This is a genomic window from Alteromonas sp. ISO5, assembly GCF_058105165.1.
Window position 1 is genome coordinate 57,672 of record NZ_CM176572.1, and the last position, 57,671, is coordinate 115,342.

The following is a 57,671-nucleotide window of genomic DNA, read 5'->3' on the forward strand; positions in this document are numbered from 1 at the left end:
TTAGGTGTGGTGTGATACTGATTGAAAAGAGTGAGTACTTCTTCCGGATTCAGGCCCAGATTCTTTGCATAAAGACGGACATATCCTTTGAAGAAAGTGACAGACGTTGAATCATCGATACGGTTTTGTTCCAGATCGTCAATGATACCAACTTTTAAATATAACTTATCAGCGATCGCCTGTTGAGTCAGACCCTGCTCTTCCCGCGCTTCCCGCAATACCTGGCCGGGACTGGGTACGGCAGGCACGTGCTGCTCATCAGCTTCAATGTGCTGCTCTTTGTCCATTTGTTACCTGCGTTAGTTGGTTTGTTCTGCTGGCGGCACCAGCCATAACTTCATGCCGACATTAATAGACCCGTTTTCATCCAGGTTGTTCCACTCTTTCAGTGTATTCAGCTTAATGTTGTATTTCAGTGATAACCGATAAAGGTTTTCTTTTGGCTGAACAACATGAAACAGGCTTTCTGCTTCTTCGACCTCGATAACCCGCTTCGTTTCTGCAACCAGTTCGCCGGCTTCGGGGTCTTCAGCTACGACGACAGGCTCTGGCGGCACAGCTTGTAATGACTCTGCAACTTCAGCTTCGCTGGCGACGGCTTCGGGCTCTGCCTTTGACTCAGGCTCTGGTTCAGCGACTTTTTCAGGCGCAGGCACCACCTGAGATTGCGGTTTGGTTTTCACTTTGACCACTGGCTGCGGAACGGTTTTCTGACGCTCAATGTACAACTTGGCTAAAGGGCTGCTTGGGTACATGCGCAGGAGCATATCGCCATAACCGTTGGCAGCGCGTAAGTCTCCCTGCCCTTTGGCTATCTCAATCGCCATCCACAGTGAGTCAGCAGACACCCGCGCCACCTTTTCATAGCGTCGCAGAGTTTCAGCGGCTAACTCGTACTGTTCCGTCGCGGCATACATTTCGGTCAGAATAAACAGGGTTTTGGCGCGGCCCGGCTGGTGTTTAAGTGCGCTATTGAGATAGTCAATGGCGTCCTCACCCTTGCCCTGACTCTGCGCGCACAATGCCATATTCTCGTAGGTTTCTGCGGAGTTAGCATATTGCTTGGCATTAACGGCTTGCATGAAAAAATGCTTTGCTTCCTCGTAGCGGCCATCCTGACATAGAAACGCACCATAACTGTTGGCTATATTCGCATCACGTGGTGCCAGACTCATGGCGGTTTGATAGGACTCATCAGCGCGTTTGGTCTCGCCAACTACCTGATAGTAATACGCCAGGCCATAATGCGTATCGGCCAGGCGTGGCGCAAAAGCCAGCGCTTTATCCAGGTTTTGTTTGGCTTGTGAATAGTTACCATTTTTAAGGTAAGTCAGCCCTAAAGAAACGCGCGTTTTCGCTGCTTCCTGTTGATCAAATTCAGAACTAAACGCCCCTGGCTGGGTTTCACTGACACAGCCTGTCAAGGCAATCATCAGACTCAAAACTATCAGTATTCTCATCGGCAGCGCTTACCTTATGTTTTCGATATTTTATTATTGGGACATTTTTACCGAAATTGCCTCGCCCTTCATCTGTTTTTTCAACATTCTCTTGGTTCGATCAACTACATCACCCACTAACTGACCACAGGCGGCATCAATATCTTCGCCCCGGGTCTTACGCACAATCACAGTGTAGCCCTTTTCCATCAGGACCTTGGCAAAGCGATCGATGCGCGAATTGCTTGAGCAAGTGTAAGGCGATCCCGGGTAGGGGTTAAACGGGATGAGGTTAATCTTACAGGGCGTTTCCTTCATCACTTTAGCCAACTGATGAGCGTGGTCGGTTGAATCGTTAATTTGATTCAACATAACGTATTCCACCGTTACCTTACCCTGATTGGCTTTGGACTTGGCCAGATAACGTCGCACGCCAGCTAAGAAGGCTTCAATATTGTACCTTTTATTAATCGGTACAATTTCATCGCGCAGTTCATCATTCGGCGCATGTAACGAGATAGCCAGCGCCACATCAATCTGATCACCCAGCATATCAAGGGCCGGCACCACACCGGAAGTACTCAGCGTTACCCGGCGCTTAGACAGGCCAAAGCCATAATCATCAAGCATGATATCCATAGCAGGTACTACGTTTTTCAGGTTCAGTAACGGCTCACCCATACCCATCATTACCACATTGGTGACCGGTCTTGCCGATGTGTCATTAGACAACCCTAACGTCGTGGCTACCCGCCACACCTGACCGATAATTTCGCTGACGGTGAGGTTACGGTTAAAGCCTTGTTGCGCGGTGGAGCAGAAAGTACATTCCAGCGCACAACCTACCTGTGAAGATACACATAAGGTCGCACGGTCGGCTTCAGGGATCCACACGGTTTCGACTTCCTGTCCGCCATCGAGTTTAAGGGCAAACTTAATCGTGCCGTCGGTAGCCTGCTGGTGATAAGCAATCTCAGGCGCGCTTACTTCACACTGCTCAATTAACTTTGCGCGCAGTTGTTTGTTGATGTTAGTCATCTGTTCGAAGTCACTGACGCCGTGCTGATAAATCCACTTCATGACCTGATCAGCACGGAATGGCTTCTCGCCGATTTCTGCGAAATAGTCGCGCAATCCCTGCCGATTAAAATTAAGTAGGTTTGTTTTGGACATAAAGCGTTATCAACTCTTCAAATTGGTGGCGTCGAACCGGAATAGAATATCACGAAAAAGATATTCGATCACAGACAGAAAAGGGAGCCGAAGCTCCCTTTTGTCACACATCAGGCTAAGCTTAGCGAGTGCGTGGGCAGATTTCTTCTTCTGAGAAGAAATACGCGATTTCGCGCGCTGCAGATTCTGGTGCATCTGAACCGTGAACCGCATTCTCATCAATAGATACAGCGTAGTCAGCACGCAATGTACCTGCAGCGGCTTCAGCCGGGTTAGTCGCCCCCATGATTTCACGGTTTTTAACCACAGCATTTTCGCCTTCCAGCACCTGAACCATTACCGGACCAGACGTCATGAAGTCTACCAGGGCGCCAAAGAAAGGACGCTCTTTGTGTTCAGCATAAAAGCCTTCAGCCTGTTCTTTGCTCATGTGAACCATTTTAGAAGCAACGATGCGCAGACCGGCAGTTTCGAAGCGGTTATAGATTGCACCGATTACGTTCTTTGCAACGGCATCAGGCTTAATAATTGAAAACGTACGCTCAAGAGCCATGTTCTGTCTCCGGGTTTAATTGTAAAAATTTTGGGCGCGAATTATAGGCAATCTTTACGCCCGTGCCTAGGGGTTAGCAGGCAAATATCAAAAAATCTTAATAAAGGCGGCGATAAATACGCATTATCCGCCGTGCTGGGCGGCTAAATGCTGGATTTTCCCCACGATGGCGCGTAAGCCATTGCCCCGGGTCGGGGTAATATGACGCTCCAGATCGAGCGCTTCGAAGTAGGCGTCGATATCGAAGGCAGTAATTTCGGCCGGGGTTTTGTCATTATACGCTGCCATCACGAGCGCCAGCAGTCCGTGTACAATGACGGCGTCACTGTCGACTTCAAAGTGAATTTTATCACCGTCCATTGAGGTGACCAACCACACGCTGCTCTGGCAACCTTTGACTAACCGTTCCGGTTTTTTTTGAGCATCATCAAGGCGCGGCAGCGCTTTACCCAAATCAATGATGTACTGGTACTTTTGTTCCCAGTCATCAAAGAATTCCAAATCTTCAACGATTTCCTGACTAGATGGTAACTGCATGATTTACTCTCGAATTAAAAAAACAGGCCGGCTTCGAGCTGGGCTTCTTCGCTCATTTTATCCCGCGACCATGGCGGATCAAACACCAGTTCTACTTTGACATCTTCAACGAACGGCACCAGTCCCACGCGATATTCCACATCGCCAACCAGCACCGGCCCCATACCGCAACCAGGAGCTGTGAGAGTCATGTCAATAGTGACCTGTTTAGTATCCTGGTTTATGTCAACGTTGTAGATCAGGCCGAGTGATACCAGATTAATCGGAATTTCCGGATCGTAGATGGTTTCCAGCGCGTCCCAGACCTGCTGCTTATCAATATTGCCATCGGCAGGCGCGACAAAATCCAGGGCTTGTGGTTTACGACCAATGGCATCGGCGTCGGTACCGTCGATGCGCAACATATTACCTTGCCACGTAACCGTATAGTTACCGCCTAAATCCTGGGTGATATTGACAAATTCACCATCGGGAATGATTACGGTTTCGCCGGAAGGTACTTTGCGCGACTTCACTTCACGTTCAGTCGCTACCATTTTTTGCTTCATAAGGACACTTATCCGACGTTAAAGCTTTCGCCGCAACCGCATTCATCCACAACGTTAGGGTTGTAGTACTTTATTACGCCATTTACACCTTCCATGACATAGTCGATTTCGGTGTTCTGCAGCAGTAAAACTGCGTCTTTAGCTATTGCAACAGTCAACTTATCTGACACCTGAAGTACTTCGTCACCTTCCATCGAGGCATCAGCAAAATCCAGCACATAAGCATAGCCGGTACAGCCACTTACTTTGGTAGATAAGCGAATAATTTTGCCCGGCTGATTTTTAAGTTTACCCTCAAAGTGCTTAATAGCCCCCGGAGTCAGGGTTACAACGTCTTTACTGGGTACAAAAGTTTCTACTGACATAGTTATCTCTCCTAGCCCAACATAGTTTGAGCTTTGCGTAAGCCCGCAAAGAATGCGGAGACTTCTTCCAGTGTGTTATACAACGAGAAAGAAGCGCGGGCAGTACCGTTAATACCAAGGCGATGCATCAATGGTTGCGCACAATTATCGCCGGTACGGATAGCTATCCCCTGCCGATCCAGAATAAAGCCAATATCGGCAGGGTGCGCATTGTCCATCACAAAACTTAAAATACCAATTTTGTTTGGTGCGGTACCAATTAAGCGCATGCCCTGAATATCCGCAGCCTGCGCCATAGCGGCATCAATCAGCGCCTTTTCGTGAGCCTGAACGGCGGCTATATCTAATTGGCTGAACCATTCAAGTGCTGTACCCAGGCCAATGGCACCGGCAATGTTTGGCGTACCGGCTTCTAGGCGGTTAGGCAATGCCCCCCAGGTAGCACTTTGGTAGGTGACATCAGCAATCATTTCGCCGCCTGTTAACCACACTGGCCAGTTTTCCAGTATTGCTTGTTTACCCCACAACACGCCTATGCCGGTCGGGCCAAACACCTTATGACCTGAAAACGCGTAAAAGTCACAGCCCAGCGCCTGTACGTCCACATCACCATGAGCAATTCCCTGGGCGCCGTCGACCAGCACTAATGCGCCGTAAGCCTTAGCCATCGCAGTAAGTTCTTTTACCGGGTTGACGGTGCCTAATGCATTCGAGACATGCGGGAACGCCACCATACGGGTATTAGGCCCCAGTGATGCTTTGAATGTTTCGAGGTCAAGTTCGCCGTTGTCAAAAATCGGCGCCACACGCAGCGTAGCGCCACTGTGTAAACAGGCTTGTTGCCAGGTAACCAGGTTGGCGTGGTGTTCCATTTCGGTTACCACTACTTCGTCACCGGCTTCCAGTTGCTGGGCAAGGCCCTTAGCAACCAGGTTGATACCTTCTGTTGTGCCGCTGGTCCAAATGACTTCGTCACGATTTGCTGCATTAATAAAAGCAGCCACCTGATCACGGGCTTTTTCATAACGGCGGGTTGCTTCGTCAGATAACTGATGAGCGCCACGGTGTACGTTGGCATTACACTGGGTATAAAAGTCCACCAGTGAGTCAATTACCACCTGAGGTTTCTGCGTGGTGGCACCGTTATCCAGATACACCAACGGTTTACCATCTACCGTTTGCGATAAAATAGGGAACTCAGCACGAATTGCCGCTACGTCAAAACTCATTTAACCTCCATGCCCACAAAGCGGTCATGTAACTGAGTTAGCAACCAGCCAGCGATATCTTCGTTGGGGATCTGATTAATCAGTTCCTGGATAAAGCCAAAATTAAGCATGATCAACGCCTGACTGCGACTGATACCGCGTGTCAGCAAATAATACAGTGCAGTATCATCAATCTCTGCCACGGTAGCACCGTGGGCACACTTAACGTCATCGGCGTAAATTTCAAGCTCAGGTTTGGTATTGATAACTGCCCGGCGTGACAATAACAAGTTACGGTTATTCAATTCCGCCAGTGTTTTCTGGGCGTCACGATGAATATGAATTCGGCCGTTAAACACCGCTTTAGCACGATCGCCAACGATACCACGGGCATTTTCCTCGGTAGTACAGTTAGGTACGGCGTGCTCAATAGTGGTATGCAGATCAAACAGCTCACCTTCGGCCAGCAAATAAATTGCATTGATATTAGCGTTGGCAAATTCACCGGTGTAGATAACATCAACATCAAGCCGCGATAGTTCACTACCATAGCCAATCAGCGTACTGTTGAGCTGGGCTTTTTCCGCCACTTTAAAATGACAACCGCCAACGTGCATGGCTTGCTGAGTGAACATAGCAAAACGATAGTGCTCCAAATGCGCTTCGCTGTGCAGGACATATTCGCTAAAGGCCGTGTTCACGCTGCTGGCATCGCCATAGCCGTCTTCAAGTACAGTGGCTCGCGCACCGGTTTCGACCTGCATCAGTACGCGCAGATGTTGATCGCCTTCGTTACTGGCCAGCTGTGAAATACGAATCGGCGTATCGACAGTTTTGCCGGCGGCAACTTTAATGTACAGACCATCGGCCAGCAAAGCGTCGTTAATCTGACCAAATAAGTGTTTGGCCGGTTTCACGTCTGACAACAGACGCTCGATAACCTGTTGCTGCTGGGTAGTTGCCGTAGAAAAACGTACGATCTCCAGCCCATCAGGTAACGACAGTGTAGTGACGTCGGTGAGCAATTCATTGCCACTAAACACTATCTCAATGGCGCTTAACTCGCCTATTTTCGGCGCGCTAAATTCGGTATTTCCAGGCTTAGCCAGCGACACACTGCGCTTTTCTACCGGGATGAGCGGAGTAAAACGCCAGTCTTCCACTTTGCGTAGCGGCCAGCGAACCTTTTCCAGTTCAGCCAGAGCCGCCTGACGATGAGGAGCCAGCCAGTCCTGATGTGTTTGCGCCGAGGCGATTACTTCAGACAGCCATTGGCTCATGCATCGCCCTCCTCATAGGCTTTACCTAAAAAGGCATAACCTGATTTTTCAACTTCCAGGGCCAAAGACGCATCACCACTTTTAACAATTTTACCGTCAGCCAGGATATGAACAAAATCTGGCTTGATGTAATCGAGCAGACGCTGATAGTGAGTCACAACAATAAAGCTGCGCTGCCCGTCACGCTGGCTGTTTACCCCATCGGCAACCACTTGCAGGGCATCGACATCAAGACCTGAGTCTGATTCGTCAAGAATACACAACGACGGCTCAAGCAGGATCATCTGCATGATCTCATTACGCTTTTTCTCACCGCCGGAGAATCCTTCGTTGACGCCACGCTTTAAGAAATCCAGTGGCAGGTTAACCTGTTTACAGGCAGCCTTAGCTTTCTTTAAAAACTCAGCGGCAGTCAATGGCTCTTCGCCGCGGTATTCGCGCAACGCGTTAACCGATTCCTTTAAGAATTCCATGTTGCTAACGCCAGGGATCTCAACCGGGTACTGGAACGCCAGGAATAACCCCTCACGGGCACGCTCTTCCACTTCCAGATCCAGTAAATCTTTACCGTTTAAAGTAACGGAACCTTCCTTAACCTCATAGCCTTCACGACCGGACAACACATAACCAAGCGTACTTTTTCCGGCGCCATTTGGTCCCATGATGGCATGAACTTCACCAGGCTTAACTTCCAGATTCAGCCCTTTGATAATGGTTTTATCTTCAACACTGGCGTGTAAATTATCGATAGATAACATTAAATGCTTTACCCCACAGAACCTTCTAAACTAATTTCGAGTAACTTGCCGGCTTCCACCGCAAATTCCATTGGTAATTCTTTAAAGACTTCCTTACAGAAGCCATTGACGATCATGGAGACGGCCTTCTCGGCGTCCAGACCCCGTTGCTGAGCCAGGAATAACTGGTCATCGCTCACTTTGGATGTGGTGGCTTCGTGCTCAACGATGGCTGACGGATTACGGCTTTCAATATACGGGAACGTATGTGCGCCACACTTATCGCCAATTAGCAGCGAATCACACTGCGTAAAATTGCGGGCGCCATCAGATTTTGGCCCCATTTGTACCAGACCGCGGTAGGCGTTACTGCTTTTACCTGCCGAGATCCCTTTTGAAATAATGGTCGAACGGGTATTTTTACCCAGATGTATCATCTTGGTACCGGTATCAGCCTGCTGGCGTCCACGGGTTAAGGCGACGGAGTAGAATTCACCTACACTGTTATCCCCTTTCAGCACGCAGCTTGGGTATTTCCAGGTAACTGCTGAGCCCGTTTCGACCTGAGTCCAGCTAATCTTAGCGTCGTTATGACATATACCACGCTTAGTTACAAAATTATAAATACCGCCTTTGCCATTCTCATCACCCGGGTACCAATTTTGTACCGTTGAGTATTTAATGTTGGCTTTATCCAGCGCAACCAGCTCAACTACCGCGGCGTGTAATTGGTTTTCATCACGTTGCGGTGCCGTGCACCCTTCCAGATAACTAACATGACTGCCTTCGTCGGCAACAATCAGCGTGCGCTCAAACTGACCGGTGTTTTGCTCGTTGATACGAAAATAAGTAGACAGTTCCATAGGGCAACGCACGCCTTTTGGGATATACACAAACGAGCCGTCGGTAAATACGGCACTATTTAGCGCCGCGAAGTAATTATCTGAACGGGGGACGACAGAGCCGATGTATTTTTTAACCAGCTCAGGGTATTTTTGGATAGCTTCAGAAATAGGGCAGAAAATCACGCCTGCTTCGTGCAGCTTTTCACGGAAGGTAGTAACAACGGATACCGAGTCGAATACCGCATCGACGGCAACACCGGCCAGCATTTCCTGCTCATGCAAGGGAATGCCGAGCTTGTTATACACATCCAGCAATTCCGGGTCGACTTCGTCGAGGGACTTTGGTTTGTCCTTCATACTCTTAGGTGATGAGTAGTAAGAAATGGCCTGATAATCCACTTTCGGATAATCCACATGTGCCCACTCGGGCTCTTCCATCTCCAGCCACGAATGATAGGCTTTCAACCGCCATTCGAGCATCCATTCCGGCTCATTTTTCATGGCAGATATACGGCGGATAATGGATTCGTCCAGACCATTTTCGAAGGTATCAGACTCGATTTCAGAATAGAAACCCGCCTCGTATTGTTTCGATAGCGCCTGTTCGATTTGCTCGCTCATTGACTCATCTCACTGTTATTGAACATTTCGTCACGATAATCTCAATGTAGTGTCGACACTACAGCTGTATCAGCGTTTTCGCTGTCACCGCGACATGGGTGCCACATTATATAATACCCGAGTATTTCACTCAACTATTCACCTGGGACGTTTATACTTTCTGCCAAACCGAATCTGATGCCTGCCTGGCGCAGCAACGTGGCGCTTTGTGTGCACTGAAATCTGGGGGCCGCAATCTTGCCTGAATATTGACTTAACTGCAATCTTAGCGGCTCCGACTTAGGTCTGAATGACGCTCTGAGGCAGGGCTAACCCGCCTGTCTGACCTCACGCAATGTTTTTACTGTTTCTATTACTCTCTGCGCAGCAAAACGGATGTCATCTTCACTGGTAAAACGACCGACAGAAAAACGCAATCCTGCGTGCGCTAATGCTGCATTCCGACCCAGCGCCGTTAACACATAGGAAGGCTCCATGCTGGCCGAGGTGCAGGCAGAGCCGGTAGAGATTGCAATATCATGCAGTCCCATCACCAGACTTTCACCCTCTACCCCACCAAAACTAATATTGATAATGCCAGGCACGCGTTGGGTGAGGTGCCCATTTAAGTGCACATCCTCAAGTCGACTGACTTCCTCCCATAACAATTCGGTATACTCACGCAATCTTATAGCTTCTTCATTCAGCATTTGACCCGCAAGCTCACAGGCCTCACCAAAACCGACAATTTGATGCGTGGGTAGCGTACCAGAGCGCATACCGCGCTCATGGCCACCGCCATGGATTTGCGCGGCAATTTGCACTTTCGGGCGGCGGCGAACATACAGCGCACCGATCCCTTTCGGGCCATAACACTTATGCGCGGAGAAAGACATTAAATCCACAGGCAGGACGGTAAGATCGATAGGCAGCTTACCCAGACTCTGGGCGGCATCAACATGGAAATATATCTGATGCTGGCGACACAGCTCGCCAATAGCGGCGATATCCTGGATAACGCCTGTTTCGTTATTCACGTGCATAACCGACACCAACACGGTGTCATCGGCGATGGCCTCTGCCAACTGCTCAACCGATATTAACCCATGGGCATTGGGCACTAATACCGTAACCCTGACACCTTGGGCGGCAAGAAACTCAACCGTATCAAGCACCGCTTTGTGTTCGGTGGCCACAGTAATAACATGCTGCTGGTGATTATCGGCGGCATCTACCACACCTTTAATCGCAAGGTTATCAGACTCTGTGGCCCCGGATGTAAAGACAATTTCGCGGGGATCGCAATTTACCAGATCAGCAATTTGATTACGCGCTACATCAACAGCTTCTTCAGCCACCCAGCCAAAACGGTGGGAACGTGAAGCTGGGTTGCCAAAATTGCCTTCCGTAGTAAGGCACGCAGCCATTTGAGCTGCAACCTGAGAGTCTACCGGAGTGGTAGAAGCATAGTCTAAATAAACGGGAGTACGCGTCATGATCTGTCTTTATAACTGAATACTAACCTGAATTTTACCGTCAACCGGCATCTTGTGCTTGTCCTGACGACCAGCGACTTCTTGAACATCGCCTTTAGCCATCAATTCTCCAAGGCTTATGCCGTCAAGAAAGTGGCTGATACGATCGCTAAGGTCCTGCCAAAGGCTATGGGTAAGACACCGCTCGCCAGCCTGACAATCGCCCTGTCCCTGGCAGCGCGTGGCGTCCACGGATTCGTCCACCGCACGAATCACCTCGCCAATGGCAATAAGCTCAGCTGCCCGGCCCAGTTGATAACCACCGCCCGGCCCGCGCACACTCAATACCAGACTTTCTTTGCGTAAACGCGAAAAAAGCTGCTCTAAATAAGACAGGGATATTTCCTGTCTGGCAGAAATATCAGCCAGCGATACCGGCCCCTGCTTGGAATGGAGTGCTACGTCTAACATTGCCGTTACTGCGTAGCGGCCTTTTGAAGTCAGTTTCATAACCAAATACGGATAGTGAACAATAGCAAAATTGTTCCATACCTGAGTAAATTGGTCAAGTATAAAACCCTACTACTTACTCAGGTATTACGCTGTACACCAATACACTTAAGAACCAGTCGACTCAGGCGTCTAGATCTGCGGATCAAATTCGTCGTGACTAGCCTGTTTCGAATAAGGCACCACCGGCGAAATACCTGTGCTGGCGAAGTCCTCTGCAGTCATGGCACTTAGACGCTCTTTTGATACCTCTCCGCCCATGCTCTGAATAACCTGACACAATTCTTCAATGCGACCATCCATGGCATGGATATGCTCCACCATAATGCCCATGGCATTGGCGACCGGATCGGGATTATCAGAAGCCACCGCGTAAGCATCAAAGCCGTACTTTTTGGCAATGGCATTTCGCTTTTCTTTGCCTGTGTCGGTTTCTTTGGCTGGCTGCAGAATGTGTCCCGGAATACCAAGCACTGTCGTCCCTGGCGGTGCATCTTTTACTACCACCGAGTTACTACCGATTTTCGCCCCTTCACCAATGGTGATTGGACCCAACACCTTGGCACCCGCCCCTACAACGACGTTATTTTCGAGTGTCGGGTGGCGTTTACCGGCATTCCAGGTGGTCCCGCCCAGAGTAACACCGTGATAAAGGGTGACATCGTCACCAATATCAGCCGTTTCACCAATCACTACGCCCATGCCATGGTCGATAAAAAAACGCCGGCCAATGGTGGCGCCGGGGTGGATTTCGATTCCTGTCAGCCAACGACTGAACGTAGATAACGAGCGGGCCAGCCACTTAAATTGCAGCCGCCATAGCTTATTACTCACCCGGTGTAACCACACGGCATGCAATCCGGGATAGTTGGTAAGCACTTCAAAAGCATTGCGTGCCGCCGGATCGCGGTGGAAGACCGCTCTGATATCTTCTTTCATTCGGCTGAACATGGCTATTTCTCTGCTGATTTATCCACTGATGCCAGAATACCGCGTAAGATATTCAGCTCCTGAGACTCAGGACGGGCACGGTTAAATAAGCGGCGCAGGCGAGTCATGACAATCCCCGGATGATTTTCATTGATGAAACTGACTTTACGTAACGTCGATTCCAGGTGCACATAAAAGCGCTCAAGATCATCGTTTAACGGATATTCGGTCTCTTCGGCTGGGATCCTTTCTTTATTCAGGAATGCCATGCGAATTTCATAACACAGTGTTTGTACAGCAGCCGCCAGATTTAATGAGCTGTAATCCGGGTTGGCCGGAATGCATACGTGAAAATGACACTGCTGAAGTTCTTCATTGGAGAGGCCATTATTTTCACGGCCAAACACCAGTGCCACCGGGTAGTTATCCACCTCTTTTATCAGCTTTTCGCCACAGCTGCGTGGCTCCAGCATGGGCCAGCTTAATGTTCTGGAACGGGCTGATGTGCCCACTACCAGGCCACAGCCTGCCACCGCTTCTTCCAGTTTACTCACTGTTTTGGCATTAGCTAATACATCGCCAGCACCGGCCGCCAGCGCACTGGCTTTGCCATCAGGCGGGCTGACCGGATCAACCAGGTACAGATTACTTAAGCCCATGGTTTTCATCGCCCGGGCGGTGGAACCTATATTTCCGGTATGTGAAGTATTAACTAATACGATTCTGATATTTTCTAACATGCTTTAAACAGTACGGCTGTAAATGGCGCTGAGTGTAGCATACCGCTTACACATTCTCACCGCTTAGCTGCGTATTTCGTCTGTGATGGCATTGCATTGTGAAGTGGAACTGGTACACTCCGCGGCGTTTATTTTTTGATCTTTTACAATTGGTGGTTTTGTTATGCATCCGATGCTGAACATTGCGGTGCGCGCTGCGCGCGTGGCTGGCTCTATTATTGTCCGCGGTTTCGAAAATCGTGACGACCTGGTTAAACAGGTAAAAGGCACGAACGATTATGTTACCCAAATCGACAAAGAAGCCGAGATGGCGATTATTCACAAAATTAAGCAGTCGTACCCAGACCATAGCTTTTTAGGTGAAGAAAGTGGCGAAACTGCAGGCGTAAGCACCGAATTCCAGTGGATCATTGATCCCCTCGACGGCACCACCAATTTTATTAAAGGCATTCCGCACTTTGCCGTGTCGATTGCACTGCTTCATAAAGGCCGTCTTGATCAGGGCGTAGTCTTCGATCCTATTCGTGGCGAGTTGTTTACCGCTTCTCGTGGCCAGGGCGCGCAGTTAAATGGTTACCGCATTCGCGTCAGTAAGGCACGTGATTTATCTGAAACAGTCTTAGCTACCGGGTTACCCTTTAAAAACAAAACCCAGTATGCGGACTACGCCATTCGTTTAAATAAAATCTTCCATGACTGTGGTGATATTCGTCGTGCCGGTAGTGCAGCCCTGGACTTAGCCTACGTTGCGGCAGGCCGACACGACGGTTATTGGGAGCGTGGCATTAAGCCCTGGGATATCGCAGCCGGTGAACTGCTGGTTCGTGAATCAGGCGGTTTGGTAACTGACTTCAGCGGGAATAACGATCCACTCTATAAAGGCGAAATCGTCGCAGGTAGCGTTAAAGTGGTACAAGGTCTGGTTAAACATTTAAAATAAACCAATACGATACGATAAACGAATAGTAAAAAGGCCACTTTAATCAAGTGGCCTTTTTCGATTTAGTTTAGCTTATATTTCTAGCCGTTTAGTGAGGCCAGATACTCTTTGAATTCTTCGCCCAGACCAGGATGGCGCAGCGCATATTCAACGTTGGCTTTCATGTAGCCAAGTTTACTACCACAGTCATGGCTCTTGCCTTTCATGTAGTATGCATCAACCTGTTCTACCTTCATCAGTGAAGTGATGGCATCTGTTAGCTGGATTTCACCACCGGCGCCTGGAGGGGTGTATTCAAGCAACGGCCAAATTTCATGTGACAACACATAACGGCCCACTACAGCCAGATCAGATGGCGCTTCGTCGAGTGGCGGCTTTTCAACCATGTCATGAATCTTGGCAGACTCACCAGGCTTAATGCTGGCGCCTTCCAAATCAACAATACCAAACTTAGAAATGTTCTCTTGTGGTACCTGCTCTACCATCACCTGACTTACGCGATTAGTATTAAATCGCGCGACCATGTCAGCCAGATTGTCTTTTTTAAGATTGCTGGTGTAGTCGTCGATAATCACGTCTGGCAACACCACCGCAAAAGGTGCGTCACCCACCATAGGGTGAGCACACATAATGGCGTGCCCCAGTCCTTTAGCCGCACCCTGACGCACGTGCATGATAGTGACGTCTTTCGGGCAAATAGCCTGTACCTCTTCGAGCAACTGACGCTTAACCCGCTGTTCCAGCGTGGTTTCCAGTTCGAAAGAGGTATCAAAGTGGTTTTCGATGCTGTTTTTACTGGCGTGGGTAACCAGAATAATTTCTTTTAAACCCGCCTGCACACACTCGTTAACCACGTATTGAATTAGTGGTTTATCTACAACCGGCAGCATTTCCTTTGGAATTGCCTTGGTTGCTGGCAGCATTCGTGTACCTAGGCCGGCGACAGGAATCACCGCTTTTTTCACCTGACTCATAGTTTATGTCCTTTTATTGATAGTCCTCGACCAATGGCGTAGTAATGCAATCCGTATTCCGACATGATTTTCGGATCATACAAATTCCGACCATCGAAAATTAACGGAATGCTCAATTTTTCTTTGATTAGGTCAAAATCCGGTGCCCGGAATGACTGCCATTCTGTACAAATCACCAGGAAATCAGCACTCTCAAGCGCAGCCTCTTTCGTTCCGGTTAATTTAAGATCCGGGCGACTGCCATATATTCGCTGGGTTTCTTCCATTGCTTCAGGATCGTAAGCCTGCACCGTCGCCCCTTGCTCCCATAACAACTCCATCAGAACACGGCTGGAAGCTTCACGCATATCATCAGTATTCGGCTTGAATGACAATCCCCATAAAGCAATAGTTTTGCCTTTAAGGTCGCCATCGAAGTGGCCCGTGATATATTCAAACAGTTTTTCTTTTTGGGTGTAGTTAACTGCTTCCACTGATTCCAGTACTTTCGCCTGGTAGCCTACCTGATTTGCACTACGAATGAGCGCTTGCACATCTTTGGGGAAACATGACCCACCATAGCCGCAGCCAGGATAGATGAACTGGTACCCTATTCTGGGATCAGAACCGATACCACGACGAACATTCTCAATATCGGCGCCGAAACGTTCAGCCAGATTAGCCATCTCATTCATAAAGCTGATTTTGGTCGCCAGCATACAGTTGGCGGCATACTTAGTAAGCTCTGCTGAACGAATGTCCATCACGATGACTTTGTCATGATTACGGTTAAACGGCGCGTAGAGCTCACGCAGTTTCTTCTCGGCTTTCTCACTTTGAGTGCCGATAATAATACGATCTGGTCGCATACAATCATTGACTGCTGCGCCTTCCTTTAAAAACTCAGGGTTTGATACCACATCGAAGGTAACCGCTTTGCCCAGGGATTCCAGCGTTTCGGAAACCTTTGCACTGACTCTGTCTGCAGTACCAACCGGGACCGTAGATTTGTTAATGATGATCTTATGGTTTTGCATATGTGTGGCCACTGTTTCCGCCACGGCCAGCACATATTTCAGATCGGCTGAACCATCTTCATCTGGCGGTGTGCCCACAGCAATAAAAATTAGCTCTCCATGCTCGACCCCCATTTGGGCATCGGTGGTAAAGTCTACCCGGCCGCTGTCATAATTGCTGGTGACCAGCGGCGTTAATCCCGGCTCGTAAATGGGGATAAAGCCTTTTTTGAGGTTATCAACCTTAGCCTGATCCACATCCACACAAACAACGTCGTGGCCCACTTCAGCTAATACTGCAGCCTGTACCAGGCCCACATAACCAATTCCAAAGACTGTTACCTTCACTTGTTCCCTTCCTTCTAAAACTCAGCGGTACCTGTGTTAGTCAGGCATATTTAAAAATAAAACCAAAACATTAAAGCATCATGGCGTTAAAGGCTCAACAGAAAACTTATTGGTCAGCCTTGTATCGGCCAGCCCGCTTACGCAGGCCGTCCGTCAGCCCCTGCCACATATAGCGCCGACGTTCCTTGCTTTGCTCCAAACACCAACCGTTAATTACCCATCTGACTGGCAAGGCTACGCAATTCCTGATTTTCCAGTAGAGAGGCACGTAAGAGCGACGCAATAAAATGAGGATATTACGGTATTGATAATAAAGCCGGACAGGGCTGCCTACTTTAAACGTCATCCCCATTATGCGCTTACGGGACTCACCTTGTTTATGGCGTAATAAGGCTTGTGTATCGTTAATAATCCGGTAACCCTTGCTCCTGGCCCGCCAACACCACTCATGATCCACGCCATCTATGAATAATGCATCTTCCATCAAACCAATATCAGGAAGCACTGATAGCGGAATAATCTTTCCGGACGCGATAATTTGCTTGCTATGCAGAAAACCATATTCATCAGCTACCGCGCGCTGTACCGTTGCACGGACAACCTGTCCATCAAACTCGCTGACGATAGTGGGGCCATAAGCAGCGAGGTCCGGATATCGCGACTGAGCCTCGATTACCCGCGGCTTGACAGTTTTCAGCAACGGTTCGGTAAGGTGACTATCCTGATCAAGCAGCATGGCATAGTCACGCCCCTGCTGTTTGGCTAATAACAAACCAATATTTTGCGCCTGGGCAATACCAGCGTTTTCAGGACAGTGTCTGAATTCAACTGAAGATGACAACCAATCCTGGTGAGCCTGCGGAGAATTATCCACAATAATAACCTGCCAACCATTAGCCTCCAGCAATCTGATATTGTTGAGCAGGATATGATGCTCAGGATGAAAGAGAATGATAATGGCTGAAAATTTCAATGCTTTATTATTTTTTCTAGTAGATGCCGGTCGAGCTTGTAAGCCATCTTTACTACCCCGGATGGCATCATCCGCAGGCCTAATACCATGCAGGCATAAAAAAGATTGTAAGGTGTCAGGCGTTTAAGCCAGCGCATCGCACGAAAGCGTGCTCTGAACTCATTTAATGACTTTATCAGCCCACGGCGCTTATAAAAATCATTCACCCGCCGAAAACGCAGCAACTTATCTTTTAGATTACAAAAAATGTAGCCAGCCGCGGCGAGTTCTATCCAGAGGAAATAATCCTGGGTATTTTGCAGCGCATCATCATAGCGATAGCCATCCGTAAACACCTTGTAGCGAATACATACCGTGGGGTGATTAATAGTGCACCGGCGTGGTAATAGACGTGTGATTTGGCGATTGGTCTGTGGCATTACCCGCGCTCCCACCTGATTGTTTTGCTCATTAATTTCAATCAGGCCGGTGCCTAAAATGGCAACGTGCGCATGTTTGTTAAGATAGGTTATTTGCTTTTCAAGCCGGTTAAGTTCTGAAATGTCGTCGGCATCCATGCGAAAAAAATACTGCGGTTTTAACGACAATGACCAGTCGATAGCGAAGTTCATACAGGTTGCCAACCCTCTGTTGGCGCTACCTTCAATGATCACTAGCCGTTCATCGTCCTCAGCATGCTGCATGATGACCGCCAGAAGTTCAGGTGTAATATGCCCGTCTATAACGATGACGTAAAGAAAGTCGCTGTAGGTCTGCTGACGAATACTGGCAATTGCCTGGTCTACCCAGTCCGCGCAGTCCTTTTCGTATACCGCCATAGCAACAATAGCGGGGATTTCATGCACCCGGTAGTTGCTGTGTTTAATTGAAAAGTTGGGGCTCAAGGTAAAATCCGGCTATCGACAGTAACGCGAAGTGTACCGGATTTTACAGCAATTATGCACCATTGTGATGCAATTTATGCAGGTAGCAGGCGGTGTTTTATCGCCCGGGAAAACCGTATGATTTTCCAGATATTCATGATTGCAGCGCTGTATATCACTAACAAGGCCATGAATCCCCAAAACATGATATAAGCGGGTACCTGATACACCTCACCGAGGATACCAATCAGGCAATATCCTGCGCCCATCAGAAGAATGGCAACTAGCGAGCGGCGAGGGCTAAACCCTGCCCGCATAAAGATATTATGCAGGTGCTTACGATCGGGTTTTAGCACCGACTGACCTTTTCTTGCTCGTCTGAACATAATGGCTGCCATATCCATCAGTGGCAAACCAATTAACCAAACACCGGTAATAGGGCGTAACGATGCGCCCGGTCCCTGAGTATGATCAACCAACAACCAGACAATGGTAAGACCGACAAACATACTGCCGGCATCACCCATAAATATTTTATTACCTTTAAAACCTTTGAGGCTAAGGTTAAACGCCAGAAACGGTACTATGGCTGCAATAATAACCAGCGGTTCCATAATGGCAGCACCGTTGTCTGACAACAGCAGCAAACTAACGACGCTCAACAGTACAACAAGACTCATGCCGCCAGCCAGGCCATCTATACCATCAATCATGTTAATGGCGTTGATTACCCCCACCACGCATACCAGCGTGAAGAAATAACCGGCAAGACCTAAATAGACTGAACCAAAGCCAAAAATATCACCAAGCGAAGTAATGTAGTTTTGTGCACTCCAGGCCATAATGGACGCTACACCAAACTGACATACCAATCGTCCTTTGGCACTTAAGTCAAAGCGGTCATCAAGCATACCGAGCAGCACAATAAAAGCCGACGCGGTAAAAAACAGCGGATTATTTTTCATCCACACGTCAGTTAGTACACTGGCTACCAGTACTGCGACAAAAATAGCTACACCGCCGGTCAATGGCACAATGCCATTGTGGCGTTTTCTATATGATGGCTGATCAACAAGCCCAAACTGATGGGCCAGGGGTGTCATCACCACCAGCAAAATCAATGCAACAAAAAATGCTGTAAATAACGGAATAAACTGCAGATAGTCCATCATGCCTTACTTTTCTCCACAGAATCCTTACCCACCTGTGTTCTCACGCCCACACTACAAACAGGAAAATCCATTTAATTACTAACTCCATTGAGAATATCGTCGAACCTATACATGGCGACACCAGCCGCCAGAGGCTTCGTGGAGAGGTCACTATAATCACCCGATATAATAGTAAACATTCGTATAACTGACTAGCCCCAAATTAAATTTAAATCTAAACGCACATTTTTTACCCAACCGGCATAGTTTCTGTTTAAAGTTTACCCAGGCGGGTAATCAGTGCATGCCTTTTTGCTTGGTTATGTTATGCTACCAGCACTTTTTAAATGGACGTATTACAGCTAGGCAATGAGAAGACAAGTTATATTATCCGCTCTACTTTTCAGCACTATGACAATGCTGGGATGTGTGTCACAACCTCAGAGTGTCAAAGCCAATCTGCCACTGGTTAATCCAAGCTTTACGCATCACCTCAGCGATACAGGCACCGGTTTACAGGAAAGTGAAGCAAAAGCTATTCCAGAGTTAAACATCAATGCCAATCAAGCCATTGTTATCGACGGAAATAGCTACGCAGTTTCCGACAGTTATATCTCTGCCATGGGTAACCAATGTTATCGGCTGAAACGTCAGGGACGTTCAGGCTCAACGGAAGTTCGCCCCATATGTAACAATCAAACGTACTGGCTGCTATACCCAGCGTTGGTTTTTAGTAACACCCTATAAAGGTTTAATTCGCTTATGCGTATCTCTATTTGGTTAACGCTTACGGCTTTATCGCTATCGCCTTTCAGTAACGCCCAGGCACAAACAGCTGAACAAATTCAACAAATTCAACAGCAACTGAGTCAACGCGGGGCCAACAACTCAGCATCGGCCAACACCGGTAATACAGGCGTCAGCCCTTTACAGCTGTCAGCTTCCCCTACCTTGCAAAGCAACAGTCAGACTGGTACCCGGCCAAGCTCCGGCCAGTATAGTACGCAGCCCCGCAATGGCCTGGTATTACCAGGCGAGCCGACCATGGATATGGTTTTTCCCTTGCAGGAAGCCATGGAAAATCCCCCATTCGCGGCAAACTTATTTGTCGGTGGTTTTGAATCAGAACGCACGAACTCGGTGAACCCAAATTATCTGGTTGCGCCCGGCGATCAGATCTCAATCTGGCTTTGGGGCGCGGTAGATTATTCCGACGTAGCAACCGTCGATAGTCAGGGCAATATCTTCATTCCCAATATTGGTCCGGTAAATTTGTTAAACGTGCCGTCCAGCCAGGTAAATGCGACAGTAACCAGAAGCATCAAACAGGTGTATACCAATGATGTGAATGTTTATGTGAACTTACTGACGGCCACGCCGGTATCAGTTTACGTCGCAGGGCCGGTATTAAGACCAGGCCAATATGCCGGTCAGGCAACTGATAGTCCGCTTTATTTTCTCAAGCGTGCCGGCGGCGTTGATTTTCTGCGCGGCAGCTTCCGCAAAATCGATATTTTACGCGCCGGCGAAGTCGTTCATTCGATTGATTTATACAATTTTGTTACCGATGGCGAATTGCCGGCTATTTCGTTTCAGGATAAAGACGTAATTCTGGTTCGCCCTATCGGCCCAACTATTACAGTCAGCGAGGGAGCACGAAACAGCTTCACTTTTGAGTTAAGGCCTTCAGACTTAACCGGGGAAGCTTTAGTTGATTACGCAAAACCCGGCGACTTTATCAGCCACGTTTCTGTCAGTGGCTTGCGTGATGGCGCCCAATTTGCCCGCTATGTCCCGCTGGTTGATTTTAAACTATTTAGTTTGCGCCCTGGCGATCATGTCGAATTCAAGAACGACTATGAAGTACAGATTTACCCGATTAATGTAGCAGGCAGTTTCCGCGGCGCCTCAAGAGTCATGGTATCCAAAGGTGCTCGCTTACATCAGGTTCTGAGCAATATTGAGATCGATCCGAACCTGGCGGACTTTAAAAATGTGTATTTGTTACGTGAAAGTGTCGCCGATCAGCAACAATTAATTATCAATCAGGCGTTGGATCGCCTCGAGAGGAGCATTTACACCGCGCCGGTGCGCTCTACCGGTGAAGCTTCTATTCGCGTACAGGAAGCTCAGTTGGTAACTGACTTTATCGCCAGAGCCAGACAGGTGAAACCTCTGGGTAAAGTGATCATTGCCGAAAACGACAACGTGGCAGACATTCTGCTGGAAGAAAACGACACCATTGTTATCCCAACCAAAACGGATTTGGTGCATGTCGGTGGTGAAGTGTTAATGCCGCAGTCAGTCGTATTTAATCCAGACGCGGAACTTTCAGATTACGTTGCCTGGGCCGGCGGTTTCAGTGAACGAGCGAATGACGCCCGCATTCTGGTCATCCGCGCTAATGGTATGGTCGACTTCTATGACGTTGATGATAACTCTGATGTAGCAGCCGGCGACCAGGTCATCGTGCTACCAAGGGTTGATGCGAAAACGTTGCAGGCTGTAAAAGATATCACTCAGATCATCTACCAGATTGCTGTGGCGGCCAACGTAGCACTGAACTAATGTCTGATATTGTAAGCGTCTCATTTCGATCTCAACTCAAAGTATGGAAAAGTGTTTGTTTTGCACTTTTCCTGCGAGAGCTTAGGTCCCAGTTTAGCGACAGACTAGGCTTAACCTGGGGTTTTCTCGAGCCCTTTGCTTTCATATTTGGTTTATCTTACATAAGAAGCCTGGTTCGTGAAGGAGATGCTCACGGCATACCTATCTTCATATTTATGTTGATTGGTATGGTTGCCATCCAATCGTTTCTGCAACCTTTTACAAAAGTCGCCAGTGCATTTAGCAAGAATAAGCCACTATATGCTTTCAGGCAGGTTCAGCCAATATCAGCGCTGTTGGTGTCAGCATTTGTTGAATATACAATAAAAGTTATAGTTATTGTGCTGGCTATGCTAACTATTTACCTACTTGGGGTAACCTTCCCGGTTCATGATCCATTACTACTGTTTTTGTTGTTTCATCTCCTCTGGATTATGACAATAAGCATGGGTTGCATATTGGGCATCGCTTCTTCATATCTACCCGAAGTCAAAAAGATCGTAGGCATATTCACCCGACCTTTATTTTTTATCTCCTGCGTATTTTTTAGCTTGCAGGATATCCCGGTCGAATACTGGCACTGGTTTACCTGGAACCCATTGGTGCATTTTATAGAACTTGGCCGTTATGCGTGTTTTGAGTCTTACGGTGATCGCGGCGTTAGCCTCCAATATGCCTTTCAATTTACTCTGATCGTCTTTTTCTTCGCTGTGTCATTATACCACCTGTCCTGGAAAGGATTGTTATCACGATGACGATTCGTTTAATCAACCTGACTAAGTCATACCCAAGCCGATTGGGTCCTCAGTATATTTTTAAAAATCTCAATTTTGATTTTCCGACTGAAAATAATGTGGCCATTCTGGGTAAAAACGGCGCCGGTAAATCAACCCTGTTTCGTATGCTGGCAAAAAGTGAATATCCCGACAAAGGTCAGATTTATACTAACAAATCCATGTCATGGCCGGTTGCTTTAGCGACGGGGGTGCATCCACAAATGACCGGGCGCGAAAATGCCCGGTTTATCGGACGCATAAATGATGTAAAGAATTTACAGTCATACGAAGAAGCCGTGCAGGATTTCGCCGAAATAGGTAAAAGGTTTGATTTACCGGTTAAAACCTATTCGTCAGGTATGCGTGCAAGGTTGGTTTTTGCTTGTTGCGTTAATATTCATTTCGATATTTATCTTATAGATGAAGCAACCTCGGTGGGCGATCCTAAATTTCGTCGCAAGGCCAGAGAAGCACTGGAAATCAAAGCCAAAGAAGCGGGCCTTATTATGGTCAGCCACGAAATGGATCAAATACGCGAATTTTGTACGTCAGCCATCATCATAGAAGACGGCCAACTTAATTACTACAGTGACCTTGAAGAAGGTATCGCAGCCTACATGGAATAAATGAGCAAAACAAAATGAAACATATGCTAGATAATCTTACCGCTCAAATTAAAAAGCGCCCTATACTTTTGGTGGTTATCCCTTGGCTGCTATACGCGGTATATCTGACGTTAATTGCAACGCCAAAGTATGAAAGTACCAGCCAGTTAGTCGTCAAATCGGCTGACGGTGCCAACAGTTTCGATCCCTCTTCTATGTTAATGAGTAGTGTAACGGGCGTGTCCAGTACCAATGACAGTCAATTGGTTGTTGCCTTTGTTAAATCTGCTGACATGCTTGATTACCTTGATGAAACGATCGGACTGCGGGAGCACTATACCTCATCAGCAGGCGACTTTATTAGTCGGCTTTCCTCGAATCACAGCGAAGAGGATTTTCTCAAATATTATCTCGCTAACACTGAAGTGGTTATCGATTCAAACACAAGTGTAATCGAACTCTCCGCCAGAGCCTATGATCCAGCCTATGCACAGCTAATCAGTCAGACCATAGTGAAGCGTGCCGAACTGTTTATAAACCAGATAAGCAATAACCTGGCGAAGTCACGTCTTGCCTTTGCACAAAGTGAACATGACATTGTCGAAAGAAAATTGCAGGACGCAAAACTGGCCCTTATCGACTTTCAAACCAAATACAACGTCTTGGACCCCAACGCAGAAGGGCTTGCCATTCAACAAATCGCCTTTTCTTTAGAAGCGACACTGGCTCAGAAAGAAGCGGAGCTGAACACGTTAAAGAGCATTATGTCTGATTCTGCCCCGGAAATTATTTCGCTCAAACGTCAGGTTCGGGCACTTGAACAGCAGATAAGCAGCCAAAAGACCAAAATCAGTGATGCCCATAACGGTGAAGAAAAACTATCGATAAATCAACTGATGGCTCAGTATTCAAACCTGCAGGTTCAGGCCGAACTTGCCATGCAGGCTTACGGCTCGTCACTAATGACTCTTGAAAATGCCCGGGTGGATACGTATCAGCAAATACAGCACCTGGTCACCATTGAATCACCAACGCTACCCGATGAGGCCGCCTACCCTAAAACAGTTTATAACCTGGTTTTGATTGGCGTTATGCTCATAATGGCTTTCATTGCAGGTCGCATTATCATAGCAACGATCAAAGAGTTGTAAGTCAAACGCTACAATCAGATGCTAACCAATTCCCCCCACTAGCAGCGCTTTAACTAACGCCGCTTGTGTCGGGAATCATCCTCTAGTATAAGAGGGATAGCCAGTGTACAAGCAGCTCCTGTCTGCAGACTGTGCACCCTGACTATAATAATTTTAAATAAAAACTATATGGAACTCTGTTGTGACAACAAAAACTTCTAACGACACCAGCTTTTTCGGCCACCCGGGTGGCCTGTTAACGCTATTTTTCACCGAAATGTGGGAACGCATGAGTTATTACGGTATGCGCGCCCTGCTGGTAATTTTTATGACTATGACCTTACAGGAAGGCGGTCTGGACTTTACCAAAGATAATGCCTATGCCATTTATGGCCTCTATACCGGCGCAGTGTATTTTATGGGGTTATCCGGTGGATGGATTGCCGATCGTCTGTTGGGCGGTCAGAATGCGGTCTGGTATGGCGGCATAACCATCATGATTGGCCATATCATCCTGGCTATCCCAAGCACCAACACATTCTTTATTGGTTTGATCTTTGTGGTACTGGGTACCGGCCTTCTGAAGCCAAATATCAGTGCTATGGTTGGTCAGCTTTATGGCGATCAGGATACTCGTCGCGACAGTGGCTATACCATCTATTATATGGGTATCAACCTGGGTTCCGTAATTGGTAACCTGGTCTGTGGTTATCTGGCCACTAACTGGGGCTATCACTACGCTTTTGGTGCGGCAGCAATTGGTATGGCTGTCGGCCTCATTCAGTATCGGATGACCCAGTACAAACTGGCTACCATTGCAACCGGCCCCACGGTGAGTATGTCTGCTTCAGGTATCCGCAACAGCTGGGTAGGCGTATTAATCTTTTTAGTCAGTCTGGCAGTGGTAACATTTTTAATGAGCACTGGTGCGCTGGTTATTGATGTAGTAAGCGTAGCAACTTCTGTTGCTTATATTTTCACTGCCATATTCGTTATCTACTACGCCGCCATCTTCTTTTTCGGTAACCTCGACAGTGCCGAAAAGAAACGGATGATTTCACTATTGCTCATCTGTGTTGCGTCGGCATGTTTCTGGGCGGGCTTCGAACAAGCCGGCTCATCGCTCAATATCTTTGCTCACGAAAATACCGAACGTCTGCTGGGAAGCTTTGAAATCCCAACCGCCTGGTTCCAGTCGTTGAATGCCATTTTTATTATCACTCTGTCACCTTTCTTTGCGGCACTGTGGATTAACCTTGGTAAAAAGATGCTCGATCCGTCCTATGGCATGAAATGTGCGATTGGTATTTTAATTATGGCCAGTGGTTTTATCGTGATGTTTTTCGCTGCGCAGGCAGCCGCCAGTGGCCTGAAAGTCGCACCTTATTGGCTGGTTGCCACTTACTTCCTGCATACCGTGGGCGAACTCTGCTTGAGCCCGGTAGCGTTAAGCGCGGTAAGCAAACTGTCACCGAAACGTTTCGCCGGTCAGATGATGGGCTTGTTTGTATTAACTTACTCTATCGGAAACGTTATTGCCGGCGTACTGGCGGGTGCCTTTGGTGGCGAAGAGTCTGGTGATTTAAGTGGATTGTTCTCATTTATTGTTCAGTTCACGGTAAGTATCGGCGTTATTGTCTTCCTGGTGGCTCTGTTTACCCGTAAATGGGAAAAGCCAGAACAAAAAAGCGCCTGAGCGATGTAGAAATCAACAGCTAATTGTTAGCCATAAAAACGCCACTGGTGGTAAGCTAGTGGCGTTTTTTTATGAGTAAGACAGGTAAAGATGAAGTTATACCTTACAACGAGAAGTATTCCGTGTTTAGCTGGCCAGCCTCTGGCAGAACGTATGCGTCGCCTTGAGCGGGCCGCAAAAAAGCTCACAGTTCCCGAGAAGACCCTGCTGAACATTCTTAAGCTGCTGGTCATCGTACCGGCTTTTACACTACTCCTGCGGGTCGCAGCAGACTGGACATCACTTCTGTGGGCGTTGCTGGTTTTCCTGTTGTATCCCATTATCGTGAAACCTGTACAATACTCACTAAGTGCTAAATATTTAGAATCGTTGTCAAACAAGGATAAGCAATGAAAACAATACTTGTCACCGGCGGGGCTGGCTATATCGGTAGCCACACCGTATTGCAATTACTGGAAGCGGATTATCAGGTGGTGGTATTTGATAACCTCAGCAATGCCTCAGAAGAATCACTCAAGCGCGTATCAGCCTTAACTGGTAAAGCCATTACCTTTGTGCAGGGAGATATCCGTAATACTGAACAGCTCGATGAGGTATTCACGCACCATGACATCGATGCCGTCATTCATTTTGCTGGCTTAAAAGCCGTTGGTGAATCAGTTCAGAAGCCACTGGAATACTATGAAAACAACGTCTACGGCTCGGTAGCGCTGTGTGATGTGATGCGTAAGCACAATGTCAAAAACATCGTTTTCAGTTCATCGGCTACCGTTTATGGCGATCCGGTTTCGTTACCGTTACGTGAAGATATGGCCACGGGCCAGCCAACAAACCCCTACGGTACGTCCAAGTTAATGGTAGAGACCATTCTGACCGATCTGTATCAATCAGATGAAGCTTGGAATATCGTATTACTGCGTTATTTCAACCCCGTGGGAGCGCATCCCTCCGGTCAGATTGGCGAAGACCCGAATGGCATCCCAAACAACCTGATGCCTTACATCTCCCAAGTCGCGTCAGGCAAGCTTGAGCAATTAGCGGTTTTTGGTGACGACTACGACACCCCGGATGGCACCGGTGTGCGGGATTATATCCATGTAGAGGATTTGGCCAATGGCCATTTGAAAGCTATTGAACGTCTTAGCCTCAATATGGGACTGGATATTTATAATCTGGGTACCGGCCAGGGGTTTTCAGTACTGGAAATGATTAAAGCCTTCGAAAAAGCCTGCGGCAAACCTATCAATTATAAAATTGCACCGCGTCGCTCGGGTGATGTAGCAGCCTGCTATGCTGATCCAACCAAAGCGGCGACCGAGCTAAATTGGAATGCGCAGAAGACCCTCGAAGATATGTGTAAAAATGCCTGGCACTGGCAGTCGCAAAATCCGCAGGGCTATAACCACTAAAATAACAAAGGCGCTTTATGCGCCTTTGTTTTAGCTATCTAATTATCCGTTTCGGCATCGAGTGGCTCACTTTCCAGATCCACATCATCAAATAGTGCCTCAAATTCGTCGAACTCTTCGGCTTCTTCTTCATCTGGCTGCGTGTCGAGGTTTTTGCCATCGGTCACCCGAAACTCGAGATTCTGAAAATAGATGTTTTTAACCTGCTCGTAAGGGTCCCTGGCGTTTTCGATCTGACCCTCCTGGCCAAGTAACTGAGCACGGGCTTCCAGAGCACCTACCGTAAATCTCAATACATTGAGGTTGCCGGTCATCAGCGTCATTGGAAAATAAAGATTATCAACAATATCCCCGGTGAAACTACGTGGATCGCTTGGCCCCCTGGCGGGTATCATTAAAAACGGTCCGCTTCCTACGCCCCACTTACCCAGGGTTTCACCAAATTCTTCTTCCTGACGCTGCAACCCCATGGCACCCGCGACATCAAAGAAACCCGCAATACCTACTGTGGAGTTGATAACAAAACGGGTAAAGCTATCGAAGGATGGCCCTACCTTTCCCTGCAAAAGGTTATTTAGCATATTAGCAGGCTCCCCAAGGTTTTCTACCGCATTAGACAGACCGGTTCTGGCAAACCCTGGAACTACGGTGACATAGGTCGTTGCGGCAGGACGCAGCAGATACTTATCGAGGATTTCCCAGTTAAAATCCCATACTACGCGGTTAACACTCTCCAGCGGGTCGCGTGGATCAGAGTATTCCGATGACGCACTGGCAGTATTTGCCGGCGCGTCAACCTCAGCTTGTTGCTCGGCATTATTACTGGCGCAACCTGAGATAAACAAAGCACCAGAGAAGAAGAGAAATAACGAAAAGCGACGTATAGATAATGTCACATTAATTCCTTGTTGATTACGATGGTTTGATCGATAACTTTACCGTTTGCCACTGCAGCCTCCATAGTGCCCTCAAGATCGCCAGGTTGAGCAGGTGCTTCCTGATCCTTCGAGATACGGGCAATCAGGCGGGCTGTCGAAAGCTGCTCCAATGAATAATTGGGCGCCATGGCATTCTCGCTGGTTAACGTCACCGTTAACGGTAAATTCTCTAAAGGTAACCTTAACACCGCAGCCGGCATACGGTTATCACTGTTCGCATCCTGGGCAAACACAAATAAAAACCCGCTATCTGGTAGATTTGATACCAACTCTTCGCTGATCTCTACAGTCAGGTTAAAACCGGTAACTGCCGCTTTTGCGGCTTGCACTCCATTCAAACTGTCGAGACGCTCGGATAGCTGCATAGCGATAGGACTGTCAGCAGGTAACTTACCTTCCAGCCTGGCCAGACTATCGGCTAATAGCTCCTTGTCGCCTAGCCGCCCCGCCACGACCGCCTGCATCAGTACCAGGTTATCATTTTGTTGTTGTCCCTCAAGCAGCGAGGCTAATAATCGCCGGGCGTTTTCAAGCTGCGTTTTATCATCGCTCATCATCAATGCACGGGCATAAGTCATGCGCACGTTTTCGTCATCAGGTGAGAAATGCAGCGCTTTCTCCAGTGCCGCGTAGGCTTCTTCTGTCTGACTCAGGGCCATCCAGATGCGGCCCAGATACATCCAGCCCTGACCGTCTTCAGGGTTTTCCTGCAAGCGTTTACGGATAGCCAGCGTTAACTGCTGAAAATCCTGCGGCGTGAAGTTTTCGCCTTGACCATCAGCTAGCTTGGCACTGAGCTTAGGTAACGCATCAAGCGCAGCCTGAGCATCCTGCAAATGATTAATATTACTGGCTTTGAAATAAGCAAAGCCACCGACGAGCAACGCTAATAAAGCGCCACAAGCCAAGACGAAAGAAGCGTTTGCCGAACCTTTAGACTCTGCCTGCTGCTCCTCTACCAAGGAAATCTTAATTTCGTCACTGGCCTGGCGCATATCCGGCTCACTAAGCAAGCCTTCGTCGACTTCTCGCTGCAATTCCTTTAAACGCTCTTTGACCACGGCAATGTTAGCCTGGGTCAGGTTTTCCTGTTCCGGCCGCTGCTTCAGCCAAGGTAAACCAACCAGCAGGACCAACACGGCTACCAGTACAACGACAGCCCCAATAAACATCCACGACATTACTTCTCACCCTGCTTTAACATCGCCTCAGCTTTGGCCAACTTAGCGGCCATATCTTCCGGCGGTGTCGACTTGCGTCGAACGATAACCATCACAAACGCCAGTAAGGCGAATAACACCGGCGCCAGCCATAACCACATGGTCACCGGCGTTACCGGTGGCTTATAGCTGATAAAATCGCCGTAGCGGGTTTTCATGTAGTCAATCACTTCATCACCGGTTTTGCCCTGTCTCACCAGGTTATATACCTTACGGCGCATATCATGGGCAATCATTGCGTCAGAATCGGCAATATTCTGGTTCTGACACATTGGACAGCGAAGCTCTTCGGTTAATGACAGAAATAGCTGGCGCTGCTGCGGCGTATCAAACTCATAGCTATCCTCAGTCGCCACAGCCGATGCAGAGATAAGTAATAAGACCGTCAGAATTACTGTTTTCATTCAGCTGTATTCTCCTGCGCCATTTCCTGTTGTAACTGAGCGTATAACGGGCCAATTTTATTGTTCCAGACACGTTCGTTGATATCGCCAATATGGTGCATGCGGATCACGCCATTATGGTCGATAAGGAAATGTTCAGGAGCACCGGTCACGCCCAGGTCCAATGCGGTATCACGGTACACATCGAAAATATGAAACTGGTAAGGATTACCAAACCGGTTGGTGATCTCTTCGACTTCCTGTTGCACGCGGTTTAATGTTTTAGTGCCAAACTCCGGATCAAGATCCTGGTCAAAATACAAGCCAACAATGCTGATCCCTTCTTGCTCAGTGAGCTCGGTCAGATAGGGTAATTCCACGGCACAGGTTACGCACCACACACCCCAGACATTCAGTAGGGTCACCTTCCCTTTGAACACTTCAGGCGTATAAGTCGTTTCGGGATTCATCAGATCCGGCAGCGAAAAAGCAGGCATGGGTTTGCCTTTAACCTGGGAGTCGAGTTCTCTGGGATCAGAAAACAAGCCGCTGAACAAAAACACCACCAGCACCAGAAACGCCAGCAGCGGCACGCCAAAAATCATTAACTTTTTCATGCTTTAGCCCCCTCGCTGCTTGCTACACTGCGCACCGCAGTTCGCACTTTAGCGACTTTAGCCATGCGATAGCGTTTATCACTCATCGAGCAAATCCCGCCAATAGCCATGATTACAGCTCCAGCCCAGATCCAGGTCACAAAGGGTTTGATATAAACCCGTATCGCCCAGGCACCATCGTCGAGGGGCTCACCCATGGCAATAAACAAATCCCTGAACAGCGTCGAATAAATACCGGCTTCCGTCATCGGCATACGCTGTACCAGGTACAGGCGCTTCTCGGGCTCAAGATGTACCAGCTTGTCACCCGACTCGTATACATCAAATATACCCACATCCGCAGTATAATTTGGCCCGGTTCGCTGCTCTACCTTGCGAAAGGCAAATTCATAGCCTGACAAGGTGACTGACTCGCCCGGCATCATCCGAACATCTCTTTCCACTTCATAATTACTGACCAGAGTTATGCCAATCAGAGTCACAGCGAAGCCCAGATGGCCAAGGATCATCCCCCAGTGACTGGGCGTGAGCTTACGTAGTCGTTCAAAAGCACTGAGGCTGGTATCCATGGCGGACACCCGTTGTACCACTTCTAAAGTCGTGGTGATCAGAATCCAGGCGCTCAGCACCAGTCCCAGTGCAGCCATGTAAGTTGGAGCATCGTAGGTATAGTTAATTAAAACCCCGGCGCTTACGCTTAAGCCAAAGGCAAATAGTAACGTTTTTTGTACCTGTGACGCCGGTTGATGCTTCCAGCGGGTCAATGGACCAAGGCCTAAAAACAACACAAAGGGTACAATCAGCAGCGTGAACATCTGATTAAAAAATGGGGCGCCTATGGAAATAGAGCCCAGCCCAAGCTCTTTGTGTATCAGCGGTAATAAAGTCCCCAGCAAAACAACCAGTGTTGCCGCACACAGGAACACATTATTGCCCATCAGCAATACTTCACGGGAAAACAGCTGGTAACGGCCCGGACTCTTTAATTGCTGAGCACGCAGTGTATACAGTACTAAACTAAAGCCGGTTAATAGCACCAGAATGCCGAGAATAAATAGTCCGCGGGCCGGGTCGCTGGCAAAGGAGTGTACCGAGACAATCACGCCGGAACGCACTAAGAAGGTGCCCAGTAAGCTTAACGAGAAGGTGGCGATTGCCAACAGCACCGTCCAGGATTTGAAGGCTTTACGTTTCTCAGTTACCGCCAGGGAGTGCATTAATGCAGTGCCCACCAACCAGGGCATAAAGGAAGCATTCTCTACCGGATCCCAGAACCACCAGCCCCCCCAGCCAAGCTCGTAATAGGCCCACCAGCTTCCTAGAGCAATGCCTACAGACAGGAAACTCCAGGCGGCAATCACCCATGGCCGGGACCATCTTGCCCAGGTAGAGTCCAGTTGACCGGAAAGTAATGCAGAAACCGCAAACGCAAAAGCCACTGAGAACCCTACATACCCCATATAAAGCATGGGCGGGTGAATGATCATGCCAAAGTCCTGCAGCAATGGGTTAAGATCGCGGCCATCCACCGGGAAATAAGGCAACATGCTGTCGAAAGGATTGGACGTCAGCAGAATAAACAAATAGAAACCAACGGAAACCATACCAAGTACTGCCAGTACACGCGCAATCATAATTTGCGGTATACCGCGGCTAAACAAAGCAACGGCCACTGTCCACAGTGACAACATCAGCACCCAGAGCAAAAACGAGCCTTCGTGCCCGCCCCAAACGGCCGTGACCTTATAATACACCGGCAAACGGCTGTTAGAATTCTGTGCGACATAATTGAGAGAAAAGTCGTCGGTGATAAACGCATAAACCAAACAGCCAAACGCAAGGGCAGTAAAACTGAACATGGCGATAGCCAGCGGGCGCGCCGTACCAATCATAGCGTTGTGCCCTTTGAACGCTCCCCATAACGGGTAGACTGACAATAAAATAGACGCTACCAGCGCCAATGCGACCGCAATATTACCTATTTCGGGGATCACGAGCCTGTATTTCCTTGAATGGGGTTAACATGCTTAATACCTTTCATTTTCTCAGCAAGTTCTGGCGGCATATATTCTTCATCGTGTTTAGCCAACACTTCCTCGGCCTCAATAACGCCGGATTCCAATAGTATACCAGTAGCAACAATGCCCTGCCCTTCACGGAACAAATCAGGCAGGATACCGGCATAACGCACTGTCACCTGCGGACCGGTATCGATAAGATTAAAACTGACCGCTAATGATTCTGAATCCCGACTCACAGTGCCCGGGACCACCATACCGCCAATTCTAAGGCGCTGACCGACCGTAGGTTTCACCCCTTCCTTGCCTTCGACAATTTCAGAGGGCGTGTAGAACAAATCAATATTGTCGGTTAATGCGAATAGCATAAGCGTGATCGCACCAACAATCAGTAAACCAATGCCACCAACGGCCGCGAGTCTTTTTTGTCGTCTTGGATTCATACTGCTTAACTACCTGTCTGTTGTGATTCAGATTGCAATGCCTGATTTTTTCGCGCCGCCACAATGCGGGCTTGCCGCGCTTGTTCTTCACGAGCGTTATGCAACAACTTTTTATGGGTGCCGGCACTGTCGACAACTATCCAAACCAGCGCCAGCAGCGACACACCAAATGACAGCCAAACATAAAGGGCATAGCCGCCCATGGCCAGGAAGTCCTGTAAACTATTAAACTGCATGATCATCTCCGAGCGCTCGCGCCGCCAGGTCTTTCACCCAGGGGCGGTGGTATTCTCGCCGAATAATTTCATTTTTCATACGCATTACGGTCACTGCTGCAATAAATAAGGCCAAACCCAGTAAAGCGATCAATAAAGGCCAAAGCATTTCAGGCGCAATGGAAGGCTTATCGAACTTACTGATCGTCGCGCCCTGGTGCAAGGTATTCCACCATTCAACCGAATAGTGAATAATGGGCACATTCACAACGCCAACCAGGGCCATTACACCTGCCGCTTTACCCGCCTGTTGTTTATCCTCAAACGCGCCGTATAGGGCAATCACACCAAGATAAAGAAATAACAAAATTAATTCAGAAGTGAGTCTGGCATCCCATACCCACCAGGTGCCCCACATGGGCTTGCCCCAGGCGGCCCCGGTAAACAGCGCAATAAATGTAATCACAGCCCCAACGGGGGCCATGGCAATCATGGCCATGAAAGCTGTTCGCCATTGCCATACAATGCCAACTAACGCGGCAACCGCCATTGCCACATAGGTACTCATCGACAAAATTGCGCTGGGCACATGAATATAAATAATCCGAAAAGAATCCCCCTGCTGATAGTCCTGGGGCGCAAAGGCCAGTCCCCAGAGACTGCCGGCTAATAAGCATAAGATGCCAGGCCAGAGAAAGTAGGGCTGCAGCGTCACACACAGTTGATACGCTCGTTCAGGTTTTGCATACGGATGTAACCACTTCCACATCAGTTTTGACTCACTTTAAGTGCATAAGCAATTGCAAAGGGGGCTGTTGCCATTGCCAGCATCAGCATGGCGCCAATAATAGCAAGTTGTGCCCGGTAAGGTAATTGGAGTGCCGCAGAATCTACCGCCGAGGTGGCAAATATCAATAACGGAATGAAAACCGGTATTAGCAGAAGTGCCAGCAGTACTCCGCCTCGCTGTAATCCTACCGTTAATCCGACCGCTATCGCGCCCACCAGCGAAAGAAGCGGCGTGCCCAGTATCAGGGTCAGCATTAACGCGATATACATATCGACCGTCAGGTTTAAAAATAGTGCCAATAACGGCGAAAAAAGCGCCAAAGGGAAGAAGCTCACCAACCAGTGAACCATTACCTTAACCGCGGCAATTGCCGCGACAGACTGGCCACTCAGCATATATTGTTCCAGCGAACCATCCCAAAAATCGTCACGAAACAGACGTTCCATGGCCAGCAATGAGGACAGGATCGCCGCAATCCATATCACACCCGGACCAATCTTTTGCAAGGTTACCGGCCCTGGTCCAATGCCCAGGGGAAAAAGGGTAATAACCATTAACAAAAACATCAGTGGTTGCGCCAGCTCAGAACGCTGGCGAAAAGCCAGCGCCATATCCCGCTTAAAGATACCGTTTATCAACGTATTCATAGCTGATACTCCAGCACTAACTCAGTAAATGGGCCGGCCTGTTCACTCAAAGGTTGGTGCGAGGTAGTGATAATGGCACCCTGATTGGCAACATGCTCACGCATATGCGTTTCGAGCAATTCAATGCCATCGGTATCCAGCGCGGTAAACGGCTCGTCAAGGATCCAATAGGTCGCTTGTTTCAACCATAAACGAGAAAGGGCGACCCGTCGCTGTTGACCGGCTGAAAGTATCCTTACCGGCACATCTTCGAGCCCTACCAGTCCGAGCCTTGCAAGCACCTGATAGGCCCGCTGTGCAACAAAATCAGTGCCGTGCTGTGCACACCAGAAGCGCAAATTTTCCATAGCAGTTAGTGCACCATTAATACCTGCCTTGTGGCCCACATAGATCAGTTGCTGATTAAACCTATCCCGCACTTTATCCAGCGGCTCGTCATTTAGCAGTAGCTGGCCGCCCTCTGGCGCTGACAAACCGGTTAAGATCCGTAACAAACTTGTTTTACCTGCGCCATTGGGACCCCGCAGGTAAATAAGTTGACCGGGCGATAAGCTAAACGACAGGTCAGAAAACAACACTCTGTCACGTTTAATACAGGTTAAATTGTCTGCTGCAAGTCCTGCCAAGATGTATCCCGTTCTGTTAGCAAAAAAATCCGCCGCATTCTATCATAAACCAGCCGCTTCGCATCTTACCCAAAGGGCGGATCGGCAAATTTCTGATCTATTTCAATCTTTGGCATGATTGACATTATACTTAACTGTTGAAACTGTCTGCCGATAACGACTTATGCAATCATCCAATCTGCCCCCACAAGCAAGCTCCGAGAGCAGTCGAGTCAATACTGCAGAGTCATCAAGTGTGGCGACAAAAACCCAGACAATAGCCAGAATTGCTCAGGTTTTACAGCCTGTGCAGGCTGCCGCCACTACCGCAGCAAAAATGTCGACAACATCTGCCGGACCGGAAAAGGCCTCCAGGGCGTCACCGGTTAATATTGCCAGTGTATTCATGGCTACAAACCAGCAACTACTGCAGGTTAGTCCTGCCGTGCGCGTGTCCAGCGCAGAAAGCTTGCTGTTGGTGCGCCTGCCCACTGAAGCACCGATCCAACCGCCGCAGGGTTCCTCCGTCCCGTTTAAAACTGTGTTGCCGCCGCATTCCGGAGCTGCGGCATTACCAGCGTTACTCAAAATATCGCCGGAAACCATTCACCAACGGGTATCCCAGGTGCAGTTTCAGTCACTTATGACGGCATTAACCCGCTCTTTCACTGCGCCGGTCACGCTGCAGGCCACGGTTATCCAACAAGACAATACCTCAATAAGGGTCAATGCCGGCACAGCGCGGCCATTGATTATCGATATTCCGTTAGCGAAAGCGGCCAGGCATAGCGATGCAGCGTTGTCCAGTCCCTCCGCGAACAAAGCGGCTTTACCGGCAACAGTATCACTGACCGTTTCATCGCGGCAAAATCAGTTAAAGGTGCAAATAACCCCGCCTTCCCCATCTGCAACGACAGCACAAGCCAGTGCGCCTGCTCCTGGTGCCAGTATCCTGACTAGTGTGCAACGAAGTGTTAACGTGCCGGTGAATTCGCCCCTTGCCAGTAAGCTCACTCAGGCGATTACCCAACAAATGCCTCTCAACGTAGAGCCGCCTAAACTAGCCAATTGGGTAACTCAGTCACTATCGCCTGCAGCGACAAAATCATTTCAGCAGCTGAGTCCGATGCTACCTGCAACAGTGAGTATTAAAGGCAGTGAAGTTACCATCACCGGCTATAAGACACAGCTACTAGCGGTCAGTACAACATCAACCGAGCCCATGAGCCGATTAGCGCCCCAAATTAGCCCACAGCAAACTGGGCAGCTAAATATTCAAAGTACTACCGCCAAGAGTATCCCTCAGGTCACTTTTACGCCTTTACCCGCACAGCCTGAAATAACCACCAGGCAATCAGTGCAGCAAACATCATCTTCGCGGCTTAGCGCCGGTATGCCGAAAACGGACAGCAGACAACCCCAGCAGGCAATGTTCCATTCAGCAACCATAAACAACGAGCTGGATAAGCCTGCGATACCGACAGAAGTAGAAAGTATCGCGAAACATAAACTGGCGCAGCTTCCAGCTGAGGTCCAAACAGCTCTGGCGCAATTCATACGATCAGCAAATAGGATTAATGTCAGTAATACGGAATCGTCGCAAGTCAGTCTTAGTGTACTCACCACCGCGCTGCAAAAGTTCGCTAGTGCTAATCCAGCCCTTGCCAGACCCATCAACTCGGTGATTGAACAGTTACAGTTGAACCTTTCAACAAACAACAAATTACCAACAGCAGAGCCATCACAGCTCCAGCCCGAATTGGGTGGTTCAGCCGAGCCGGCTGCAGCGAGAAATAGCACCGACTCAGCCCTACTGAGCTCGGCACTGAAACAACTAATCACTTCGCCGGCCTGGCTTCAGTCTCCGCTAACACTTTCATCACCGCCGCCAGGACAGAGCTTTTTAAACGGCCTGATTCAGCTATTACAGTTGTCACTGCTTGGCAGACACTTTAAAACCCATGAGGATATCGATCAGGCGCTTAATCGGCAACGAGCGACTGCACCGAAAGGCAATTCACCAAACAGCCTGCTAGGTTCAATTACCGGGCGTCAGGTCAGGGAATTTGCCCAACTCGACAGCCAGCAAAACCTGCTCAAGCAGCTTAAAGGGTTACTAGCCGGCCACCAAAGTGCCAAGCTTGGGAATATGGAGCAAACGTTACAAGGCAATGATAGCTTTTATTATGTGCTGCCCGGATTATTACCCCAGCAAAAACCGGCTGAACTGCTAATCCGTCGTGAGCGTGAACGACAGCCGGAACAACAAAACGACACGGCTCAAACGCAATGGCACCTCACCATGAAGCTCGATATCGGTGAGCAGGGAGAACTGCTCACTAAAGCGAAAATCCGTGATGAACAGCTTTATCTTGATATTTATTCGTCAAACCAGGCTCTGCTCGAAAAGGTGTGCGTAACCCTGCCCTTTTTACTCAAACGCTTTAAACAACTTGGGTTAACTGTTGAGGAACACAAACTGCAATTGGGTAAGATACCCGAGACGCTGGCTAACCGGCCTTATCAGATACTGGAGACTCAGGCATGACTCGTAAAAGTAAACGCGCCGTTGGCATTAAATATAATGAAGCCGAACCGTCACAGGCACCAACGGTTATCGCTAAAGGTTATGATGATCTAGCCGAAGCAATTATCGCCAGTGCGAAAGCCAATGGCGTGCTGATTCATGAAGATCCCTATTTAAGTGAATTTCTTACTACCCTTGATCTCGGCCAGTCGATTCCGGAACCCTTATACTATGTTATCGCCGAATTACTGGCTTATTCGTACGTATTGCAGGGCAAAGTGCCAGAGAACTGGAAACAGGCATTTCCCGGCATCGAAGAGAAAATTTAGAAGGTGCTATCGACAGACACTTCGCCCGTCTCCTGGTCATAGAATATTGAATAGCCAGGTTATACTACCAGATAGAAGATACACGCGTTAGCACTGCAAACGGCCTGATAATCACCAGAAGTATCCTGTACGATGGTTGGTGATCTATCCAATTAAAGCGGCGCTTCATACCGATGTACAATTTCAGGCATTATTTAACATCGGACTCACTTCATAAAGCAGATAACTTTGTGCAGGCAATCCACTTGCCTTTAAATCCTGGTGGTTTTCATCGTTCCCTTACCAATCAAGGTTACCTACAGGTCCTGAATTACCATTGATGGCCCATTTAAGGAGGGCGAGCTTAATCGCAGAATCAAAAGCTGTACCGGTCCCTTGTCCAGACGCAACATGAGCATCATCCTGAAAGTCGACAAACCGCGATAAAACGGTAACAAAAAGCACTCCAATTAGAATAATCACTGCGATGAACTCAATCAGCGTAACGCCTGAATGTCGATGGGTGTCAAGAATAATAAAATAAAAACAAACACTTAAGATTTATAAACTGTGAAGATACTGTAAACCCATGGTCCGCGAATACCCACACCTTATTTGTCATATAAAAAAGCCCATCCAAATGGATGGGCAAAACTATAAGTTAGGCTTATAGGGGGTTTCCAACGGGTGTTGAAAAAAGTCACTGTTACATTAAAGCACGTCTTCAGGCTCTACATCGTCAGCTTTAATATTTTTCGATAACAGTAATTCTGCACGGATCTTGGTTTCAATATCGTTAGCGATATCCGGGTTTTGCTTAAGGAATTTCACCACGTTCGCTTTACCCTGACCAATTCTGTCGCCGTTATAGCTGTACCAGGCACCGGCTTTATCAACCAGCTTTTGCTTAACACCCAAATCAATCAGCTCAGCTTCTTTACTGATACCGGCACCATACATAATTTGGAATTCAGCCTGTTTAAACGGTGGTGCCACTTTGTTTTTAACGACTTTCACGCGGGTCTCATTACCCACCACTTCGTCGCCCTCTTTTACTGAGCCTATGCGACGAATGTCCAAACGAACTGAAGAATAGAACTTCAGTGCGTTACCACCGGTAGTGGTTTCCGGGTTACCGAACATTACACCAATCTTCATTCGAATCTGGTTGATGAAAATACACAGCGTATTAGAACGCTTAATATTACCGGTCAGTTTACGCAGCGCCTGCGACATTAACCGCGCCTGTAAACCAACGTGTGAGTCACCCATATCACCTTCGATTTCGGCTTTAGGTGTCAGAGCTGCTACCGAGTCCACAATCACTACATCGACGGCACCAGAGCGAACCAGCATGTCACAGATTTCCAGTGCCTGCTCACCCGTATCCGGCTGGGATACCAATAGATCGTCAATGTTTACCCCAAGCTTTTCGGCATACACCGGATCCAACGCATGTTCGGCATCCACAAACGCACAGGTTTTGCCCTTTTTCTGTGCTTCAGCGATAACCTGCAGGGTTAAGGTTGTTTTACCTGATGACTCAGGACCGTAGATCTCAACCACCCGGCCACAAGGTAAACCGCCGATCCCTAATGCAATATCAATACTCAACGAGCCGGTAGAAATAGACTCGATATCCATTGCCTGGTTGTCGCCCAGACGCATAATAGCGCCCTTACCAAATTGCTTTTCAATCTGACCGACCGCAGCCGATAGTGCTTTAGATTTGTTGTCGTCCACCGAAAACCCCTCGTTATTCTGTTCTGATTGCGTTATCCGCAGTTGCTTTTACTAATACTGCCGGTAAGCTAGGCATCTGTAAAATAATGACTGCATAATATACTGTATGGTTATACAGTGCAATATGCATTTTGCCTTTTCTTTATTTCATCATGTCTGGTTTATTCTGCAACTAGTCTGTGGTGCAGTGTAGCAATAACAAACTCAATCGCCTGGGTACGAACCGCTTCGCGGTCGCCGTCAAACTGGCGGCGAATTGTATCGGTTACCCCATTTAAGTAAAAGCCAAACCATACAGTACCCACCGGTTTTTCTTCACTGCCGCCGCCCGGTCCCGCTATGCCGCTAATTGCTGCGCAGCACTGAGCACCAGACTGCTGTGCTGTCCCCCTTGCCATTTCACACACAGTCTCTGCCGACACCGCACCAAAATTATCAAGGGTTTCACTACTGACATTAACCAATGCCTGTTTTGCCTGATTTGAATAAGTGACATAGCTTTGATTAAACCAATCGGAGCTGCCGGCCACGGAGGTTAAGGCATAGGCTACTCCCCCGCCGGTGCAGGATTCCGCACAGGAAACCGACCAACGTTTATGCCGGAGTGCCTCACCAACGGCCAAAATCTGCTCAGCTAAGACGTTTATATCCAGTTGCTGTCTCGAAAAAGTTGAAAATGACTGACTCATAGGAATAATACACTCATAATACTGAGACCGTATTATTGGTCAAAACCACAATCGCAAGCAACCAGCAAGCTGAGGCATTCTTGGAATCACACACGCCAATGATGCGCCAATACCTGAATATAAAGGCGCAGCACCCTAACATTTTACTTTTTTACCGCATGGGCGATTTTTATGAATTGTTCTATGACGACGCTAAGCGCGCGGCCGAGCTGCTGGATATTTCCCTTACGGCCCGGGGTAAATCAGGCGGCGAGCCCATCCCAATGGCGGGAGTGCCCTACCATGCAGTAGAAAGTTATCTGGCACGGTTGGTGAAAATGGGCGAATCGGTGGCAATTTGCGAACAGGTTGGCGATCCGGCCACCAGTAAAGGCCCCGTAGAACGCCAGGTACAACGCATTGTCACCCCCGGCACGGTAACCGACGAAGCACTGTTGGACGAACGGCAGGATAACGTATTGGCTGCCGTTTACAGTGTAAAAGATCAGTTCGGACTGGCCTGGCTGGATATCACCAGCGGCCGCTTTTTAGTCAGTGAGTTTACCGGCAGTGACATGTTAAGTGCCGAGTTACAGCGCCTCAACCCGGCCGAATTGCTGTATCCCGAGGGCTTTGACTGGCTATCAAAGATTGATCATATTAAAGGTCTGCGCCGCCGTCCTGAATGGGAGTTTGATCAACAAACCGCAGAGCAACAGCTGAACCATCAGTTTGGCACCCGGGAACTCACCGGCTTTGGATTAGCCAATATCACCTTGGCTATCAGTGCCGCGGGTTGTGTTCTGCAATATGTTAAAGACACCCAGCGCACGGCTTTGCCACATATTCGCGCTATCACCCTAGAGCAGCAATCTACCCGCGTTCAACTTGATGCTGCAACGCGCAAAAATCTAGAGCTAACGCGCAATTTATCCGGCGGCACCGAACACACCCTGTTCGCCGTGTTAGACAATACCGCCACCGCGATGGGTAGCCGACTATTACAACGTTTACTGCACGCGCCGATTACCGATCGAGACGAACTAATCGCCCGTCAGCAAGCTATCGGCGACTTGCTTAACGGCGACTACCCAACGCTTACCAGTCAGTTAAAGAAGATTGGTGATATCGAGCGGATCATGGCGCGTTTAGCGCTACGCTCAGCACGTCCGCGGGATTTTGCCCGGCTGCGCAATGCGCTTACCAGTCTGCCGGAATTACAACAAGGCCTGAGCCTGTTTACCGCGCCGCTTATTAAGAGTTTAAGTAAGCAAATCAGCGAATTCCCCGAACTGTCAGACTTACTGAATAACGCCATTATCGATAACCCGCCGGTGGTGATCCGCGATGGCGGCGTAATCGCCCCTGGCTATAATGCCGAACTTGACGAGCTGCGTGACTTATCCGATGGCGCCACCGAGCTGCTACGCCAGATAGAAACCCGTGAGCGGGAGCAAACCGGCATCAGCACACTTAAAGTAGGCTACAATAAAGTGCATGGCTTCTTTATCGAAGTCTCCCGGGCCAACAGTCATCTGGTGCCTGCCAGTTATATCCGCCGCCAGACCTTAAAGAATAATGAGCGCTACATCACGCCAGAGCTAAAAGAGCATGAGGATAAAGTGCTTACCTCGCAAAGCCGCGCGCTAGCATTGGAGAAACGCCTCTATGAGGAGCTTTTCGACTTAGTCAACCCGCAGCTTGATGCCCTGATCAGCAGCGCTGCCGCACTGGCAAAGCTTGATGTACTGATCACCCTGGCAGAACGTGCTGAAACCCTGGAATATCATTGCCCCACACTGTCCGACGTGCCAGGCGTTACTTATCAGCAAGGCCGCCATCCTGTGGTTGAATACGTGATGGATTCACCGTTTATTCCCAACCCGCTTAACATGGATACGAACTCCCGGATTAAAATCATTACCGGCCCGAATATGGGCGGTAAATCCACCTTTATGCGCCAGACGGCACTGATTGTGTTACTGGCTTATATTGGTAGTTACGTACCCGCAGAGTCCGCCGAAATCGGCCCGGTGGATAAAATATTCACCCGCATCGGCGCCTCAGACGATTTGGCCTCCGGCCGCTCGACCTTTATGGTCGAGATGACCGAAACCGCTAATATTCTGCACAACGCTACGCCCTTTTCGCTGGTGTTGATGGATGAGATTGGCCGCGGTACCAGTACCTACGACGGGTTATCACTGGCCTGGGCCTGCGCCGAATATCTGGCCACCCGGTTACAGGCATTTACGTTATTTGCCACCCATTATTTTGAGCTCACAGAGCTTACTCAGACACTAAGCGGGGTACAGAATTTACATCTTGATGCCGTTGAACACGATGATACCATTCGCTTTATGCATTCCGTTGAAGTGGGAGCGGCCAGCAAGAGCTATGGTTTACAGGTTGCGCAGCTGGCTGGTGTTCCCAAAGCCGTGATCAGCGCGGCGAAAACCCGGCTTCGAACCCTCGAAAGTCAGCACACGGTATCGGCCAGCGAGCAAACACTTGCCGCAGCGCCTGCCCAGCAGAGCCTGTTGCCTGAGGAACCTATTGAATTGCCTGCCAGAACCAGCGCCCTGGAACAGGCTTTTGAGGATGTCGATCCCGATGAACTTACGCCAAAACAGGCCTTAGCGCTAATTTATGAACTCAAACAGCTAAAATCGTAAAATTACCAAAACGCCCGCTTTTTCAAACCCGGTTAAACGGCTTCCGTAAAACGGAAGTCGTTTAAAATCAGTCCCCTTGTATAAAACACCAGGAAACAGTATCTTTTAGAGCTGTTATAATTGTGTGAAAGCACCATATTGGGTATACTGTTGCGCCGTCTACAGTGTTGTTTAAAAACAACGTTTTACCCAAAAATATAACCCAACGTCTTAGGTTTCGCATGACAAACTATATTTTCGTCACCGGTGGTGTTGTTTCATCGCTTGGTAAAGGCATTGCTGCTGCATCCCTTGCCGCTATCCTTGAAGCACGCGGTCTCACCGTGACCATGCTTAAGCTGGATCCGTATATTAACGTTGATCCTGGTACCATGAGCCCCATTCAGCATGGCGAGGTTTTTGTAACTGATGATGGAGCAGAAACAGATCTCGACTTAGGTCACTACGAGCGTTTTATTCGCACCCGGATGACCAAACGCAACAACTTTACTACAGGACGGGTTTACGAAGAGGTACTGCGTCGCGAACGTCGCGGTGATTACCTGGGAGCCACTATTCAGGTTATTCCACACATTACCAACGAAATTAAACGCCGCGTTATCGAAGGCGCACAGGGTCACGATGTGGCGATTGTAGAAATAGGCGGAACCGTGGGTGATATCGAGTCACAACCGTTTATTGAAGCCATTCGTCAGTTGGGCACCGAAGTGGGTCGTGACCATGCCATGTTTATGCACTTAACCTTAGTGCCCTACATGCCTGCCTCTGGTGAACTGAAAACCAAGCCAACTCAGCACAGCGTGAAAGAGTTGCGTTCAATTGGTATTCAACCTGACATTCTGGTGTGCCGTTCGGTAGGTGCTATGCCAGCCTCAGAACGCTCTAAGATTGCCTTGTTCACCAACGTGGCTGAAAAAGCCGTAATCTCCTTAAAAGACGTGGATAGCATTTACCGTATCCCGGCGGCACTGAAAGCGCAGAGCCTTGATCAACTGGTGGTTGATCGTTTCCGTCTGGACTGCCCGGAAGCCGATCTTACCGAGTGGGAACAGGTGCTGTATGCAGAATCTAACCCGGTGGGTGAGGTTAACATCGGTATGGTGGGTAAATACGTTGAATTACCGGATGCCTACAAGTCTGTTAACGAAGCGCTTAAGCACGCTGGCCTGAAAAACCGCCTGACGGTGAATATCCATTATGTTGACTCACAGGACATTGAATCCAAAGGTACCCAAATCCTTGAGAACCTGGATGCCATTCTGGTCCCTGGCGGCTTTGGTGAACGCGGTATCGAAGGTAAGATTGCGGCAGCCCGTTATGCCCGCGAAAACAAAGTACCCTACTTAGGGATTTGTTTAGGCATGCAGGTAGCGCTGATCGAATTTGCTCGCAATGTAGTAGGCATGGAAAAAGCCAACAGTACCGAATTTGACCCCAGCTCACCGTATCCGGTAGTGGGTTTGATCACCGAATGGCTGGACTCAGACGGCAGCACGGAAACCCGTGATGAATCATCCGATCTGGGTGGCACCATGCGTCTGGGTAGTCAGTTGTGCCATCTGATCCCTGGCAGCAAGGTACACGCAGCATACGGCAGCGAAGAGATTTACGAGCGCCATCGTCACCGCTACGAAGTGAACAATAACCTGCGAGACCAAATCGAAGCAGCAGGCCTTAAGGTCAGTGGTTTGTCCACCGATAAACGCCTTGTCGAGGTCATTGAAATCCCGGATCATCCGTGGTTTGTGGCCGGTCAGTTCCACCCGGAGTTTACTTCAACTCCCCGCGACGGCCATCCACTGTTTACCGGTTTCGTTGCAGCGGCGCAGGCGTATCAGAAAGAGAACCATTAATTTATAGAACCCGGCGCTGATTACTCCCGCAGTGCCATTATTATTGTTGAGGAAGAAAAAAATGGCGAAGATCTCGCGTATCATTGGACGTGAAATTCTGGACTCTCGTGGTAACCCCACGGTAGAAGCGGACGTATATTTAGACTCAGGTGTTATGGGTCGCGCCTGCGCACCTTCTGGTGCCTCTACCGGTTCTCGTGAAGCACTGGAATTACGCGACGGCGATAAAGGCCGCTACATGGGTAAAGGTGTAGAAAAAGCCGTAGCAGCAGTAAACGAGAAAATCGCACCGGCCCTGATTGGCATGGATCCGGTCGCTCAGACTGATATCGACAAAACCATGATCGATTTGGACGGTACCGAAAACAAAGAAAACCTGGGTGCTAATGCGATCCTGGCCGTATCACTAGCCGTCGCCAAAGCCGCGGCTACTGAGAAAGGCGTTGCACTTTACGAGCACATTGCCGACCTTAACGGTACATCAGGCCAGTACTCAATGCCAGTACCGATGATGAACATCATCAACGGTGGTGAGCACGCCGACAACAACGTTGATATCCAGGAGTTCATGGTTCAGCCGGTTGGCGCGAAAAGCTTTAAAGAAGCCCTGCGCATGGGTGCTGAAATTTTCCACAACCTGAAGAAAGTACTTAGTGCTAAAGGACTGAATACAGCCGTTGGCGATGAAGGTGGCTTTGCGCCTAACCTGAGCTCAAACGCAGAAGCTCTGGCGGTGATCGTTGAAGCGGTAGAAAAAGCCGGTTACAAAATGAACGATGACGTCACCCTGGCGCTTGATTGTGCCGCTTCTGAGTTCTACAAAGAAGGCAAATACGTGCTGTCTGGTGAAGACAAGTCATTTGATTCTGAAGCTTTTGGTGATTACCTGGCAGCGCTGTGTGAACAGTACCCAATCGTGTCTATCGAAGATGGTCTTGACGAGAGCGACTGGGACGGCTGGGCCAGCCTGACCAAGAAAATTGGTGACAAAGTGCAATTGGTTGGTGACGACCTGTTCGTCACCAATACCAAGATCCTTAAGCGTGGTACTGAAAACGGTATCGGTAACTCTATCCTGATCAAATTCAACCAAATCGGTTCATTGACCGAAACCTTAGAAGCGATCAAGATGGCCAAAGATGCAGGCTTTACTGCCGTTATCTCACACCGTTCAGGTGAAACCGAAGATGCCACCATCGCCGACCTCGCAGTAGGTACCGCAGCCGGCCAAATCAAAACCGGTTCCCTGTGTCGTTCAGACCGTGTAGCTAAGTACAACCAGTTACTGCGCATCGAAGAAGCGCTGGCTGGCAACGTAGCTTACAACGGCCGTAGCGAAATTAAAGGTCAGTAATCAAAGCAGGCGGGCAGCAGTGCCCGCCAGTTTTTTGATGCTGTCCCTACAAACAAAACGCTAATGGCGCATTCGTCCGACCCAGCGTCACCTCAATCCGACTTCTTCAATGCAGTCGAGTCAGACACATCCCAACGTATCATCGCTGAGTTGTGCAACGCCTTATATGAGCGCGAACTTGCGCTTATCGCCCAGCAAGGCCCCAACCAAACCAGTTTACTGCGTCGTCGTATTGCCGGCCTGAGCCACCATGTCAGACGCACAGCTCGTTTTCTGGCGGCCAAGGCCGTGCCGTTGGAACTGGATGAACACAATGCCAGTTGGCAGGCCAAACAAGCTGCCAAAAGCCCGGCTCGCAAAAGCGATATCAGCGAAACCCAATCCTGGTTTAACAATTTTGCCCAGATTGGCCTGGTGGTTCCTGTTCGGGTACAGGAATTCGATAATGAACATATTGAGATTGATTCTATCGACCGTGTGCAAGCCGAGAATCAAACCTTGCATACCAATAAATTTGGCTGGTTCGATTACAGTGGTACGCAGGTCGAGAGTCCCCCACGCTTTGCCAATAGAGCACATATCACCCTGACCCTGCTTAAACCATCAAAAGCAATCATCACCGCAGCATGCTGTGGCCATAGCTGGAACCATAAGGGGCGTATTTCGCCGCGAAGACTAACATTGCGCGAAATTCTTCTGGCGAGTACCCTCAACTGGAAAAAATTCAATGAGGTGAAATCTCCGGAACCTCGCTAACTGAAACAATTATCTCATATCTGCCATATACGGGAAATCTTATCCTATTTTTTGCCTCAACCAGTAATTTATAACTAAAATTTATACCGAAAATCAGAATCAGTGGTTGACCTGCTGCGGTTCAGGCTGTAAATTATCGGGCATCGGAAAGGTCGCTCATGCAGCAGAAAACAGGTTTCATTAATGCCGCGTACGTTTATTCTATCTCTTCTACTCCTTATGGCAGCCAGATTGCACGGGTAGATTGCGACCATCGAATCAATATATAAAACCCGTGCACAGCACGGGTTTTTTTTTAACTAAAATCAACGAGAGACAGCCATGACGAATCAGGTAAAAATATTTGATACGACCTTGCGTGACGGCGAACAAGCCTTGCCAGCCAGTTTAAGTGTAAAAGAAAAACTGCAGATCGCACTGGCTCTTGAACGTCTCGGCGTTGATATCATTGAAGCAGGCTTTCCGGTGTCATCGCCAGGTGATTTCAAATCTGTGCAAATGATTGCCAAAGAAATCAAAAACTCAACGGTTGCGGGTTTATCACGCGCCGTACCAGCCGACATTGATGCCTGCGGCGAAGCACTGAAAGTGGCAGACCAGTTCCGCATTCATACGTTTATCGCTACATCCGAAATTCACGTCAACAACAAATTACGAAAATCTCAGGATGACGTAGTCGAGATGGCCGTTGCCGCGGTTAAACGCGCTCGCAACTACACCGACGACGTAGAGTTCTCCTGTGAAGATGCCGGGCGTACCGAAATTGGTTACCTGGCCCGTATGGTCGAGGCAGTGATTGCAGCCGGTGCCACTACGGTCAATATTCCGGATACCGTAGGCTATACCACACCTACCGAGTTCGGCGGCATTATTCGTCAGTTATTCGAACGTGTGCCTAACATTGATAAAGCAACGATTTCTGTTCACTGCCATAACGATTTAGGGCTGGCAGTAGCCAACTCACTGGCGGCAATTGAAAATGGTGCCCGTCAGGTAGAAGCGACCATTAACGGTATTGGTGAACGCGCAGGTAACAGCTCGCTGGAAGAAATCGCCATGATCCTGCAGACCCGCCACGCCTTGTATGGCCTTAACACTAACATCAACAGCAAAGAGATCAGCCGGACTTCGAAGCTGGTCAGCCAACTGTGCAATATGCCAGTTCAGGCTAATAAGGCGATCGTTGGTGCAAATGCCTTTAGTCACTCTTCGGGTATCCATCAGGACGGTGTCTTAAAAGCGCAAAATACCTATGAGATTATGACGCCTGAAAGTGTTGGCATTAACAAAAATAACCTTAACATGACCTCTCGTTCCGGACGTCACGTAATTAAGCATCGCTTACAAGAGCTGGGTTATAAAGATACGGATTACGATTTAGAAGCCATCTATTCGGCATTTTTGCATCTGGCCGACAAAAAAGGTCAGGTTTACGATTATGATTTAGAGGCGCTGCTGTTTTTCGATCAACAAAAACACGATCAGGCGCACTATCAGTTAACCTATTTGCACGCCACGTCAGGGAAAGAGATTATCCCCAGCGCCACCGTGCAGTTAAAAATCGGTGATGAACTGGTCACCCGCTGTGAGACCGGTAACGGTCCGGTGGATGCCTCGTACAAAGCCATTATGTCGATGCTGGGGCATAACGACCTGGAAGTGGTCGACTTTAAATTAGATTCCAAAGGCGAAGGTGCAGATGCACTGGCGTCGGTTAGCGTTATCACTGAATACAAGGGTCGCCGTTTCCATGGTTTGGGCCTGGCCACGGATATCGTTGAAGCCGGTGTTAAAGCGCTGATTTTCGTTTTAAACAACACCCACCTTGCTGACCAGATTGATCAGCAGAAGAACCAACAAGAACGCGTAACAGGAGTATAAATGAGCCAGTTTAACATTGCCGTGCTTGCCGGTGACGGCATCGGCCCGGAAGTGATGCAGGAAGCCAATAAAGTATTGGATGCCATCGAACAGAAGTTTGCCATCACCTTTAACCGTACTGCTTATCCTGTTGGCGGTTACGCCATTGATACCGAAGGTGAAGCGCTACCAGCCAAAACGCTGCTGGGCTGTGAACAGGCTGATGCCATTCTGTTTGGCTCTATTGGCGGCCCTAAGTGGGATACCCTGCCGTTGGAGCAACGTCCGGAGCGAGCGGCACTGTTAACTCTGCGCAGCCATTTTGATTTATTCAGTAACCTGCGCCCGGCAAAGATTTACAACGGTCTGGAAGACCTCTCTCCCCTGCGTAAGGATATTGCCGCCAGCGGTGTTGATGTATTGGTTATCCGCGAACTGACCAGTGGTATTTACTTTGGTCAGCCCAAAGGCCGTGATGGCGAAGGTGAAGAAGAATATGCTTTCGACACCATGCGCTACTCCAAGCGTGAAATACGTCGTATTGCAGTTAGCGCTTTTGAAGCCGCCATGAAACGCAATAAACGCGTTACATCCGTCGATAAAGCCAATGTACTGGTGTGCAGTCGCTTATGGCGGGAAGTGGCCGAAGAAGTAGCCAAAGACTATCCCGAAGTCGAGCTTGACCACATTTATATTGATAACGCCACCATGCAACTGGTGAAAAATCCGGCTCAGTTTGATGTGATGCTGTGTTCCAACCTGTTTGGTGACATCATTTCAGACGAATGTGCCATGATCACCGGTTCCATGGGACTGCTTCCTTCTGCGAGCCTTAACGAAGAAGGTTTTGGAATGTATGAGCCAGCCGGTGGCTCAGCGCCGGATATCGCCGGACAGGGAATCGCTAACCCTATCGCGCAGATTCTGTCTGCTTCGATGATGCTGCGTTTCAGCCTAAACCAGTCAGCAGCTGCGGACGCTATCGACAAAGCCGTTATTGATGTGCTGGAAGCCGGTATTTTAACCGGTGAATTATTACCAGCCGATAAACGCGACCAGGCCGCATCTACCACGCAGGTTGGCGACGCCATTGTTAAATCCATTTTAGATCAGGAGTAATTATTCATGGCTAAAACCTTATACGACAAGGTGTGGCAGGCCCACATCATCAGCCAGATGGGTGATGACAGTCTGATCTACATCGACCGTCATTTAATCCACGAAGTCACCAGTCCGCAGGCATTCGCCGGGCTCAACGAAAAAGGTCGTAAAGTGCGTCGTCCCGACCGCACCTTTGCTACGATGGACCATTCTATCTCAACCCGCAGCCTGGCGCTCGATGCTTGTGGTCCGCAAAACAAGCTGCAATTGCAAACGCTGGCCGAAAACTGCGAAGAACACGGAGTGAAATTATTCCCTGTAGGTCACCAAAAGCAGGGAATTGTGCACGTAATGGGTCCTGAGCTGGGCTTAATTCTGCCCGGCATGACTGTCGTGTGCGGTGATTCACATACCGCCACCCACGGCGCATTTGGCGCCCTGGCATTTGGTATTGGTACCTCTCAGGTAGAACACGTACTGGCAACCCAAACGCTCAAGCAAAGCCGTGGCAAAACCATGCAGATTAAAGTCAACGGTAAACTGGCCGTCGGCATTACTGCCAAAGACATCATTCTGGCCATCATTGGCAAGATTGGTCATGCCGGCGCCACCGCACACGTTATCGAATATTGTGGTGAAGCCATTGAAGCGCTGTCGATGGAAGAGCGCATGACAATCTGTAACATGAGCATCGAAGCAGGTGCCAAAGCTGGCATGATTGCGCCAGACCAAACCACCTTCGATTACCTAAAAGGCCGTGAGTTTGCCCCGCAGGGTGCCGACTGGGATGCGGCCGTTGAATACTGGAAAACATTGTATTCCGACGACGATGCCGTGTTTGATACCGTGGTGGAGCTCGAAGCCAGAGACATTACGCCACAGGTTACCTGGGGCACCAACCCGGGGCAGGTTATCGGCGTCAACGACCCCGTCCCCGGTCCGGAAGACTTCAGTGACAGTGTTGAGCAAGAATCGGCTCGTAAAGCCCTGCAATATATGGGACTGAAAGCCGGCGAGAAATTAGGCGACGTGCCGGTTTCTCACGTGTTTATTGGTTCTTGTACCAACAGCCGTATCGAAGATTTGCGCGCTGCGGCGCACATAGCCAAACAAGGTAAGGTAGCAGCTAATGTAACGGCTATGGTAGTGCCAGGGTCTGCTGCGGTTAAGCGCCAGGCCGAAGAAGAGAAGCTCGACGTGATATTTAAAGACGCCGGTTTTGAATGGCGTTTACCCGGCTGCTCAATGTGCTTAGGCATGAACGATGACCTGCTGACCGCTGGCGATCGTTGCGCCTCTACCAGTAACCGTAACTTTGAGGGCCGTCAGGGCCGCGGTGCCCGCACGCATCTGGTTAGCCCGGCAATGGCCGCCGCTGCCGCATTACGCGGTACCTTTGCCGATGTCAGAGATTTTCAGGAGTAAGCCATGACTGGTATCACAACGTTAACGGGTACAGCCTGCCCCCTTGATCAGGCAAATGTCGACACTGACCAGATTATTCCGAAACAATTTCTGACCAGCGTCAGCCGCGCTGGTTTTGGTAAGCACCTGTTCCACGACTGGCGTTATCTGGATTTGGAAGAACAGGAGCCTAACCCTGAATTCGTACTGAATAAGCCCGAACATGTCGGTGCCTCTGTCTTGCTGGCCCGGGAAAACTTTGGCTGCGGTTCAAGTCGGGAACACGCGCCGTGGGCATTAAACGACTTTGGCTTTAAAGCGGTTATCGCCACCAGTTTTGCCGATATTTTTTACGGTAACTGCATGAACAACCAGTTACTGCCTATAGCTCTGAGCAGCAATGAAATGGATGTATTGTTTGCTGCCGTGGCAAAGGATCCGAATGCTGAAATCAGTATCGATCTTCCCGCACAAACCGTGTCGGTCGGTGAAACCAGCATGTCTTTTGACATTGCCGAACACCACAAGAACAATCTGATAAAAGGCCTTGATGCCATTGGCCAGACCCTTGAGCTAACCGGCGATATCGAAGCCTTCGAAGCGAAACAGCCTGCCTGGCTATAACGCGCGGAATGAAATGCCGCTTATTTGATCAAGATGAGCGGCATTTTATTTTTTTCATTTCATCTCTATACAGTTACGCTATAGTTAGCAAATCAAACTACTACCAATAAAAGCTGACCCGGAGAGGAAATGCTACAACGAATTGCCATCGATGACTTAATCCCAGGTATGTATGTTAACCGGGTTCTCGATGAGACCGACCAGGTAAAAGTACGCTCCAAAGGCATAGTTCGCGCTGAAGCAGTCATCACTCAGTTGAAGAATAAAGGTGTCGAGTTTGTCGAAATTGACACCGACAAAGGCACAGCGCCTACAAATATGCTCTCTCCGCCAAGCGATGCAATTACCGAATGTAAAGACGAACCAGCCAGTGATTTAAATGACCCGGTTAGTACTGAGCCGCTTACCAGCGACAGTTTAAGAGCCGCGGAGCAACTCTTCCGGAAAGCGATGACAATACAGCAAACGTTTCTTAAGCAGCTGAAGTCTGGCAAAGGGGCAGATCTCAATAAGCTCACTACGTTAACACAGGATATTCTGGAATGTGTGTTTGAAAACCAGGCTGCGATAATCTGCCTATCCATGGTCCAACGCGGCAACGACAGTTTACTGGAACACTCTCTTAACTGCAGTATTCATATGGCTATTCTGGCTGATGCCGCCGGATTTGATAAACAATCTGTCGAATATGCGAGTCTGGCCGGCCTGCTGATGGATACCGGTATGGTGAAACTGCCACCTGAACTGTGTGTGCCTGAAGCACAGTTGGGTGGTACAGACTTAATGATGTACCAGACTCACGTTGATGAATCTCTCGAGGCTATCGAACATACCGACGATCTACCGAAGGTGGTTAAGGATATCATTAGCCAACACCATGAAAGAATCGATGGTTCAGGTTACCCTAAAGGCCTGGCTGGTGACGAGATTGCGCCGCTGGCCCAGCTTGCGGCAGTGGTCGATGAGTTCTCTCAGCTAGGCATGCCCACACCATTTGGCAGCGCGCTCCCTACCAATAAAGTACTGAAGTCACTGGCCCGTAATAAAGGCCTGGAACAAACGCTGGTTAACAGACTGATTGGTGTGTTGGGTGTCTACCCCATTGGTTCATTGGTTAAGCTTAAAAGCGGCAAGCTGGGCGTCGTCAGCAGGCGCAATGCCTCTAACCTGTTACAACCGCAGGTGATGACATTTTACAGTGTCAACAGCGGTCATTATCAGGAAGTAAAACGGATCGATCTGGCGAAAGGCAGCGATGAGATAGAGAGTAGTATTGGCCCGGACGAATTTGCTATTAACCTGCCAAAATTTTTCACTGAAGTGTTCATTCCTCAGGTAAGCGAATAAGCCGCTTACCTATATCGGAGTTACCAGTCGGTGAGCGCCGTCATACTAAACACTTCGCCTTCAAAGCGTAATATCACTCTTTGTGCTTCAATATTAACAATCTGTACACGATCAGCAATCCAGTCGCCTTCGCCCTTATCATCGCCATTCACCCGGACCCAACGATCAGCGGGCGCTGAGGCATACATATGGGCACTGAAGTCCATAGCCGGTAAACGGGTCAGTAACCTCGCCGGCAGTTGATCAACCCGCTGGATATCATCATGAACCGTCACCACGGTTTCTGAAGCCGACGGTTCTATGCCGCGGGCTTCTTCTTTTTCCAGATCGGTAAGGACTTTATTGAACCGGGCCATCAATTCCGGCGACACTGCCATCTTATCGGTTTCATTATCTGCTGCCACAGGACTTTCCTCAGCCGGGGTAATTTCAGTGTCGGTCGATGCTGAATTAGTTTGGCCATTGGTTGTCGCCACTGCAACTGGTTCGACCCTGTCGCTGGCATCTTCGGCAGCATTACTCGCAGCGGCTGCTGGCTGAATGTCCATTTGTGCTACAGGTGAGCTGGATACCGTTAGCGGCGCGGCGACGACAGTCTGGCTCACCACCCGCTCAGTGCTCTTTTCCGGCGCGTTTAATAACTGCTCTAGCATAGTGGGCCCGACAGCCAGGAAATAACCGGTGGCGCCGCCTCCTACTAACAGCAATAACCCCGTCATCAGCGGCTTAAACAAGCGCTGCCATTGCCCAGGGAGGCCATTTACTGTAGGCAAAAACAAGCTGCGGTTAAACTGATCGCTAATGGCACTGTCGGTTTTTTGTGCTCGGGTGTCGTATTGCCCGCGCAATAGCGCCTGAGTCGGCGTTTGCTCGGTGGTAACCAGCGTTTCCTCTGCACAAATTTCAACGGTTTGTTCCGGATCATATTCAATTTCCTGAACGCCCATTTCAATCAGTCCCTGGATCATAGCGCCACTGGTGATAAGGCCGGATTTTTTAATTTTCACCGGGCCATTTTGCGCCGTCACCTGCACAATCATCATGCCAGGCGTAGCTTGTTCAATAGGGATGATCTGGTTCATACCATCCCCCATAAATAACCGCCCACTAACGCACTGCAGAAAATTCCTGCATATATCAGCGTTTGCTGGCCACGCAAGCGTTGCTGTACTACGTCTTCACCTAAAATTTGTTCCGCTGCTGCTAAAAACAGATACTTTTTCACCACCGGCTTTTGCTGGGTAAACGCCAGGGTCATCGCCCTGTCACAAAGCAGATTGATCACTCTCGGGATCCCGGCAGTTACCCGGTACATGGTACGCACCGTGGCAGCACTAAACACCGATATATCGCCATTTGCCACACTTAAACGATGATTAACGTAAGCTTTCACTTCGTCAGCATTGAGTGGTAACAAATGATACCGTGCGGTGATCCGCTGCGCTAACTGACGCAGTTCATTACGTTTTAACAATTGCTGCAATTCTGGCTGACCAATCAGCACCACCTTGAGCAGCTTTTCACGGTTGGTTTCCAGGTTGGTCAGTAACCGCAGTTGCTCAAGCACTTCAGGCAACAGGTGCTGCGCTTCATCGATCATCAACACGGTGTTTTTACCGGCATTATGATTATCTGCCAGCTTTTGCAATATTTTGTCAGTAAAGTACTTCAGGCTGGCCTGGTTAGGATCGGTTTCAATGTTAAGTTCGTCGCATACCGTTGCCAACAGTTCAATAGCTGATAAGGTTGGATTAAGGATCATCGCCACTTGGGTCGAGTCTGGCAACTGTTGCAGTAACTTACGTGAAACTGTGGTTTTGCCGGTACCCACTTCGCCGGTTAACATCACAAAGCCGCCGCTTTCCCGTAAACCAAAGGTCAGATGCGCCAGCGCTTCCTTGTGGCGAGGACTCATATACAGGTAATCTGGATTGGGCGCGATGGAGAACGGATTATCAGTTAACCCGAAATATTGTAAAAACATGTTTTATCAACTGAACTGTCCATATGTCCGGTAAACTATCAGACTGTCGGTTGAAGTCAACAACACCGTGTTTTCAGGCGCTTACTCAGGCATAATACGCCTATCATTCAACGGCACATTTTGAGCATGCAAGTTTATCTGGTCGGCGGCGCAGTACGCGACAAATTACTCCATCGAAACGTCACCGAGCGGGACTGGGTGGTAGTGGGCGCAACTCAGGCGCAATTACTGGCCCAGGGCTATACTCAGGTTGGTAAAGATTTCCCGGTGTTCTTACATCCGCACACTCAGGAAGAATATGCTCTCGCCAGAACCGAAAAAAAAACCGGCGGCGGCTATACCGGTTTTAGCTGTCATGCTACGCCCGATGTGACCCTCGAAGAAGACCTGCTTCGCCGGGATCTCACCATTAATGCAATAGCAGAATCCGCCGATGGTGAGCTCATTGACCCCTATAATGGCCGGGCAGATTTGCAGCAGCGTTTGCTGCGCCATGTGTCTTCGGCTTTCAGCGAGGATCCACTGCGAATTTTCAGGGTTGCCCGGTTTGCAGCCCGCTATGCTTACCTGGGGTTTACCGTGGCGGAAGAAACCATGAAACTGATGCAAGCTATGGCCACATCGACCGATATCCGACATTTGAGTGCTGAGCGCGTCTGGCAAGAGACACGCCGGGCACTGATGGAAGACGCCCCTGATGTTTACCTTAAGGTATTACAACAATGCGGTGCACTTAACGCCTGGATGCCGGAACTTGAGGCGGTAATATCGAATAATAAAATCACCGGTTACCTACAACGCGCGGCGGCTTCTGAGCAGCCATTAACCGTTCGTTGGGCGGCAGTTTGCTGGCCTCTTGAACCCCAGGCGTTAAATTCGCTGCAAACAAGACTCAAAGTGCCAAACCAGGAAGCTGACTGTGCACAACTGGCGGCAAAAGTACTGCCTTCTCTGGCTAAGCACATTCATCACAGCGAGTGGCTACTGGACGCGCTCAATACCTGCGATGCCTGGCGCCGACCACAACGGCTGGAGCGCCTGATGCCGCTGTTAAGCGTGGTATACCCAGAGCAAGGGCAGCACTATAAGGCTGCATTTACTGACGCGCTTTCGGCAGCTAGTCAGGTGGACGTGAAAGCCATTATCGCCGCGGGGTATAAGGGCCCTGATATCAAACAACAACTTAGCCAACAACGCCTGAAACAGATCCAACAGAGCATCACAAATCACGGCGATTAGTCGATTTAATGCTACAATAGCGCCATTCATGCGACAGACGTATTTTTATGACATTCGAACAACTAGAATTAGACGATGACCTGTGCCGGGCACTCGCCGATATGGGCCTGACGCGCCCTACCACCATCCAGTCCATGGTAGTACCGGTAGCAATGGAAGGTAAGGACATTCTGGCCTCCGCACCAACCGGAACTGGTAAGACCCTGGGCTTTTTATTACCGGCCTGCCAGTTTCTGTTGGATTTTCCGCGCAAACAACCTGGCTCGACCCGTATTCTGGTGCTGACACCAACCCGTGAACTGGCATTACAGGTATACGAGCAAGCCGTTGCGGTTACCCGCCACACCGATTTAATCTGCGGCGTAATCACCGGCGGCATTAACTACGGCACCGACAGAGAAACCCTGTCACAGAATCTCGATATTCTGGTTGCGACACCTGGTCGCCTGTTTGAGCACATCGAACAGGAATCGGCTGATTGCCGCGACATTGAGTGCTTAATTCTTGATGAAGCCGATCGTATGCTGGATATGGGCTTTTCCGGGATCGTTAACCAAATCGCTTCGGAAGCCCGCTGGCGTAAACAGAATATGTTGTTCTCAGCAACGCTGGAAGGCGCCGGCGTGCGTCATTTTGCCAATGACCTGCTCAATGAGCCAGCCATCATCGAAGCTGATCCGCCGCGTCGCGAGAAAGCCAAAATTCATCAGTGGTATCATCTGGCCGATAACCTGGAACATAAGCTCGCCTTACTGGAGAAAATCCTCAAGGAACAAATCACCAGCGCCGTGGTGTTTGTTAAAACCCGCGAGCGTCTGCAATGGCTGCGTGAAAATCTGCAGCGACTGGGCTTCAACGTGTGTTACCTGCAGGGCGAAATGCCCCAGGACAAACGTAATGCCGCTCTGACCAGCTTTAAATCGGGTAAGCTTAATATTCTGCTGG

56 protein-coding genes (2 of these 56 cut by a window edge) are annotated in these 57,671 nt (G+C 49.0%); 22 read left to right on the plus strand and 34 right to left on the minus strand.

Annotated features, from left to right (window positions below):
- The 15 genes from AC2T0J_RS00240 to trmJ form a co-directional block, all read right to left on the minus strand.
- Window positions 1–287: the 5' portion of a RodZ domain-containing protein gene (locus AC2T0J_RS00240; protein ID WP_489808203.1), read on the minus strand. Its footprint begins 670 nt before the window's first position; the window shows 287 of its 957 coding nt (coding positions 1–287); the start codon lies at window positions 285–287; the stop codon falls past the left edge of the window.
- Between the two features lie 12 nt (window positions 288–299).
- A complete protein-coding gene (gene pilW / locus AC2T0J_RS00245; protein ID WP_489808204.1) occupies window positions 300–1,460 on the minus strand; it encodes a type IV pilus biogenesis/stability protein PilW in 1,161 nt (386 codons plus the stop codon).
- A gap of 33 nt (window positions 1,461–1,493) precedes the next feature.
- Window positions 1,494–2,612 carry a dual-specificity RNA methyltransferase RlmN gene (gene rlmN, locus AC2T0J_RS00250; RefSeq protein ID WP_489808205.1) on the minus strand — a complete coding sequence of 373 codons (1,119 nt, stop codon included), beginning with the start codon at window positions 2,610–2,612 and terminating at the stop codon, window positions 1,494–1,496.
- A gap of 121 nt (window positions 2,613–2,733) precedes the next feature.
- Window positions 2,734–3,165, minus strand: coding sequence for a nucleoside-diphosphate kinase (gene ndk, locus AC2T0J_RS00255; protein WP_070178098.1), 432 nt, complete (start codon window positions 3,163–3,165; stop codon window positions 2,734–2,736).
- A 123-nt stretch (window positions 3,166–3,288) separates the two neighbouring features.
- Window positions 3,289–3,702 (minus strand): SufE family protein, encoded by a 414-nt coding sequence (locus AC2T0J_RS00260; protein WP_489808206.1) that lies wholly within the window; start codon window positions 3,700–3,702, stop codon window positions 3,289–3,291.
- A gap of 14 nt (window positions 3,703–3,716) precedes the next feature.
- Window positions 3,717–4,250: a putative Fe-S cluster assembly protein SufT gene (gene sufT, locus AC2T0J_RS00265; RefSeq protein WP_489808207.1), complete on the minus strand. Its 534-nt coding sequence runs from the start codon at window positions 4,248–4,250 to the stop codon at window positions 3,717–3,719.
- Between the two features lie 8 nt (window positions 4,251–4,258).
- Complete coding sequence (locus tag AC2T0J_RS00270; protein WP_489808208.1) at window positions 4,259–4,615, minus strand: HesB/IscA family protein; 357 nt, start codon at window positions 4,613–4,615, stop codon at window positions 4,259–4,261.
- An 11-nt stretch (window positions 4,616–4,626) separates the two neighbouring features.
- Entirely contained in the window at window positions 4,627–5,844 is a 1,218-nt protein-coding gene (locus tag AC2T0J_RS00275; protein ID WP_489808209.1) for an aminotransferase class V-fold PLP-dependent enzyme, read from the minus strand.
- The gene (sufD, locus tag AC2T0J_RS00280; RefSeq protein WP_489808210.1) at window positions 5,841–7,103 is read right to left on the minus strand and encodes a Fe-S cluster assembly protein SufD; all 1,263 of its coding nucleotides are present in this window, start codon (window positions 7,101–7,103) and stop codon (window positions 5,841–5,843) included. The genes AC2T0J_RS00275 and sufD overlap by 4 nt, the downstream gene beginning before the upstream one ends.
- Window positions 7,100–7,861, minus strand: a complete 762-nt coding sequence (sufC, locus tag AC2T0J_RS00285) for a Fe-S cluster assembly ATPase SufC (protein WP_489808211.1) — start codon at window positions 7,859–7,861, stop codon at window positions 7,100–7,102. The genes sufD and sufC overlap by 4 nt, the downstream gene beginning before the upstream one ends.
- 8 nt (window positions 7,862–7,869) lie before the next feature.
- Window positions 7,870–9,306 (minus strand): Fe-S cluster assembly protein SufB, encoded by a 1,437-nt coding sequence (gene sufB / locus AC2T0J_RS00290; protein WP_489808212.1) that lies wholly within the window; start codon window positions 9,304–9,306, stop codon window positions 7,870–7,872.
- Between the two features lie 308 nt (window positions 9,307–9,614).
- Window positions 9,615–10,781 (minus strand): IscS subfamily cysteine desulfurase, encoded by a 1,167-nt coding sequence (locus AC2T0J_RS00295; protein ID WP_489808213.1) that lies wholly within the window; start codon window positions 10,779–10,781, stop codon window positions 9,615–9,617.
- A gap of 9 nt (window positions 10,782–10,790) precedes the next feature.
- Complete coding sequence (gene iscR, locus AC2T0J_RS00300; protein ID WP_489808214.1) at window positions 10,791–11,270, minus strand: Fe-S cluster assembly transcriptional regulator IscR; 480 nt, start codon at window positions 11,268–11,270, stop codon at window positions 10,791–10,793.
- Window positions 11,271–11,402: 132 nt separating this feature from the next.
- Complete coding sequence (cysE, locus tag AC2T0J_RS00305; RefSeq protein WP_489808215.1) at window positions 11,403–12,221, minus strand: serine O-acetyltransferase; 819 nt, start codon at window positions 12,219–12,221, stop codon at window positions 11,403–11,405.
- A gap of 2 nt (window positions 12,222–12,223) precedes the next feature.
- A complete protein-coding gene (gene trmJ, locus AC2T0J_RS00310) occupies window positions 12,224–12,940 on the minus strand; it encodes a tRNA (cytosine(32)/uridine(32)-2'-O)-methyltransferase TrmJ (protein WP_489808216.1) in 717 nt (238 codons plus the stop codon).
- Between the two features lie 163 nt (window positions 12,941–13,103).
- On the opposite strand from trmJ, the gene suhB reads away from it, so the two are divergent.
- Complete coding sequence (gene suhB, locus AC2T0J_RS00315) at window positions 13,104–13,880, plus strand: inositol-1-monophosphatase (protein WP_489808217.1); 777 nt, start codon at window positions 13,104–13,106, stop codon at window positions 13,878–13,880.
- Window positions 13,881–13,960: 80 nt separating this feature from the next.
- On the opposite strand, the gene galU is transcribed toward suhB, so the two are convergent.
- From galU to wecA, 5 genes are all read right to left on the minus strand, one after another.
- Entirely contained in the window at window positions 13,961–14,854 is an 894-nt protein-coding gene (galU, locus tag AC2T0J_RS00320; RefSeq protein ID WP_489808218.1) for a UTP--glucose-1-phosphate uridylyltransferase GalU, read from the minus strand.
- Window positions 14,851–16,197: a UDP-glucose dehydrogenase family protein gene (locus AC2T0J_RS00325; RefSeq protein ID WP_489808219.1), complete on the minus strand. Its 1,347-nt coding sequence runs from the start codon at window positions 16,195–16,197 to the stop codon at window positions 14,851–14,853. Before AC2T0J_RS00325 ends, galU begins: the two co-directional genes overlap by 4 nt.
- A 106-nt stretch (window positions 16,198–16,303) precedes the next feature.
- The gene (locus AC2T0J_RS00330; protein WP_489808220.1) at window positions 16,304–17,170 is read right to left on the minus strand and encodes a glycosyltransferase family 2 protein; all 867 of its coding nucleotides are present in this window, start codon (window positions 17,168–17,170) and stop codon (window positions 16,304–16,306) included.
- Window positions 17,167–18,054: a glycosyltransferase gene (locus tag AC2T0J_RS00335; protein WP_489808221.1), complete on the minus strand. Its 888-nt coding sequence runs from the start codon at window positions 18,052–18,054 to the stop codon at window positions 17,167–17,169. Before AC2T0J_RS00335 ends, AC2T0J_RS00330 begins: the two co-directional genes overlap by 4 nt.
- A gap of 74 nt (window positions 18,055–18,128) precedes the next feature.
- Entirely contained in the window at window positions 18,129–19,205 is a 1,077-nt protein-coding gene (gene wecA, locus AC2T0J_RS00340; RefSeq protein ID WP_489808222.1) for a UDP-N-acetylglucosamine--undecaprenyl-phosphate N-acetylglucosaminephosphotransferase, read from the minus strand.
- Between the two features lie 408 nt (window positions 19,206–19,613).
- On the opposite strand from wecA, the gene AC2T0J_RS00345 reads away from it, so the two are divergent.
- The 8 genes from AC2T0J_RS00345 (at window position 19,614) to galE (ending at window position 27,407) form a co-directional block, all read left to right on the plus strand.
- On the plus strand, window positions 19,614–19,931 hold the full coding sequence (locus AC2T0J_RS00345) for a hypothetical protein (protein ID WP_489808223.1): 318 nt from the start codon (window positions 19,614–19,616) through the stop codon (window positions 19,929–19,931).
- A gap of 15 nt (window positions 19,932–19,946) precedes the next feature.
- Window positions 19,947–21,752 (plus strand): polysaccharide biosynthesis/export family protein, encoded by a 1,806-nt coding sequence (locus tag AC2T0J_RS00350; RefSeq protein ID WP_489808224.1) that lies wholly within the window; start codon window positions 19,947–19,949, stop codon window positions 21,750–21,752.
- A complete protein-coding gene (locus AC2T0J_RS00355; RefSeq protein ID WP_489808225.1) occupies window positions 21,752–22,546 on the plus strand; it encodes an ABC transporter permease in 795 nt (264 codons plus the stop codon). Before AC2T0J_RS00350 ends, AC2T0J_RS00355 begins: the two co-directional genes overlap by 1 nt.
- Window positions 22,543–23,193: an ABC transporter ATP-binding protein gene (locus AC2T0J_RS00360; RefSeq protein WP_489808226.1), complete on the plus strand. Its 651-nt coding sequence runs from the start codon at window positions 22,543–22,545 to the stop codon at window positions 23,191–23,193. Before AC2T0J_RS00355 ends, AC2T0J_RS00360 begins: the two co-directional genes overlap by 4 nt.
- A 14-nt stretch (window positions 23,194–23,207) precedes the next feature.
- Window positions 23,208–24,323, plus strand: coding sequence for a KpsE/RkpR family capsule polysaccharide export protein (locus tag AC2T0J_RS00365; protein WP_489808227.1), 1,116 nt, complete (start codon window positions 23,208–23,210; stop codon window positions 24,321–24,323).
- A 181-nt stretch (window positions 24,324–24,504) separates the two neighbouring features.
- Entirely contained in the window at window positions 24,505–25,998 is a 1,494-nt protein-coding gene (locus AC2T0J_RS00370; RefSeq protein ID WP_489808228.1) for a peptide MFS transporter, read from the plus strand.
- A gap of 90 nt (window positions 25,999–26,088) precedes the next feature.
- Window positions 26,089–26,391, plus strand: coding sequence for a DUF6170 family protein (locus AC2T0J_RS00375; protein ID WP_489808229.1), 303 nt, complete (start codon window positions 26,089–26,091; stop codon window positions 26,389–26,391).
- Window positions 26,388–27,407: a UDP-glucose 4-epimerase GalE gene (gene galE / locus AC2T0J_RS00380; protein WP_489808230.1), complete on the plus strand. Its 1,020-nt coding sequence runs from the start codon at window positions 26,388–26,390 to the stop codon at window positions 27,405–27,407. Before AC2T0J_RS00375 ends, galE begins: the two co-directional genes overlap by 4 nt.
- A gap of 38 nt (window positions 27,408–27,445) precedes the next feature.
- Here the strand turns inward: galE and AC2T0J_RS00385 are convergent, their stop codons facing one another.
- The 10 genes from AC2T0J_RS00385 to ccmA are packed head-to-tail and all read right to left on the minus strand — an operon-like array spanning window position 27,446 to window position 35,304.
- Window positions 27,446–28,303 carry an MlaA family lipoprotein gene (locus AC2T0J_RS00385; RefSeq protein ID WP_489808231.1) on the minus strand — a complete coding sequence of 286 codons (858 nt, stop codon included), beginning with the start codon at window positions 28,301–28,303 and terminating at the stop codon, window positions 27,446–27,448.
- Window positions 28,300–29,526, minus strand: coding sequence for a c-type cytochrome biogenesis protein CcmI (gene ccmI / locus AC2T0J_RS00390; RefSeq protein ID WP_489808232.1), 1,227 nt, complete (start codon window positions 29,524–29,526; stop codon window positions 28,300–28,302). Before ccmI ends, AC2T0J_RS00385 begins: the two co-directional genes overlap by 4 nt.
- A complete protein-coding gene (locus tag AC2T0J_RS00395; RefSeq protein ID WP_489808233.1) occupies window positions 29,526–29,969 on the minus strand; it encodes a cytochrome c-type biogenesis protein in 444 nt (147 codons plus the stop codon). The genes ccmI and AC2T0J_RS00395 overlap by 1 nt, the downstream gene beginning before the upstream one ends.
- Complete coding sequence (locus AC2T0J_RS00400; RefSeq protein WP_489808234.1) at window positions 29,966–30,565, minus strand: redoxin family protein; 600 nt, start codon at window positions 30,563–30,565, stop codon at window positions 29,966–29,968. The genes AC2T0J_RS00395 and AC2T0J_RS00400 overlap by 4 nt, the downstream gene beginning before the upstream one ends.
- Window positions 30,562–32,559: a heme lyase CcmF/NrfE family subunit gene (locus tag AC2T0J_RS00405; RefSeq protein ID WP_489808235.1), complete on the minus strand. Its 1,998-nt coding sequence runs from the start codon at window positions 32,557–32,559 to the stop codon at window positions 30,562–30,564. Before AC2T0J_RS00405 ends, AC2T0J_RS00400 begins: the two co-directional genes overlap by 4 nt.
- A complete protein-coding gene (gene ccmE, locus AC2T0J_RS00410) occupies window positions 32,556–33,026 on the minus strand; it encodes a cytochrome c maturation protein CcmE (protein ID WP_489808236.1) in 471 nt (156 codons plus the stop codon). Before ccmE ends, AC2T0J_RS00405 begins: the two co-directional genes overlap by 4 nt.
- A 5-nt stretch (window positions 33,027–33,031) precedes the next feature.
- Window positions 33,032–33,262 carry a heme exporter protein CcmD gene (gene ccmD / locus AC2T0J_RS00415; RefSeq protein WP_489808237.1) on the minus strand — a complete coding sequence of 77 codons (231 nt, stop codon included), beginning with the start codon at window positions 33,260–33,262 and terminating at the stop codon, window positions 33,032–33,034.
- Window positions 33,252–34,010 (minus strand): heme ABC transporter permease, encoded by a 759-nt coding sequence (locus tag AC2T0J_RS00420; RefSeq protein ID WP_489808238.1) that lies wholly within the window; start codon window positions 34,008–34,010, stop codon window positions 33,252–33,254. The genes ccmD and AC2T0J_RS00420 overlap by 11 nt, the downstream gene beginning before the upstream one ends.
- Window positions 34,010–34,678 (minus strand): heme exporter protein CcmB, encoded by a 669-nt coding sequence (gene ccmB / locus AC2T0J_RS00425; RefSeq protein WP_489808239.1) that lies wholly within the window; start codon window positions 34,676–34,678, stop codon window positions 34,010–34,012. Before ccmB ends, AC2T0J_RS00420 begins: the two co-directional genes overlap by 1 nt.
- The gene (ccmA, locus tag AC2T0J_RS00430) at window positions 34,675–35,304 is read right to left on the minus strand and encodes a cytochrome c biogenesis heme-transporting ATPase CcmA (RefSeq protein ID WP_489808240.1); all 630 of its coding nucleotides are present in this window, start codon (window positions 35,302–35,304) and stop codon (window positions 34,675–34,677) included. Before ccmA ends, ccmB begins: the two co-directional genes overlap by 4 nt.
- Before the next feature lie 235 nt (window positions 35,305–35,539).
- Between ccmA and AC2T0J_RS00435 the strand changes: the two genes are divergently transcribed.
- Together AC2T0J_RS00435 and AC2T0J_RS00440 are read left to right on the plus strand one after the other, a co-directional pair.
- Window positions 35,540–37,831, plus strand: coding sequence for a hypothetical protein (locus AC2T0J_RS00435; RefSeq protein WP_489808241.1), 2,292 nt, complete (start codon window positions 35,540–35,542; stop codon window positions 37,829–37,831).
- Window positions 37,828–38,139, plus strand: coding sequence for an EscU/YscU/HrcU family type III secretion system export apparatus switch protein (locus AC2T0J_RS00440; protein ID WP_489808242.1), 312 nt, complete (start codon window positions 37,828–37,830; stop codon window positions 38,137–38,139). Before AC2T0J_RS00435 ends, AC2T0J_RS00440 begins: the two co-directional genes overlap by 4 nt.
- Before the next feature lie 690 nt (window positions 38,140–38,829).
- Here the strand turns inward: AC2T0J_RS00440 and recA are convergent.
- A complete protein-coding gene (gene recA, locus AC2T0J_RS00445) occupies window positions 38,830–39,861 on the minus strand; it encodes a recombinase RecA (protein WP_489808243.1) in 1,032 nt (343 codons plus the stop codon).
- Window positions 39,862–40,022: 161 nt separating this feature from the next.
- The gene (locus AC2T0J_RS00450) at window positions 40,023–40,550 is read right to left on the minus strand and encodes a CinA family protein (protein WP_489808244.1); all 528 of its coding nucleotides are present in this window, start codon (window positions 40,548–40,550) and stop codon (window positions 40,023–40,025) included.
- Window positions 40,551–40,585: 35 nt separating this feature from the next.
- Between AC2T0J_RS00450 and mutS the strand changes: the two genes are divergently transcribed.
- The 9 genes from mutS (at window position 40,586) to AC2T0J_RS00495 (ending at window position 53,503) form a co-directional block, all read left to right on the plus strand.
- The gene (gene mutS, locus AC2T0J_RS00455; RefSeq protein WP_489808245.1) at window positions 40,586–43,204 is read left to right on the plus strand and encodes a DNA mismatch repair protein MutS; all 2,619 of its coding nucleotides are present in this window, start codon (window positions 40,586–40,588) and stop codon (window positions 43,202–43,204) included.
- Between the two features lie 221 nt (window positions 43,205–43,425).
- On the plus strand, window positions 43,426–45,057 hold the full coding sequence (gene pyrG / locus AC2T0J_RS00460; protein WP_489808246.1) for a CTP synthase: 1,632 nt from the start codon (window positions 43,426–43,428) through the stop codon (window positions 45,055–45,057).
- A gap of 61 nt (window positions 45,058–45,118) precedes the next feature.
- Window positions 45,119–46,411: a phosphopyruvate hydratase gene (gene eno / locus AC2T0J_RS00465; protein WP_489808247.1), complete on the plus strand. Its 1,293-nt coding sequence runs from the start codon at window positions 45,119–45,121 to the stop codon at window positions 46,409–46,411.
- Between the two features lie 63 nt (window positions 46,412–46,474).
- Entirely contained in the window at window positions 46,475–47,167 is a 693-nt protein-coding gene (locus tag AC2T0J_RS00470) for a hypothetical protein (protein ID WP_489808248.1), read from the plus strand.
- 321 nt (window positions 47,168–47,488) lie between these two features.
- Complete coding sequence (leuA, locus tag AC2T0J_RS00475) at window positions 47,489–49,048, plus strand: 2-isopropylmalate synthase (protein WP_489808249.1); 1,560 nt, start codon at window positions 47,489–47,491, stop codon at window positions 49,046–49,048.
- Window positions 49,049–50,146 (plus strand): 3-isopropylmalate dehydrogenase, encoded by a 1,098-nt coding sequence (gene leuB / locus AC2T0J_RS00480; RefSeq protein WP_489808250.1) that lies wholly within the window; start codon window positions 49,049–49,051, stop codon window positions 50,144–50,146.
- A 6-nt stretch (window positions 50,147–50,152) separates the two neighbouring features.
- On the plus strand, window positions 50,153–51,553 hold the full coding sequence (leuC, locus tag AC2T0J_RS00485; RefSeq protein WP_489808251.1) for a 3-isopropylmalate dehydratase large subunit: 1,401 nt from the start codon (window positions 50,153–50,155) through the stop codon (window positions 51,551–51,553).
- 3 nt (window positions 51,554–51,556) lie between these two features.
- Complete coding sequence (gene leuD / locus AC2T0J_RS00490) at window positions 51,557–52,156, plus strand: 3-isopropylmalate dehydratase small subunit (protein ID WP_489808252.1); 600 nt, start codon at window positions 51,557–51,559, stop codon at window positions 52,154–52,156.
- A gap of 129 nt (window positions 52,157–52,285) precedes the next feature.
- Entirely contained in the window at window positions 52,286–53,503 is a 1,218-nt protein-coding gene (locus AC2T0J_RS00495; protein ID WP_489808253.1) for a cyclic di-GMP phosphodiesterase, read from the plus strand.
- Window positions 53,504–53,523: 20 nt separating this feature from the next.
- Here AC2T0J_RS00495 and AC2T0J_RS00500 read toward each other — a convergent pair whose 3' ends face one another.
- A complete protein-coding gene (locus AC2T0J_RS00500) occupies window positions 53,524–54,585 on the minus strand; it encodes a general secretion pathway protein GspB (protein ID WP_489808254.1) in 1,062 nt (353 codons plus the stop codon).
- The gene (locus AC2T0J_RS00505; protein ID WP_489808255.1) at window positions 54,582–55,487 is read right to left on the minus strand and encodes an ExeA family protein; all 906 of its coding nucleotides are present in this window, start codon (window positions 55,485–55,487) and stop codon (window positions 54,582–54,584) included. Before AC2T0J_RS00505 ends, AC2T0J_RS00500 begins: the two co-directional genes overlap by 4 nt.
- Before the next feature lie 126 nt (window positions 55,488–55,613).
- On the opposite strand from AC2T0J_RS00505, the gene AC2T0J_RS00510 reads away from it, so the two are divergent.
- Window positions 55,614–56,726, plus strand: coding sequence for a tRNA nucleotidyltransferase/poly(A) polymerase-related protein (locus tag AC2T0J_RS00510; protein ID WP_489808256.1), 1,113 nt, complete (start codon window positions 55,614–55,616; stop codon window positions 56,724–56,726).
- Window positions 56,727–56,773: 47 nt separating this feature from the next.
- Window positions 56,774–57,671, plus strand: the 5' portion of a protein-coding gene (srmB, locus tag AC2T0J_RS00515) for an ATP-dependent RNA helicase SrmB (RefSeq protein WP_489808257.1). 308 nt of this gene lie beyond the right edge of the window; 898 of the gene's 1,206 nt are visible here — the first part of the coding sequence; its start codon is at window positions 56,774–56,776; its stop codon lies beyond the right edge, outside the window.

Coding starts and splice junctions, on each gene's coding strand:
- leuD (WP_489808252.1), top strand. CDS start 51,557: ATGACTGGTATCACAACGTTAACGGGTACAGCCTGCCCCCTTGATCAG.
- sufD (WP_489808210.1), bottom strand. CDS start 7,103: ATGAGCCAATGGCTGTCTGAAGTAATCGCCTCGGCGCAAACACATCAG.
- AC2T0J_RS00395 (WP_489808233.1), bottom strand. CDS start 29,969: ATGAAAACAGTAATTCTGACGGTCTTATTACTTATCTCTGCATCGGCT.
- AC2T0J_RS00355 (WP_489808225.1), top strand. CDS start 21,752: ATGTCTGATATTGTAAGCGTCTCATTTCGATCTCAACTCAAAGTATGG.
- AC2T0J_RS00350 (WP_489808224.1), top strand. CDS start 19,947: ATGCGTATCTCTATTTGGTTAACGCTTACGGCTTTATCGCTATCGCCT.
- AC2T0J_RS00365 (WP_489808227.1), top strand. CDS start 23,208: ATGAAACATATGCTAGATAATCTTACCGCTCAAATTAAAAAGCGCCCT.
- sufT (WP_489808207.1), bottom strand. CDS start 4,250: ATGAAGCAAAAAATGGTAGCGACTGAACGTGAAGTGAAGTCGCGCAAA.
- AC2T0J_RS00295 (WP_489808213.1), bottom strand. CDS start 10,781: ATGACGCGTACTCCCGTTTATTTAGACTATGCTTCTACCACTCCGGTA.
- AC2T0J_RS00450 (WP_489808244.1), bottom strand. CDS start 40,550: ATGAGTCAGTCATTTTCAACTTTTTCGAGACAGCAACTGGATATAAAC.
- ccmB (WP_489808239.1), bottom strand. CDS start 34,678: ATGAATACGTTGATAAACGGTATCTTTAAGCGGGATATGGCGCTGGCT.
- eno (WP_489808247.1), top strand. CDS start 45,119: ATGGCGAAGATCTCGCGTATCATTGGACGTGAAATTCTGGACTCTCGT.
- AC2T0J_RS00270 (WP_489808208.1), bottom strand. CDS start 4,615: ATGTCAGTAGAAACTTTTGTACCCAGTAAAGACGTTGTAACCCTGACT.
- trmJ (WP_489808216.1), bottom strand. CDS start 12,940: ATGTTAGAAAATATCAGAATCGTATTAGTTAATACTTCACATACCGGA.
- AC2T0J_RS00360 (WP_489808226.1), top strand. CDS start 22,543: ATGACGATTCGTTTAATCAACCTGACTAAGTCATACCCAAGCCGATTG.
- AC2T0J_RS00470 (WP_489808248.1), top strand. CDS start 46,475: ATGGCGCATTCGTCCGACCCAGCGTCACCTCAATCCGACTTCTTCAAT.
- AC2T0J_RS00400 (WP_489808234.1), bottom strand. CDS start 30,565: ATGAAAAAGTTAATGATTTTTGGCGTGCCGCTGCTGGCGTTTCTGGTG.
- AC2T0J_RS00500 (WP_489808254.1), bottom strand. CDS start 54,585: ATGAACCAGATCATCCCTATTGAACAAGCTACGCCTGGCATGATGATT.
- leuB (WP_489808250.1), top strand. CDS start 49,049: ATGAGCCAGTTTAACATTGCCGTGCTTGCCGGTGACGGCATCGGCCCG.
- AC2T0J_RS00275 (WP_489808209.1), bottom strand. CDS start 5,844: ATGAGTTTTGACGTAGCGGCAATTCGTGCTGAGTTCCCTATTTTATCG.
- sufB (WP_489808212.1), bottom strand. CDS start 9,306: ATGAGCGAGCAAATCGAACAGGCGCTATCGAAACAATACGAGGCGGGT.
- AC2T0J_RS00440 (WP_489808242.1), top strand. CDS start 37,828: ATGACTCGTAAAAGTAAACGCGCCGTTGGCATTAAATATAATGAAGCC.
- AC2T0J_RS00260 (WP_489808206.1), bottom strand. CDS start 3,702: ATGCAGTTACCATCTAGTCAGGAAATCGTTGAAGATTTGGAATTCTTT.
- galU (WP_489808218.1), bottom strand. CDS start 14,854: ATGAGTCAGGTGAAAAAAGCGGTGATTCCTGTCGCCGGCCTAGGTACA.
- ccmD (WP_489808237.1), bottom strand. CDS start 33,262: ATGCAGTTTAATAGTTTACAGGACTTCCTGGCCATGGGCGGCTATGCC.
- AC2T0J_RS00510 (WP_489808256.1), top strand. CDS start 55,614: ATGCAAGTTTATCTGGTCGGCGGCGCAGTACGCGACAAATTACTCCAT.
- cysE (WP_489808215.1), bottom strand. CDS start 12,221: ATGTTCAGCCGAATGAAAGAAGATATCAGAGCGGTCTTCCACCGCGAT.
- iscR (WP_489808214.1), bottom strand. CDS start 11,270: ATGAAACTGACTTCAAAAGGCCGCTACGCAGTAACGGCAATGTTAGAC.
- ccmI (WP_489808232.1), bottom strand. CDS start 29,526: ATGTCGTGGATGTTTATTGGGGCTGTCGTTGTACTGGTAGCCGTGTTG.
- ccmE (WP_489808236.1), bottom strand. CDS start 33,026: ATGAATCCAAGACGACAAAAAAGACTCGCGGCCGTTGGTGGCATTGGT.
- galE (WP_489808230.1), top strand. CDS start 26,388: ATGAAAACAATACTTGTCACCGGCGGGGCTGGCTATATCGGTAGCCAC.
- suhB (WP_489808217.1), top strand. CDS start 13,104: ATGCATCCGATGCTGAACATTGCGGTGCGCGCTGCGCGCGTGGCTGGC.
- rlmN (WP_489808205.1), bottom strand. CDS start 2,612: ATGTCCAAAACAAACCTACTTAATTTTAATCGGCAGGGATTGCGCGAC.
- AC2T0J_RS00420 (WP_489808238.1), bottom strand. CDS start 34,010: ATGTGGAAGTGGTTACATCCGTATGCAAAACCTGAACGAGCGTATCAA.
- pilW (WP_489808204.1), bottom strand. CDS start 1,460: ATGAGAATACTGATAGTTTTGAGTCTGATGATTGCCTTGACAGGCTGT.
- leuC (WP_489808251.1), top strand. CDS start 50,153: ATGGCTAAAACCTTATACGACAAGGTGTGGCAGGCCCACATCATCAGC.
- AC2T0J_RS00505 (WP_489808255.1), bottom strand. CDS start 55,487: ATGTTTTTACAATATTTCGGGTTAACTGATAATCCGTTCTCCATCGCG.
- AC2T0J_RS00495 (WP_489808253.1), top strand. CDS start 52,286: ATGCTACAACGAATTGCCATCGATGACTTAATCCCAGGTATGTATGTT.
- AC2T0J_RS00375 (WP_489808229.1), top strand. CDS start 26,089: ATGAAGTTATACCTTACAACGAGAAGTATTCCGTGTTTAGCTGGCCAG.
- leuA (WP_489808249.1), top strand. CDS start 47,489: ATGACGAATCAGGTAAAAATATTTGATACGACCTTGCGTGACGGCGAA.
- ndk (WP_070178098.1), bottom strand. CDS start 3,165: ATGGCTCTTGAGCGTACGTTTTCAATTATTAAGCCTGATGCCGTTGCA.
- pyrG (WP_489808246.1), top strand. CDS start 43,426: ATGACAAACTATATTTTCGTCACCGGTGGTGTTGTTTCATCGCTTGGT.
- sufC (WP_489808211.1), bottom strand. CDS start 7,861: ATGTTATCTATCGATAATTTACACGCCAGTGTTGAAGATAAAACCATT.
- wecA (WP_489808222.1), bottom strand. CDS start 19,205: ATGATGGACTATCTGCAGTTTATTCCGTTATTTACAGCATTTTTTGTT.